The 54,370-nt window shown below is 63.1% G+C and carries 62 protein-coding genes (2 of these 62 only partly in view); 31 read left to right on the top strand and 31 right to left on the bottom strand.

Going from position 1 to position 54,370, the window contains the following annotated elements:
* From OCUBac02_RS26175 to OCUBac02_RS26165, 3 genes are all read right to left on the bottom strand, one after another.
* Nucleotides 1-292, bottom strand: partial view of a hypothetical protein gene (locus OCUBac02_RS26175; RefSeq protein ID WP_173050737.1) — the 5' portion only. The gene continues 161 nt to the left of window position 1, outside the view; the window shows 292 of its 453 coding nt (coding positions 1-292); its start codon is at nt 290-292; its stop codon lies off the left edge, out of view.
* 7 nt (nt 293-299) lie between these two features.
* Nucleotides 300-1,361 carry a hypothetical protein gene (locus OCUBac02_RS26170; protein WP_173050735.1) on the bottom strand — a complete coding sequence of 354 codons (1,062 nt, stop codon included), beginning with the start codon at nt 1,359-1,361 and terminating at the stop codon, nt 300-302.
* Nucleotides 1,362-1,441: 80 nt separating this feature from the next.
* The gene (locus OCUBac02_RS26165; RefSeq protein ID WP_173050733.1) at nt 1,442-2,623 is read right to left on the bottom strand and encodes a hypothetical protein; all 1,182 of its coding nucleotides are present in this window, start codon (nt 2,621-2,623) and stop codon (nt 1,442-1,444) included.
* A gap of 544 nt (nt 2,624-3,167) precedes the next feature.
* Between OCUBac02_RS26165 and cas9 the strand changes: the two genes are divergently transcribed.
* Entirely contained in the window at nt 3,168-6,404 is a 3,237-nt protein-coding gene (gene cas9, locus OCUBac02_RS26160; protein WP_173050731.1) for a type II CRISPR RNA-guided endonuclease Cas9, read from the top strand.
* A gap of 124 nt (nt 6,405-6,528) precedes the next feature.
* Here cas9 and OCUBac02_RS27650 read toward each other — a convergent pair whose 3' ends face one another.
* Entirely contained in the window at nt 6,529-6,981 is a 453-nt protein-coding gene (locus tag OCUBac02_RS27650) for a hypothetical protein (RefSeq protein WP_465247791.1), read from the bottom strand.
* A 64-nt stretch (nt 6,982-7,045) separates the two neighbouring features.
* Nucleotides 7,046-8,170, bottom strand: coding sequence for an RNA ligase family protein (locus OCUBac02_RS27430; protein ID WP_244639301.1), 1,125 nt, complete (start codon nt 8,168-8,170; stop codon nt 7,046-7,048).
* Between the two features lie 137 nt (nt 8,171-8,307).
* On the opposite strand from OCUBac02_RS27430, the gene OCUBac02_RS26150 reads away from it, so the two are divergent.
* Complete coding sequence (locus tag OCUBac02_RS26150) at nt 8,308-9,129, top strand: hypothetical protein (RefSeq protein ID WP_173050729.1); 822 nt, start codon at nt 8,308-8,310, stop codon at nt 9,127-9,129.
* On the opposite strand, the gene OCUBac02_RS26145 is transcribed toward OCUBac02_RS26150, so the two are convergent.
* The gene (locus OCUBac02_RS26145) at nt 9,126-10,055 is read right to left on the bottom strand and encodes a hypothetical protein (RefSeq protein ID WP_173050727.1); all 930 of its coding nucleotides are present in this window, start codon (nt 10,053-10,055) and stop codon (nt 9,126-9,128) included. The two genes, OCUBac02_RS26150 and OCUBac02_RS26145, sit on opposite strands and share 4 nt — an antisense overlap.
* 112 nt (nt 10,056-10,167) lie before the next feature.
* Between OCUBac02_RS26145 and OCUBac02_RS26140 the strand changes: the two genes are divergently transcribed.
* The 12 genes from OCUBac02_RS26140 to OCUBac02_RS26085 all read left to right on the top strand — a co-directional run bounded on the left by OCUBac02_RS26140 (nt 10,168) and on the right by OCUBac02_RS26085 (nt 18,213).
* Complete coding sequence (locus OCUBac02_RS26140; protein WP_173050725.1) at nt 10,168-10,593, top strand: hypothetical protein; 426 nt, start codon at nt 10,168-10,170, stop codon at nt 10,591-10,593.
* A 47-nt stretch (nt 10,594-10,640) separates the two neighbouring features.
* Nucleotides 10,641-11,024: a hypothetical protein gene (locus OCUBac02_RS26135; protein WP_173050723.1), complete on the top strand. Its 384-nt coding sequence runs from the start codon at nt 10,641-10,643 to the stop codon at nt 11,022-11,024.
* A complete protein-coding gene (locus OCUBac02_RS26130; protein ID WP_173050721.1) occupies nt 10,975-11,466 on the top strand; it encodes a hypothetical protein in 492 nt (163 codons plus the stop codon). Before OCUBac02_RS26135 ends, OCUBac02_RS26130 begins: the two co-directional genes overlap by 50 nt.
* 118 nt (nt 11,467-11,584) lie before the next feature.
* A complete protein-coding gene (locus tag OCUBac02_RS26125; RefSeq protein WP_173050720.1) occupies nt 11,585-12,976 on the top strand; it encodes an AAA family ATPase in 1,392 nt (463 codons plus the stop codon).
* 173 nt (nt 12,977-13,149) lie between these two features.
* A complete protein-coding gene (locus OCUBac02_RS26120; protein ID WP_173050718.1) occupies nt 13,150-13,725 on the top strand; it encodes a type 4 pilus major pilin in 576 nt (191 codons plus the stop codon).
* Nucleotides 13,726-13,795: 70 nt separating this feature from the next.
* On the top strand, nt 13,796-14,287 hold the full coding sequence (locus tag OCUBac02_RS26115; RefSeq protein ID WP_173050716.1) for a hypothetical protein: 492 nt from the start codon (nt 13,796-13,798) through the stop codon (nt 14,285-14,287).
* Between the two features lie 92 nt (nt 14,288-14,379).
* Complete coding sequence (locus OCUBac02_RS26110) at nt 14,380-14,898, top strand: hypothetical protein (RefSeq protein ID WP_173050714.1); 519 nt, start codon at nt 14,380-14,382, stop codon at nt 14,896-14,898.
* Nucleotides 14,899-14,986: 88 nt separating this feature from the next.
* On the top strand, nt 14,987-15,544 hold the full coding sequence (locus OCUBac02_RS26105) for a hypothetical protein (protein ID WP_173050712.1): 558 nt from the start codon (nt 14,987-14,989) through the stop codon (nt 15,542-15,544).
* A 95-nt stretch (nt 15,545-15,639) separates the two neighbouring features.
* Nucleotides 15,640-16,173, top strand: a complete 534-nt coding sequence (locus tag OCUBac02_RS26100; protein WP_173050710.1) for a hypothetical protein — start codon at nt 15,640-15,642, stop codon at nt 16,171-16,173.
* A gap of 15 nt (nt 16,174-16,188) precedes the next feature.
* Nucleotides 16,189-16,743 (top strand): hypothetical protein, encoded by a 555-nt coding sequence (locus OCUBac02_RS26095; protein ID WP_173050708.1) that lies wholly within the window; start codon nt 16,189-16,191, stop codon nt 16,741-16,743.
* Nucleotides 16,744-16,857: 114 nt separating this feature from the next.
* Nucleotides 16,858-17,595: a hypothetical protein gene (locus OCUBac02_RS26090; RefSeq protein WP_173050706.1), complete on the top strand. Its 738-nt coding sequence runs from the start codon at nt 16,858-16,860 to the stop codon at nt 17,593-17,595.
* Between the two features lie 93 nt (nt 17,596-17,688).
* Nucleotides 17,689-18,213, top strand: a complete 525-nt coding sequence (locus OCUBac02_RS26085) for a hypothetical protein (RefSeq protein WP_173050704.1) — start codon at nt 17,689-17,691, stop codon at nt 18,211-18,213.
* On the opposite strand, the gene OCUBac02_RS26080 is transcribed toward OCUBac02_RS26085, so the two are convergent.
* Nucleotides 18,210-18,605: a hypothetical protein gene (locus OCUBac02_RS26080; RefSeq protein WP_173050703.1), complete on the bottom strand. Its 396-nt coding sequence runs from the start codon at nt 18,603-18,605 to the stop codon at nt 18,210-18,212. The two genes, OCUBac02_RS26085 and OCUBac02_RS26080, sit on opposite strands and share 4 nt — an antisense overlap.
* A gap of 213 nt (nt 18,606-18,818) precedes the next feature.
* Here OCUBac02_RS26080 and OCUBac02_RS26075 point away from each other — a divergent pair, with 213 nt between their 5' ends.
* The 4 genes from OCUBac02_RS26075 (at nt 18,819) to OCUBac02_RS26060 (ending at nt 25,494) form a co-directional block, all read left to right on the top strand.
* Nucleotides 18,819-19,166: a hypothetical protein gene (locus OCUBac02_RS26075; protein ID WP_173050701.1), complete on the top strand. Its 348-nt coding sequence runs from the start codon at nt 18,819-18,821 to the stop codon at nt 19,164-19,166.
* The gene (locus OCUBac02_RS26070; protein ID WP_173050699.1) at nt 19,163-20,926 is read left to right on the top strand and encodes an SNF2-related protein; all 1,764 of its coding nucleotides are present in this window, start codon (nt 19,163-19,165) and stop codon (nt 20,924-20,926) included. The genes OCUBac02_RS26075 and OCUBac02_RS26070 overlap by 4 nt, the downstream gene beginning before the upstream one ends.
* Before the next feature lie 42 nt (nt 20,927-20,968).
* Nucleotides 20,969-21,853: a zinc finger-like domain-containing protein gene (locus OCUBac02_RS26065; RefSeq protein WP_173050697.1), complete on the top strand. Its 885-nt coding sequence runs from the start codon at nt 20,969-20,971 to the stop codon at nt 21,851-21,853.
* Nucleotides 21,854-22,023: 170 nt separating this feature from the next.
* Nucleotides 22,024-25,494 carry a DEAD/DEAH box helicase family protein gene (locus OCUBac02_RS26060; protein WP_173050695.1) on the top strand — a complete coding sequence of 1,157 codons (3,471 nt, stop codon included), beginning with the start codon at nt 22,024-22,026 and terminating at the stop codon, nt 25,492-25,494.
* A gap of 57 nt (nt 25,495-25,551) precedes the next feature.
* On the opposite strand, the gene OCUBac02_RS26055 is transcribed toward OCUBac02_RS26060, so the two are convergent.
* The 4 genes from OCUBac02_RS26055 to OCUBac02_RS26040 form a co-directional block, all read right to left on the bottom strand.
* On the bottom strand, nt 25,552-25,839 hold the full coding sequence (locus OCUBac02_RS26055; RefSeq protein ID WP_173050693.1) for a hypothetical protein: 288 nt from the start codon (nt 25,837-25,839) through the stop codon (nt 25,552-25,554).
* Nucleotides 25,840-25,863: 24 nt separating this feature from the next.
* On the bottom strand, nt 25,864-26,178 hold the full coding sequence (locus OCUBac02_RS26050; protein ID WP_173050691.1) for a hypothetical protein: 315 nt from the start codon (nt 26,176-26,178) through the stop codon (nt 25,864-25,866).
* A 108-nt stretch (nt 26,179-26,286) separates the two neighbouring features.
* Nucleotides 26,287-26,685 (bottom strand): hypothetical protein, encoded by a 399-nt coding sequence (locus OCUBac02_RS26045; RefSeq protein ID WP_173050689.1) that lies wholly within the window; start codon nt 26,683-26,685, stop codon nt 26,287-26,289.
* Between the two features lie 51 nt (nt 26,686-26,736).
* A complete protein-coding gene (locus OCUBac02_RS26040) occupies nt 26,737-27,696 on the bottom strand; it encodes a DNA cytosine methyltransferase (protein WP_173050687.1) in 960 nt (319 codons plus the stop codon).
* A 291-nt stretch (nt 27,697-27,987) separates the two neighbouring features.
* Here OCUBac02_RS26040 and OCUBac02_RS26035 point away from each other — a divergent pair, with 291 nt between their 5' ends.
* From OCUBac02_RS26035 to OCUBac02_RS26020, 4 genes are all read left to right on the top strand, one after another.
* The gene (locus OCUBac02_RS26035; RefSeq protein WP_173050685.1) at nt 27,988-28,932 is read left to right on the top strand and encodes an enoyl-CoA hydratase-related protein; all 945 of its coding nucleotides are present in this window, start codon (nt 27,988-27,990) and stop codon (nt 28,930-28,932) included.
* A gap of 122 nt (nt 28,933-29,054) precedes the next feature.
* The gene (locus OCUBac02_RS26030) at nt 29,055-29,426 is read left to right on the top strand and encodes a hypothetical protein (RefSeq protein ID WP_173050683.1); all 372 of its coding nucleotides are present in this window, start codon (nt 29,055-29,057) and stop codon (nt 29,424-29,426) included.
* A 127-nt stretch (nt 29,427-29,553) separates the two neighbouring features.
* Entirely contained in the window at nt 29,554-30,255 is a 702-nt protein-coding gene (locus tag OCUBac02_RS26025) for a hypothetical protein (protein ID WP_173050681.1), read from the top strand.
* 180 nt (nt 30,256-30,435) lie between these two features.
* Entirely contained in the window at nt 30,436-30,678 is a 243-nt protein-coding gene (locus tag OCUBac02_RS26020; protein ID WP_348521660.1) for a DUF3606 domain-containing protein, read from the top strand.
* A gap of 24 nt (nt 30,679-30,702) precedes the next feature.
* Here OCUBac02_RS26020 and OCUBac02_RS26015 read toward each other — a convergent pair whose 3' ends face one another.
* From OCUBac02_RS26015 to OCUBac02_RS26005, 3 genes are read right to left on the bottom strand one after another with little or no spacing between them, the layout of a single operon-like run.
* Nucleotides 30,703-30,978: a hypothetical protein gene (locus OCUBac02_RS26015; protein ID WP_173050679.1), complete on the bottom strand. Its 276-nt coding sequence runs from the start codon at nt 30,976-30,978 to the stop codon at nt 30,703-30,705.
* Nucleotides 30,968-31,234 carry a hypothetical protein gene (locus OCUBac02_RS26010; RefSeq protein WP_173050677.1) on the bottom strand — a complete coding sequence of 89 codons (267 nt, stop codon included), beginning with the start codon at nt 31,232-31,234 and terminating at the stop codon, nt 30,968-30,970. Before OCUBac02_RS26010 ends, OCUBac02_RS26015 begins: the two co-directional genes overlap by 11 nt.
* Complete coding sequence (locus OCUBac02_RS26005; protein ID WP_173050675.1) at nt 31,215-31,544, bottom strand: hypothetical protein; 330 nt, start codon at nt 31,542-31,544, stop codon at nt 31,215-31,217. The genes OCUBac02_RS26010 and OCUBac02_RS26005 overlap by 20 nt, the downstream gene beginning before the upstream one ends.
* Before the next feature lie 9 nt (nt 31,545-31,553).
* On the opposite strand from OCUBac02_RS26005, the gene OCUBac02_RS26000 reads away from it, so the two are divergent.
* A complete protein-coding gene (locus OCUBac02_RS26000) occupies nt 31,554-32,018 on the top strand; it encodes a hypothetical protein (protein WP_173050673.1) in 465 nt (154 codons plus the stop codon).
* Nucleotides 32,019-32,051: 33 nt separating this feature from the next.
* Here OCUBac02_RS26000 and OCUBac02_RS25995 read toward each other — a convergent pair whose 3' ends face one another.
* From OCUBac02_RS25995 to OCUBac02_RS25980, 4 genes are all read right to left on the bottom strand, one after another.
* Complete coding sequence (locus tag OCUBac02_RS25995) at nt 32,052-32,498, bottom strand: hypothetical protein (RefSeq protein WP_173050671.1); 447 nt, start codon at nt 32,496-32,498, stop codon at nt 32,052-32,054.
* Between the two features lie 2 nt (nt 32,499-32,500).
* Nucleotides 32,501-34,585 (bottom strand): NAD-dependent DNA ligase LigA, encoded by a 2,085-nt coding sequence (gene ligA / locus OCUBac02_RS25990; RefSeq protein WP_173050669.1) that lies wholly within the window; start codon nt 34,583-34,585, stop codon nt 32,501-32,503.
* A 1-nt stretch (nt 34,586) separates the two neighbouring features.
* Entirely contained in the window at nt 34,587-35,237 is a 651-nt protein-coding gene (locus tag OCUBac02_RS25985; protein ID WP_173050667.1) for a hypothetical protein, read from the bottom strand.
* A gap of 104 nt (nt 35,238-35,341) precedes the next feature.
* Entirely contained in the window at nt 35,342-36,415 is a 1,074-nt protein-coding gene (locus OCUBac02_RS25980; RefSeq protein WP_173050665.1) for a hypothetical protein, read from the bottom strand.
* Between the two features lie 110 nt (nt 36,416-36,525).
* Here OCUBac02_RS25980 and OCUBac02_RS25975 point away from each other — a divergent pair, with 110 nt between their 5' ends.
* Both OCUBac02_RS25975 and OCUBac02_RS27425 read left to right on the top strand, forming a co-directional pair.
* The gene (locus OCUBac02_RS25975) at nt 36,526-37,044 is read left to right on the top strand and encodes a hypothetical protein (RefSeq protein WP_173050663.1); all 519 of its coding nucleotides are present in this window, start codon (nt 36,526-36,528) and stop codon (nt 37,042-37,044) included.
* 58 nt (nt 37,045-37,102) lie between these two features.
* Nucleotides 37,103-37,690 (top strand): hypothetical protein, encoded by a 588-nt coding sequence (locus OCUBac02_RS27425; protein ID WP_244639346.1) that lies wholly within the window; start codon nt 37,103-37,105, stop codon nt 37,688-37,690.
* Between the two features lie 275 nt (nt 37,691-37,965).
* Here OCUBac02_RS27425 and OCUBac02_RS25965 read toward each other — a convergent pair whose 3' ends face one another.
* The 13 genes from OCUBac02_RS25965 to OCUBac02_RS25910 form a co-directional block, all read right to left on the bottom strand.
* The gene (locus tag OCUBac02_RS25965; protein WP_173050661.1) at nt 37,966-38,355 is read right to left on the bottom strand and encodes a DUF2625 family protein; all 390 of its coding nucleotides are present in this window, start codon (nt 38,353-38,355) and stop codon (nt 37,966-37,968) included.
* A gap of 725 nt (nt 38,356-39,080) precedes the next feature.
* Entirely contained in the window at nt 39,081-39,572 is a 492-nt protein-coding gene (locus OCUBac02_RS25960) for a hypothetical protein (RefSeq protein WP_173050659.1), read from the bottom strand.
* A gap of 72 nt (nt 39,573-39,644) precedes the next feature.
* Nucleotides 39,645-39,770: a hypothetical protein gene (locus OCUBac02_RS27545; protein ID WP_280528867.1), complete on the bottom strand. Its 126-nt coding sequence runs from the start codon at nt 39,768-39,770 to the stop codon at nt 39,645-39,647.
* A gap of 202 nt (nt 39,771-39,972) precedes the next feature.
* Nucleotides 39,973-40,137, bottom strand: a complete 165-nt coding sequence (locus OCUBac02_RS25955; RefSeq protein WP_173050657.1) for a hypothetical protein — start codon at nt 40,135-40,137, stop codon at nt 39,973-39,975.
* A gap of 43 nt (nt 40,138-40,180) precedes the next feature.
* Nucleotides 40,181-41,170, bottom strand: a complete 990-nt coding sequence (locus OCUBac02_RS25950; protein ID WP_173050656.1) for a hypothetical protein — start codon at nt 41,168-41,170, stop codon at nt 40,181-40,183.
* Between the two features lie 61 nt (nt 41,171-41,231).
* On the bottom strand, nt 41,232-42,374 hold the full coding sequence (locus tag OCUBac02_RS25945) for a secretion/conjugation apparatus DotM-related subunit (protein ID WP_173050654.1): 1,143 nt from the start codon (nt 42,372-42,374) through the stop codon (nt 41,232-41,234).
* A gap of 58 nt (nt 42,375-42,432) precedes the next feature.
* Nucleotides 42,433-42,888, bottom strand: a complete 456-nt coding sequence (locus OCUBac02_RS25940; RefSeq protein WP_173050652.1) for a hypothetical protein — start codon at nt 42,886-42,888, stop codon at nt 42,433-42,435.
* 16 nt (nt 42,889-42,904) lie between these two features.
* Nucleotides 42,905-43,939, bottom strand: a complete 1,035-nt coding sequence (parM, locus tag OCUBac02_RS25935) for a ParM/StbA family protein (protein ID WP_173050650.1) — start codon at nt 43,937-43,939, stop codon at nt 42,905-42,907.
* Between the two features lie 18 nt (nt 43,940-43,957).
* Complete coding sequence (gene icmT / locus OCUBac02_RS25930) at nt 43,958-44,233, bottom strand: IcmT/TraK family protein (protein ID WP_173050648.1); 276 nt, start codon at nt 44,231-44,233, stop codon at nt 43,958-43,960.
* Nucleotides 44,233-44,385, bottom strand: coding sequence for a P-loop NTPase family protein (locus OCUBac02_RS25925; protein ID WP_173050646.1), 153 nt, complete (start codon nt 44,383-44,385; stop codon nt 44,233-44,235). Before OCUBac02_RS25925 ends, icmT begins: the two co-directional genes overlap by 1 nt.
* Before the next feature lie 182 nt (nt 44,386-44,567).
* Entirely contained in the window at nt 44,568-45,797 is a 1,230-nt protein-coding gene (locus tag OCUBac02_RS25920) for a type IV pilus twitching motility protein PilT (protein WP_173050644.1), read from the bottom strand.
* A gap of 5 nt (nt 45,798-45,802) precedes the next feature.
* Entirely contained in the window at nt 45,803-46,903 is a 1,101-nt protein-coding gene (locus OCUBac02_RS25915) for a type IV secretory system conjugative DNA transfer family protein (protein WP_173050642.1), read from the bottom strand.
* A gap of 7 nt (nt 46,904-46,910) precedes the next feature.
* Nucleotides 46,911-47,453, bottom strand: a complete 543-nt coding sequence (locus OCUBac02_RS25910) for a DotD/TraH family lipoprotein (RefSeq protein ID WP_173050640.1) — start codon at nt 47,451-47,453, stop codon at nt 46,911-46,913.
* Nucleotides 47,454-48,533: 1,080 nt separating this feature from the next.
* On the opposite strand from OCUBac02_RS25910, the gene OCUBac02_RS25905 reads away from it, so the two are divergent.
* From OCUBac02_RS25905 to OCUBac02_RS25880, 6 genes are all read left to right on the top strand, one after another.
* Complete coding sequence (locus OCUBac02_RS25905; RefSeq protein WP_173050638.1) at nt 48,534-50,165, top strand: hypothetical protein; 1,632 nt, start codon at nt 48,534-48,536, stop codon at nt 50,163-50,165.
* Nucleotides 50,166-50,375: 210 nt separating this feature from the next.
* Complete coding sequence (locus tag OCUBac02_RS25900) at nt 50,376-50,855, top strand: GNAT family N-acetyltransferase (protein ID WP_173050636.1); 480 nt, start codon at nt 50,376-50,378, stop codon at nt 50,853-50,855.
* A gap of 564 nt (nt 50,856-51,419) precedes the next feature.
* Nucleotides 51,420-52,247, top strand: coding sequence for an AAA family ATPase (locus OCUBac02_RS25895; protein WP_173050634.1), 828 nt, complete (start codon nt 51,420-51,422; stop codon nt 52,245-52,247).
* A 55-nt stretch (nt 52,248-52,302) separates the two neighbouring features.
* Nucleotides 52,303-53,406 carry a hypothetical protein gene (locus OCUBac02_RS25890; RefSeq protein WP_173050632.1) on the top strand — a complete coding sequence of 368 codons (1,104 nt, stop codon included), beginning with the start codon at nt 52,303-52,305 and terminating at the stop codon, nt 53,404-53,406.
* Nucleotides 53,407-53,483: 77 nt separating this feature from the next.
* Nucleotides 53,484-54,029, top strand: a complete 546-nt coding sequence (locus OCUBac02_RS25885; protein WP_173050630.1) for a hypothetical protein — start codon at nt 53,484-53,486, stop codon at nt 54,027-54,029.
* A 112-nt stretch (nt 54,030-54,141) separates the two neighbouring features.
* On the top strand, nt 54,142-54,370 hold the 5' portion of the coding sequence (locus tag OCUBac02_RS25880) for a hypothetical protein (RefSeq protein WP_173050628.1). 152 nt of this gene lie beyond the right edge of the window; 229 of the gene's 381 nt are visible here — the first part of the coding sequence; it begins with the start codon at nt 54,142-54,144; its stop codon lies beyond the right edge, outside the window.

Below are 54,370 nucleotides of genomic sequence, written 5' to 3'. Positions count from 1 at the left end.
GTTCGATGACTCGGGCGTTGCGCCAGATCGTTCCGGTGTTGGCGAGAAAGGTCGTCTGAACGCCGCTTTCATCGAAGAAGCCGCCAGCGTCGAAGCCCTCGCCGTCGGGGCTGCGGACCCAAGCATGCACGACGTGCTCCCGCCACCCGGTGGGAGAGTGATCCGAGCGGGTCGAAACCGTCAGCGTGACGACAGGCAATGACAGCAGGTCGCTGAGTGCGGAGGCCATCGGATAGCAGCGGCCGTGGCGCCACTCTTCAGGAACACCGGTCGCGAGGAGCTTGTCGAGCATGCCGACCTCAGAAGTTAAAATTGGCGAGCTCGGGATCGTCCCGGGAAATCAGCGAAAGGTCGTTCGGGCTGTTGGCTGCGGCGAATTCGGCAAGCGTGAAGATCCCGGAGATGGCCCGGAATCGCTCCGGCTTGGCCTTGATGACGTCAGCGACGCTGTCGAGCAGGTCCTTGGCCTGATGGAGGAGGCTATCAGGCTCACAGTCCTCCTGAAGTACGAGGGTGCGCAGCCGGGCAGCTTCCTTGATCGCTGCGGACAGCTTCGTCTCGCGTACCTCGCCCGGAAACCTTGGAACGCTCGTCGGGGTCGAGTTTAGCCGGACGTTGAGCTCTGCCAGCGCGGCTCTGATGGCGTACCGGGCCTGATGGATGGAGGCAGGCACGTCATAGCGCTCGATTTCGATCGTGGCATTCTCGGTGATCGACGCTGATGGGACGAGGTGCCGGGCGAACAACGCGAGCTCGCTCGCCTGCTCTCGATGAGCAACGTCGAAGAGAAAGGTAACCCGCTCCGTTGAGTCGCCCTTCCCCAGCCCGAGAGTGATCTCTCCTTGGGGCTGCAGCCCCCCGGAGGCGAGGAATGCCCCTCCTCGCAGCTCGACGCTGACTGCGGGCGCGGGCGTGCGCTCGTGAAGCACGCCATCGACGAAGAGCAACTCGCTTGCCTTCTTCAGCAGAAACGCTTCCACGCCTTCGCGCGTGTTGCTGTGGATCGTGCGGGCCTTCGCAGGAAGGGCCTCAAGCACGTCGGCCTCAGCGTGATGCCGGCTGGGGAAGTGCCGCTCGATGACCTTGCCCAGATACCGGAGCGCCGCGGCTTGGCCGGAAAAGCCCTCGTCGACAGACTCGAACAAGTGGAGGCCATGATCTCGGCGAGACAGGTCGACCCGCCTCTGATGCCGGAGCGTCGCCGTTTCGCCGGAAAGGCTCCAGTCGACGGCCTCGAACAGGTGCAGGCCGTGTAGTCGGCGAGAGAAGTCGATCCGTTCGCCAAATTGCGGGAGGTAGGCGCCGCGGATGACCTCGGGAGCGTCCGTCAGCGAGGCCTCCTCGATCTCGACGTCGAACATCTCCCTGATGGGATAGGTTCGCGGATGGCGGCCATTTTTGATGTCGCAGACGACTTCATAGATTGCGGGGACAGATAGCTTCACATCGGCACCAGGTTAGCGAGATCGGGTTCCTCGGCCTCGACGAGCGCGGCCTCAATGCAGGCGTGATCGACGGCGGCGGTCGTCAGATCCGCCCGCAGGTGGGCGAAATTCGAGAACAGCCGGTGGTGGGCGCTGTAGCCGTTCCAGTGCTGCTCAGCTGCTTTCTCCACCAGGCGTGCGGCACGGCCGGCTGCGTAGCTGTTGCCCGCGATGATGTCGTTGCGGGTCTCGGCGAGCTCGGCCCCCAGCCTCAGGGCCTCAGGCGACAAGTTCGGGGAACCAACATGCGGGCCGCCGAGCCGGCCAAGCAGCATGTCCATGGTGCGATTGATGGCAGCAAGGGCCGCGACCCGTGCCTCGGGAAAGCTTGGCGTGACGTCGTAGCGATCGATCTGGGGTGACAGCGGGTTGAGGATCTCGACCTCAGAGCCCGGGATTGCGGACTTGGCCTTGCGCGCGATCGCCGCGGAGAATTCGAGCGCCTGGTCGTACCTTGAGACGTCGAAGGTGAATTCGAGGTTCGACTCGACCTGGAGCCGCGAGCGGTTGAAGGCATGGAGCTTGATCTCGGCCTGGCGCTGGCCGAGCGGGCAATGCAGGGCCTCCGACAGGGTAAGCCCGATCCCAGGCGGCAGCGTCTGGAAGTGGACGCGGTCGTCGACCAGGACGAGGCGCGCGAATGCATCCCGGATGCGCTGCACCATCTCATCCCGGCCGTCGTGAACGACCCGGTCGATGCCGGCGGGGCGCTCATCATGGATCTTCGGCTTGTAGGGGACCTCCCCGCCGATCACGCCTGCGAGGAGTTTGGCCGTGTTCTCCGGGCTGTTGAGGCGCCGCCGCAGCGCCTCGACGGTGTATCCTTCGGTCCAGCGCCAGCCCTCGCGCCGGTCCTGCTCGGAGAACTCGTAGGCCGCGATCGTCGGCGTCGAATGGGTATGGAGGACCTCGAACAGGCGCCCATCGAAAAGACGACGCTCGAAAGGCTCGTGCTGCCTCGTCTCCGGGCCCAGGCGCTGGTTTGCCTTGAAGCACCCGGCGATGACCACAGGCGCATCGACGTCGCCGACCGACCCCATCTCCACGCTCACGCGATCTGCGATGAGCACGGTCTGCGGAATGCGACCTCGAGGCTTGAGGTACGCAAGCTCATAGGCGAATGGGACGTCGAAGCGCATGGCGGATTCCTTCCGGTCGTGAAGGTCGCCTAGTGGAATGAATGCGACAAGGGGAAGAGGGAGAACTGGCGGGAGGCCTTACACTCCTCCCGCCAGATTGGAGCGCGGGCTTACACCTCCGCGATCCAGCGCACTGACCCGAGAAAGGGCCCCGAGTGAAAGCCCTGAATTATCGTGCGCAGATGACCTGGATGGCGCCGTCCAGATCATGGATCGACATTCGAATCCTACCGGCGGGAAGTCAACTTGGTCGAGCTGCAATGCGGTGGATGGCGGATCAAAGACTAACGTGAGCGCAGGCTGCAAACCGAGGTGGACGCGTTTTCGGAACGCTCTGAAGGCGCTCACCGGGTCGGGTGATGATCTGGAGGCGACGAGAGAGGCCTTGGGGTTGCCGCTTGGGGCACTTCTCGCGAGATGCGAAGGCGGATGGCGCCGAGGCTCTAGGACGAGAAAGGGCGGACCGGAGCCCGCCCTCATTTTGTGGGATGAACCCTTACTAACGGAGGGACCACACCTCGTTCCTTGCTAGAACCCGTGGATAATGAAGCGACGTGTTGCCATCAGTCAAGGACTGCTGCAGCATTTCTACATGGGCATCAGATTTTCTTTCGACCTCGGCACAAACTCGATTGGCTGGGCGGTATGGCGCACCGGGGTAGACCCCAGGGGCATCTTTGGGGTCGACGCTCCCCTGGAGATCCTCAGAGCGGGTGTTCGCATCTTCAAGGACGGGCGTAATCCGAAGTCGAAGGCGTCACTCGCGTCAGAGCGTCGCGCGGCCCGGCTCGCGCGGCGGACACGAGATCGCTTCAAGCTCCGGCGCGAAGACCTGCTCAAGGCTCTCGCCAAGCATGGCCTCTTTCCCGAGGCAGGCGAGGAGCGTCTCGCTCTGGCGAAGCTCGATCCCTACGAGCTCCGTGCGCGCGCGGTGAATGAGGCACTCGCCACCTTCGAGATCGGGCGGGCCCTTTTCCATCTCCACCAGCGTCGAGGCTTCAAAAGCCAGCGGAAGGGAGTCGCCCAAGACGAGGAACTCGGGAAAATCGCTGCGGGCACCGAGCGTCTGAAGATTGCGCTCGCAGCCCTTGGGTGCAGCACGCTCGGAGAGTTCCTGTGGCAGCGCCGCGGGGAGCGGAAAAGCACCCGCATTCGCCTGGACGGCGCCGGTAACCAGGCGCTCTACGAATTCTATCCGACGCGCGAGATCGTTCAGGACGAGTTCCAGGCGATATGGTCTACGCAGGCGGCATACCATCCGGCGGCGTTGACCGAAGTGGCAAAGGCGGAGATCGAAGCGATCCTGTTCAGGCAGCGTCCAATCAAGCCGCCGCCTGTCGGGAAGTGCTCGTTCACTGATGAGCTTCGTGCCCCGAAGGCCCTGCCATCTGTCGCCGCCCGCGAGATCTACGAGCGCCTGAACCATCTCCGCATCGGCTACGACGACGGCATACGGCGTCCGCTGAGCGTTGCTGAACGCGATTTGCTCGCTACCGAGCTGCTCCGGTCGGCGAAGCTGACCTTCCCCCGGGCTCGCAAGCTCCTCGGGTTGAAGGCAGGCGTCGCGTTCTCGCTGGAAGAGGCAGGCGAGAAGCACATCCCCGGCTTCAAATTCGCCGAATGTGTCCATATGGAAACCGCTTTCGGCGGGAGATGGGACTCACTTTCCTGGGGAGAGAAAGACGCCATCGTCTCGATCGTCCTCGCCGAGGAAGAGGATCTCGATGCTGCTGAGCGGCTGGTGGCGGAATGCTCGGTGCCGGCGCCTGAAGCCCGCGCGATCGCGGCGATGATCCGCGTCCTTCCAGACGGCTATTCCAAGCTCGGCTTGACGGCCAACGCCGCAATCCTTGAGGCTCTGGCAACGGAGGTCACAGCAGACGGCTCTGTTGTGACCTTCGCGGAGGCCGTCCTGCGCGCCGGCCGCGCCATTGGCTATGACTGGCATCATTCGGACCAGGTCCGCCGAAGTGGCCGGCCCGCGCCGGAAGTTTCTCGTCAGCTGCCGAATTACGCAGTGATCCTTCCCGATCAGGTAATGCCCGCGCTTCCAGGTGAGGAATTCGGCCGCTTCACGAACCCGACTGTTCATATCGGGCTCAATCAGCTCCGGAAGGTCGTTAATGAGCTGCTGATCGAGTTCGGCCATCCCTCGCAGATTGTTGTCGAGCTCGCGCGCGACCTCAAGCAGACGGAGAAGCAGAAGAAAGCGACCGCCGCATCAAACCGCGCGAACGCCAAGCTGAACGACAAGCGCCGCGATCTGCTCCAGTCGCTTGGGGTGCGGGTGAACGGAGACTCAATGCTGAGACTTCGTCTTCTGGACGAGCAAACTGGCGCAGATGGTAAGGCGCGATGCCCGTTCTCCGGCCAGGAGATCACCCAGGCCGCCTTGTTCACTGGCGAAATTGAGGTCGAGCACCTTCTGCCGATGTCTCGCACGCTCGATGATACAGCGGCGAACAAGGTCGTCTGCGTCCGGGAAAAGAACCGGGAGAAGCGTGGGAGGTCTCCCTTTGAGGCATTTGGCGACCGTGCTGAATGGCCGGAGATCTGGTCGCGAGCCAAGGCCCTCCCCGCGAATAAATCCTGGCGCTTCAAGCCGGACGCCATGGAGCGGTATGAGAAATCCGATGGCTTCCTGGGTAGGCACCTTGGCGAGACCCGTCACCTTTCCCGTATCGCGCAGCAGTACCTCCAGGCCATCTGCGTTCGGTTCGACGGGGCCACGGGCGAGCGCGTCTACGGCGATGTTTTCGTCACGCCCGGCGAGATGACGGCGCTCCTGAGGGCTCGCTGGCGGCTCAACGAGTTATTAGGCGACACCGGGAGCAAGAACAGAGACGACCATCGCCACCACGCGATCGACGCCATCGTCATCGGAACCATGACTCGAGGCTGGCTGTCCCACCTCGCTTGCGAGGCCGGGCGCTACGAAGGAGGCGAGCGCGCAGACCTCGTCAAAGCGGTGGCAGAGCCATTCCCTGGTTTCAGGGATGTGGTGAAAGCTGCCGTCGATCGAGTAGTGGTCTCATACAAGCCAGAGCACGGCATCGAGGGGGCTCTGTTCAAGGAAACCGCCTACGGCCTCGTTTCCGAGAAGCATTCTGATCACCGGGCTGGCAATGTCGTCTATCGCAAGCCCCTTGCTTCGATCTCTGCAAAGGAGGTTGCAAAGATTCGGGGACAAGAGCTGAGGGCTGGCGCGCTGGGCGCCATCGACGGCGTCGACCCAGAGAACAAGAAGCTGATCGCCGCTCACCTGAACCGCTTCGGCGAGGAGCAAGGTGTCAGGCGTGCGCGGCTGCTGGGGGTCGAAAATGCTGTGGTGCCAAAGGCAGACGCGCAAGGCCATGAGTTCACCGCGCTGAAGCGTGACGGGATTCATCACATGGACATCGTCATGCTGCGCGATGGATCCTGGAAAATGTACCCTGCGCCGATCACGGACGTGAACCGCAGGGGCTTCCGGCCCAGCTGGGAGGTCCAGAAAGTCGGGGGTAAGCTCGCGATGCGTCTGCACAAGGGCGACATGATCGAGCTTGATGGCGATGAGGGCCGCGTGATTAAGGTCGTGATCAAGTTCAGCGAAAGCGGACAGATTGTGGTCGCCGACCACAACGCCGGCGGAAACCTCAAAACGCGTGATGCGGACAAAAGGGACCCGTTTCGCTACCAATCGGCAAGCGCGGAGAAGCTGAGAGGTCTCAACGCGATCGCGCTCAACGTCAGTCCATCAGGCGTGATGCGGCCAAGGCGAATCGACGCGGGGGAAATTTGAGGTCGCGTCGATCATTTGCGGCGGAGGTGGATTCTTAGTTGGTCCGGGAACGGAAAACCCTGACGAATCAGATGGTTGCGGCAGGGTCTATTCTAGCAAGGAACGAGGTACGGCCCAACCGCAGCTATGAGGCGGCAAACAACGAGGGCCTGCTAATTCTAGCAAGGAACGAGGTACGGTCCAACCGCAGCATATCGAGATCACTGAATAGCTCGGCGGGAATTCTAGCAAGGAACGAGGTGCGGTCCAACCGCAGCAGGTGGACTTCGGGCTCGCCGGCGACGGCAATTCTAGCAAGGAACGAGGTGCGGTCCAACCGCAGCAGGTGATGACGATTACGGGCCACAGCACGGATTCTAGCAAGGAACGGGGTGCGGTCCAACCGCAGCTCGCTGCGGAGCTGGTCAATCATCGCCCGAATTCTAGCAAGGAACGAGGTGCGGTCCAACCGCAGCTGCATCATCGCAGGCGAGACGGTTATCTGTATTCTAGCAAAGAACGAGGTGCGGTCCAACCGAAGCTCGAAAGCCAGAAGGTCACCGAGGTGAATCCGCACGTACCAATAGAATGCGAGCATCCGCCGTTCAATTCGGCCATGTTTATCGTTCGAGCCCTGCCATCACCGGTGGGGCTCGCTGCTTTTATGGCACCGGCCGAAGCACTGGGGCCTCGTCGCGATCTTCTGCCAGCTCGTTCGGCGTGATCTCTGCGTGCATCCAATGTTCGCTGGTGATTACGTGATTGGGACGCACCCACTTGGCGACGTGCTTGCGGAAATCCCGATATGCGAACCCCGCGGCCGTCCGGATCACATAGCCTTCGCGCTGCTGCAGCGGCCGACCTGTGGCTTCAGCCTGGGCGATGTCGCGCGCGAGATAGGCCTGCCAAGCTTCCTCGATCGCCTCGGGGGCGTAGATCCCGTCGTAAATTACAGGCACTGGCGTAACCGAGAGCCCGGCGCTGCTGCCTATGAGAGCGAACCATTCGAGGGTCTCGTCCCAGCTCAGGCAGAAGTTGCGCTCGTTCCAGAGCCCGAAGCCCTCAAAATACGACGGCAGATCCGCGTAGGCTATCGAGTGCCTCGCGTAGGTCCCCTCACCCACGACTCTCCACAGCTCCGGGATATCCCAGCGAATGGCGCTCCAATACGCGCGTAGCCAGTCCCGCGACGGGTGGTGCCGGCCGTCCAGGGAGCGTGCATGCGTGTGATCGCGGTAGAGCGAGCTGCACTCGCCATCGCGTTTTTCCGTCATGATGACACGCTCGCCCTCGAAGGTGCAGAGGTCCTTGAGCATGCGATCGCCGCGGCCTAGCCCGGGCGACGTTGGCATGTGCCAGGTCTTCGGGTGCTTGACGTGCGTCCGGAACAGGCTGAGCACGCCGCCGGCCGCCAATGCCTTCTGCACAGGCTCCTCGTCGAAGAGCTCGCCGCGCAGTCGGGATCCATTCGCGAGCACGGGGTTACCCCACTTGTCGACGAGTTCATCGTCCTCGAATTGGGGCGGCTGGACCAGGCGCTTGATGCCGAGCCACGCGCGCAGCTCGCTCGGCGAAATGGTGGTGTGCTCGGCGGCGAGATGATGGGCGTCGCAAAGAGGCGCGCCGTTTTCGATGTAATAGCCGCCGTCGGTGAAGAGCCGTCGCTCGATGATGTGGTGCGCCGCCGTCGCAGCTGCCTCGCACCCAGGCGCGCAGCAGCATCCACCGGTCCTTGCAAGGACGGCAGCGCTGAACTCATTGCGGGTTAGCAGGACAGGCGGCTTCATGCCGACAAACTATGAGGTCCGAGCCCGAGGAACAAGGAAAGCACCTGAAATTCTGGTGGGCGGATGCGGGAATAGCGATGACGACGCGCCGACTTGGTGTGTAGATATTCTGTAGTTCCGATGTTTGAGGAGTCGATATGTCCCGTGTGATCAACTCGCTGAAGGTCCTTTTCTCCGATGCCGGGTCCAACACCGTGGTCATCGCAGCTCTCCTGCCAGGCATCTACAAAAGCATTGTGCACCTGGGTTCCGAGGTCGGGATTATCGATGCGGGCGGTTCGATCTTCGAACAGGTCATCTGGTCGACAGTCCTCGCTGCGGCGGCCTTCTCAGGCGGGAGCACAAGTCGGATGCCGATGGTGTTTTGGTCGTGGGTCGTCGGGGTCGCGGTGCTCCATCTTCTGATCGCCGTCAACACGAGTGGACTGGGCGCGATGATCTCGTACGCCTTCGCCGCCGCGGTTCTCATGGGCGCGTTGTCCGGCCGGCTTTACGCCTCGGCAATGCGTGCGCGATCCGTGCGAGGCTTCGCCGTCGGCATCCTTGGTGGGGCGGTTGCTGCGAGCTTCGCCCTCGCACCCATGTGGAATATTTCGAGCCGGTTTCAGGAGGAAGCGAGCGCGATCACGGCCGCTGGCAGCCGACTGCTTGACGAGTATCGCGAGATCGCAAAGGACGGGGCGCCGGAGCCCCGCGCACACTTCCAGGCGATGAATCGCTTCGCCCAAGCAATTTTGAAGTCGCCCTTCAATGATCAAACCGCGGTGCTCCGTCGGCACATGGATTTCGATGCTTTCGAGCGCTTTCGGCTCGGCGCAATAGAATGCAAGGCGGTCGGGGGGGGCGAGCGAGCCAACTGCTTGGAAAAGCTGGGTGCTTTGGAGGGCCTGCACGGCCCCTCCGACACCCGAACCGCGGTGCTCCTGAAGACCTTCAAGATCGCGCTAGGCAAGGCCTAGGACTTGACCACGCGCGCGATCGACGCGTCTAGGCCAAGCGGGCGTGCCACGCTGCGCACCCAATCGGCCTGGTTGGCATGGAGACGATCCTTGGCTTTGACCTCGACGAAGCGCAGGCTTTCGCCGCGTAGCGTCAGGTCGAAGTGGCCGCTGAACACGGTCGCTCCATGGACGTATCTATGTTCAACGCAACGCAGGATATGGTCCGGCCCGACTGTGGCGATATAGGCCTCGATCTCCTCGATTGGCGCCTTCAGCAGGCCGAGGTAGTACGACTTTCGCTCGTTGTAGACCTCGCGCACGTTCGCGAGCACCTCACGGGCGGAGAGAAGCACTTTGGCCGCGTACTCGGGTCCCGGCTGATGCTGCCGTTGGTTTGTCTCATCGAACCCGAGCCAATGGCCGAAGCGCCTCTGGAAGACTTGGCCGTTCATCAGGTTGATGCCGTTGAGCGCCTTGCCCTCGGAGGCGGTACCTGAATAGCCGCGCTCTCGGTAGTGAGCCAGGGCCAGGTCCTCTACCGTCCCGACCGGACCGCCGGGCAGGACCCACATGCCGCGACCCGCCCTCGACGGTCGTCCCGCGATCTCCTCGATCTCCAGCCCGAGCATGGCTGCCTGTTCGGACAGGCTCAACTCTGCAAAGCAGCCGCCGGCGACGCGATACATCTTGTCGATGGTCTCTGGCCGCGTGTGCTTCCACCATTTTCTGTCGGTCCAGAACCATGCCTTGGGATCGACGAGGATCGTCTCGGTCTTAGGGTTGACGAAGAGCTCTGCGAGATCGTCCTCGTCGAAGCCGATCTCCCGCATCAGGGCGCGCGTCGGCGCCAGGTTCGGGATCTCGTGGGTGGGCAGCGTGCTCCTCAGATCCTGCTCAGACCAGGGAGAAGCCAGAGTTGGCATGAAAGCGGGAATCGCGTGCATTCGCGACAGGACGCCATCCGGTGGATGAGCGCAAGCCCGGCGTACACAACCAAGGATCGGTCATGCTATCCAATGAGGGCGCGGCGATTGCTTCGCCGCTGTGAGGAATGCGATGAGCAACCATCCCCGAACCGTCTCGATGGAGTTCGATATCGCCGATTTGGCGATGATGGCACACGCGCTTCGCATCGAACGAAACAGCCAGCTCGGAACTCGGAATGATATCGCCCGCCAACGGGCCGACACGATCGCAAAGCGGCTTTCGGCTGCGGCGCCGACGGTTTCGCGTTACTTCGATGATGCCGTCTTCTGCGAGCTCGTGATCGCCGTCTACGAGACATCCGAGCCGACCGTCGAGATCGAGCGGCCGTCGTGGCGCACTTGGGGCAAAGAGGGCTTCATCACTGTGACTGCCGGCGATCGGAAGTACCGGTCCGCAAACTCCGATCACCTCCCGGAATGCGCTGCGCTCAGCGAAATCCGGGATTTCCTCGCAGAAGTGTCGCCGATGGTGACGCCAGCAACCCCAGGGCCGTGAGCGCAGCGGCATCACCAAACGAGCAAAAGAGTGAGAGGGCACATAGCATGAAGATCGAATTTTACGGTGTTACGCCAGAAGGCCTCCGCGAGGTCGTGAGAGTAGGAAGGGATGGCCTCTACAGGCTTACGCCGGCAATGAGCGTCGTTGACTCAATTGTGGATGAGGTCTCCGAACAGATACGGCAGTTGGTCGTACGAGAGATCGACCACAAGGACTTGGAGCTTCCAAAGCGCGGGGAGCCGCACAAGTGCTTCGCGATCGAGTTGCCCGCGGGGCAGTGGCGGATCATCAAGGACGCGATAATGGCCTTTGGGTTCAACGACAATATCGGAAGTAAGTTGCTGATCGACCTGAAGAACGTGGTCATGTCGATCTCGCTTGGTCTCGAAGGCGCTGAAGCCGCCCCGTCGCGAGCTGTGGCGCGCTGATAGGCGCGACGGTCTAATCTATTGTCTGCTGGACGCCGAAAAGAGGCACTTTGAGGATGCGGCTGTACGTGTGCGCCACTTTCCGGGGAGGATTTCTGCATTGATCACCAGGCGCGAGCTCGAAATCCTAAGGACGATGGCGGCAGCTGAAGCGGAAGGCCGCTACGAGGAGGCAGAGATCGTCACGGCCGGCCGCGAATGTTGGCTCGATGTTGAGCTGATCTCGAAGAAAACGGTGCTGGGTCTGCTGCGCTGCATGGCCATCAGCGTGGATACCTCCGGAGGCGCCACGGAGCGCTACACGATCAATGCGGCCGGCCGGGCCATCGCGCGACGCCCGGAGCTCGCTCGCGAGATCCAGGAGGCGGTTGTCGTCGGACGACCGTTTGAGATCGAGGACGATCACGTTCGCTTCCTGCCAGAAGCGGGCGTCGCGCCCTGAATAAAGGATTTCTCCGCTCGATTCCTGCGGTCGCTAAAGATCGAGCGAATCCAATTCATGCAGATTTAAGCCGCGGTTCGATACTGTTTCGACCGTTCTGTTGTGCAAGGTGGTCCTAGTGGTTGGTGGTGAGCTCGGATTTCTCGCGTCGTGGCGCCTGCCGGACGCGTTCACGACACGCCAGATCGACAACGTCTTCGATTGGATGAGGACGCGAGCGATCGAGCGCGTGCCGGCGCTGGCCCGCTCATTCTTCGTCCCCGGCAAGCCGCCCAAGGACGTGGCCTACAGGGCTGCCTCCGAGCCGACCAAGATCGGGTTGAGCGTTCTCGCCTGCGATGAGATACGAACCTGGATGTGGCTCGCGGCTCAGAAAGGTCATGTTGAAGCCATCCAGCAGATGGTTGTCATCACCCAGGCCTGCGCGCTATCGAAGGAGTTCGCGGAACAACGGCTAACGCTGGACAATTTGTCTTCCGAGTGGATGGAAACGCTCGGGCGCCTGACGGATTCCGGTCAAGGTACGAAAAGCATGGCGGACAAGCACAGCTCGACCCTCGCCCCGGTCGTTGACGACGCCGAAGAGCTCGAAGAAATCGGGTTCGGCACCACCGTCATCACCAAGATCGGAGATCAGGACTCCCGCGAAGGCGGCGAGATCTCCAAGCGGTATCGAGCTCTGATTGGTCGCAAGCTTCCGTTCCTCGGAGAGCTGCCCGAGCCCCGTCGGATCGGCGATGCCATCCGTCAGCGCTGGCCGTGGGCCGAGATGGCAGCCGAGCGCATCGAGAACCGGTTTGCGGTGCTGCGCGCGGCGGAGGGCGATCGCCCGATCACGCTTTCGCCGATGCTCTTCGTCGGGCCTCCAGGGTCAGGCAAATCCACGCTTGCGCGCTTCGTCTGTGAGGCGACCGGCCTGCCGACGACGGTGCTGCCGCTTGGCGGCGTCGCGGATGGCGCCGGCATCTCCGCGGTGACGCGCAGCTGGGCGACGACGAGACCCAGCGCGATCGTGCTCGGTATGCACGAGCACAACTGCGCCAATCCCGCTTTCGTGCTCGAAGAGATCGACAAAACCTCGCGCTCGACCAGCGCGAACGGTAGCGCTGCCGACGCTCTGCTGCAGCTGATCGGCTCGGGGACCTATCACGACCTCTGCCTGATGGCGCCGGTCGACATCTCGAACGTGACCTACGTCGCCACCGCCAACGACCTGAGGACCGTCCAACCCGCGCTGCGCGATCGCTTCTCTCTGATCCAGGTCCCGGCTCCGCGTAGCCAGGACTTCGAGATCCTGCTCGACAACGCACGCGAGGATTTCATGATCTCGCGCGGCATCCGTCCGTCGCGGATGCCGCATTTGACGTCCAAGGATCTTCACGCACTGCGTTCCTGGTTCGCCTCGAATCGTTCTGCGCGGTCCTTTGCAGACGCATACGAGACCTTGGTTTCAGCAGCGATCGCCGAGTTCGAGAACGCGGCGCCCGAGCCAGGAATGCTGCCGCACTGAAGGATCGCGCCGTAGCGGAAGCTCGGTCCTTCAAAGATCGTTAGAATCTGATTGACACTCCTTGAAACTGGCCTGCTTATTTAATGCGTCCTTCATGGCCGCGCTGGATTGGCATGGATTCGTAAGGATCGGCTCCACGCGGACGCCGCTTGTTCAACCAGGAGACCCCGCAGATGACGTCGATCACTGCCAACTCGTTCAAGGTCCGCGCACGAGCCACCGCTCGCCGCGTTCGTCGCGGCCTTTCCCTCATCGAAGCCGCTGCCGTTCTCGGTCTGCTGATGCTGGTCGTCGCCGGCGCGATGCTGCTCTACCAGAACGCCAGCACCAACAGCCGTGTCGCCGAATCCGCGAGCCAGCTCGCGACGATCCAGCAGAACATCCGCTCGACCTATGCCGGCGCTGCCGGTTTCACCGGCCTGCAGAACTCCACGATCGCCAATACCCTGCCCGCGAAGATGAACGCCGGCGGCGGCGCGCTGCGTCACGCCTTCAACGGCACCGTGACCGTCCTCCCGACCAACACCGGCGGCGGCACCGACTCCGGCTTCTACGTCTCGTTCACCGGTGTTCCGGCCGAGGCCTGCCAGAAGCTCGCGACCATGGACATGGGACGCGCGATCGTCGGTCTCGTGATCGGCGGTGCCACTGCTTCGACCACCACCCCGCCGCCCTTCACCCCCGCGAACGCCCAGAACGGCTGCGGCACCAGCGGCACCACCACGATGGCCTGGACCGTCGCCGGCTGATCGGACTCTCGATCGAGACATTCGAGAGGCGGAGGGCATCGCTCTCCGCCTCTTTTTTATGGCGAAGCCTGTGAACGAGATGGCGACGATTACTGAAAGCTATGACCGCCTTGCCGAAGAGACGCAGCGTCCCTGCAACTCGGTGTCCTTCTGGAAGACCGTGACCGGCCGCTGGGGCGCTCGGGCGGGCCTCGGCCACACCGAGTTCGGCGACACGATCGAGAGCGCTATCGAGGCCGCTGTTACGAGCGCGATCGCTGTGCAGCTCCAACGGAGCGAGCAAGATCTCCGGAGCCCTGCGAGCGAGGTCCCGCCGAGAGGGCAGATCCTGACCCTGGTCAAACCGGCACCGAAGCGGCCCGACCCGGAACAGGTCATCAAGGACTATCTCGCCGCGTTTGCTGAGGCTAACCCCGACAGCGTGCCGCCGCTGGTGCAGCCCTCGAAGGGCGGCTGGTACCTGATCAGGAGCTACGGTGTTGTCGGAAACGGCACGCCGCATCGGCTCAGTTCGTTGGAGGCTATGACCGCTCGCTTGAAGGCGCGCGCAACCGCGAGCTAGCGAGGATTTGAAACGCGCCTTCAGAATTGCGTTTCAAATTCATTCAAGCGATTCTGTTGTTCAAGAAGAATCGTCTCTGAGGACTCTTGATAGTGCTGAAAATTCTTGACCGGGTTGATGCGTACCTGATTGATCAGGTCAACGCTTGGGTGACGGAGCTACAGGAAAAGCGCGGCTTTACCTGGCCCGCGATCCTCGTGGGTTCACACTTGGCCATGATCGCGATTCTGGGTCTTCTTACCCTCGCATCCGCCGTCTTCAGTGGCCTGATGGAGGCGTTGGTCTGGGCGATTGCAACGGCCGTAGTTGGCCCCTTCCTCTGGTTGAATGTTTCCGACTTCAGGGAAGCCGGCGTCCGGAGAGCCCAGTGGAAGGATACGGAGATCCCGAGCCTTCTGAAGTTCGCTGACGGCTGCCGCAAACAGATGCTTTCGCTCCGGAGGCAGCTGATGGTCGCTGGGCCGGTAATTATCGTTCTGGCGCTGCGGGAGGGTGGCGGGCTCGCGGTCGCAGTCCCGTTGGCGATCGTCATGTTCCTCAATCAGTATCTGCTTTGCTCTTACGCCACGGCGCCTGGCGGCAAGGCCGAACGCGCCGTGTTGGATACCTGATCGCATCGAAGCGCCATGAGATCCGACGTTCGGAGCCGGCGCCTGTGTCGAAATCGTCCCCCCAGCACCGAGATCATAGGCGGCTTTCATGACAGCAATCACCGACATCCCTGCCTCTGACGACAAGCGGGTCCGCCGCATGAAGCGCTCCGACCTGGTGTGGTTCCTCTGCTTCTTCGTCCCGGTGCTGGCACTGGTCATTTACGGGTTCTGGTACGTCTGGGGCGAATATGGCCTCCTGCCGTGGGATTATTCGGTCCGCTACGAAGCCATGCCGGCAAAGCGGATCGTCGAGATGATGGCCGTTCCCTTTGAAGCGCTCGACAAGGAGTTTCTCGGTCGCCTCATCGGAAGCACGGTTTGGGCAATTGCTATCCCCGCCCTTTCCCTCTCCGCTGTCGTGGCACTGTGGGCCTGGGAAAGCAGGTACGGCAAGCCTCTGCGGGAACACCTGATCCTGCTGGTCCTTATGGTCTTCGTTCTGAGCTCGATTCCGATGTTCCAGACGCAAATGGCGGTAAGCGAAGAACAGGCGACCATGAAGGCAATTCGGGTGACATCTGACCAGATCCGCGACGCCCTCAAGTCTGCCGGCATCGACGCCTCGGGGATCCCACATCCATTGCTTGCGGCATCCAAGCCGTGAGGCGAGCGTTGGGCAAATCGTCCGCGCATGCAGGCCGTGGATGGGCACCGGTCTAGGGGTTGCCACCAGGGATCAGTTCCGCCCATCCTTTGCTGATGAAAACGGTCACCTTCAAGTCCATCGACACCTACCTCATCAACGAGGCTGATGCCTTCCTGGACGACCTCCAGTCCAAGCATGGCATCAGCTTGCCACTGGTCCTTCTCCTCGGATTGAGCTCGCTGATGGCATTGTTTGTCCTGTACGCAATCGTTGCGGCGGTTCTGCTCGGTCTGACGATTTGGACAGTCGTGATGTTCGCATTCGGAACCTTCTTCATCGGACTCGGCTGGAAGAGACTGGCGAGCCGATATCTCGCGGATATCCGCGGGGATTGGACGGAGGCGAAGACCCGGAAGTACGCGGGGGTCGCCGTTTACAATCGTGAGAACCTGGCATTTCTTCGTATGGCGGCCATCTGTTTGACCCCGCCTATGATGCTCTGCGGGCTGCTGCTTGGAGGGGAGTACGCAGTCATGGTCCCGATCATGCTCAACCTGCTGGCCAACATGTATTTCGCCTGCGCCTTCCCGCGGACGCCGACCAACCGGACAGAGCATCGGCTTGCGCCCTCGCCGGCCGCCGGCTGATCGAAAGGAAACGCGATGGGCTCGAACTCGATGCTCGGTTTCGTGGATGGTTGGCTCGTGAACCGAACAGATCGAGCCATCGCTGTGGTTCAGGAACGCGCCGGTGTATCCCTGCCGATGGTGCAGATCGGGTTCGTTCTGGTGAGCGCCGCGACCTACTGGTTCTTCATGATCCACATCGCCGTGCATCTGGGCGACGTGCTGCCCCGCTGGGCTGCGATCGCATCAGCGTCTGCAATGCTCGCTCTGGCGACCCTCGTGACAGCCTTCTCTTTCGCCCGGCGAGTCCGCGTCCAGCTGCGTGATGCCCGCGGCGAATGGACGGATGCCAAACACAAGCTTTACGTCAAGGCCGCGGTTCACTTCCGCGCCTATCGCTTTCGAGCTCGTATCTGGGGCTTCGTCCTGACGGCCTTGATCTCGATCGGAGTATTCGCTGGCCTCGGCGGCGGGATCTTCGCATGGTTCTGCGCCGCAGCCGTTATCGAGGAGCTGTCGCTCTGCGCTTTCCCGCGGAAGCCCAAGAAGGACGAAGTCGCCTCACCCGCGCTCGCCGCCGGCCACGCCTGAGCTTGTCGCATTCGTAGCGCCGTAGGATCGTCCTCGCATCAGGCGGTGCCAGCTGACGACACGAAATAGGTGCGGCCGCCGGCGCCTTCGAGCAGAGAGCCCACGAGGATACGCATGCCCCTCTTTCTGATCCGTGAGCGCCACATCCCAGGTCCGATGACGGTGGTCGCTGCCGACCACGTCTCCGAAATCGAAGTCGAGGCGACGGATGCCCTCGCTGCGGCGGCGCTGGTGATGTTTCGCGAGCCCGGCCGCCTTGCTGCGGGCCTTGCCCACCGCCATCACAGAGATCCCTACACCGGTACCCCAATCGAGCCGGATCGCACGCGCTACGGCGATATCGTCGAGATCCACGCAGGCAAGGCGGAGACGTTGCCGATGGCGCATTTCGGCAAGGCTCGCCTCGGCGGTGATGTGGTCGCTCGTGAGACCCTGCGTCTTCACGATCTGATTGCCCGCCATGATCGGGGCGACGTTTCGATCGCGCTGCGCAACACCCTGGGATCCATGCTTGACTTCGCTCGCACCAAAGAGGTGGACCTGCAGCACGTTCTGGATGCGATCTCCTGCGACTATGAAACCATCACCGGCCGGACCCCGCCGGCGCTTGATAACCTCGGCTTCGACCGCGAGCTGCAGGAGCCCACTGAAGCCGGCACGCGAGCCGGGGCTGCTGTCGTCGCGATCCATACCCAGCTTGCGGACATCGTGGATGAGGATGATCCCGAGATCGGTCTCTTCCATCTGGCTTTCACGCTGATCGAGGAGGCGCACCGCCGGAACCTCGATTTCCCCGCGATCGCCGAACAGATGCTGGTCGACCGCGCTGCCGCCCCTGCTCCCCGCATCTGAAGGCCGGGGCGAAGCCGGCGGCCCCTGACGTTGTCGCATTCGTCCCGCCATAGGATCGTCCTCGGATCAAGCGACTCCAGAGGACGACACGAAATGGCTGCGGCCGCCGGTGCATTCGAGCAGGCAGACTACCGAGATCTCGGGATCGACACGGCTTACGAGCCTGTCGCGGGCAGCCTGCGCGTGAGCGACGACGGCGACCGGATCATCGTGCGCTATCTCGCTTTCGATCCCTGGCCTCCGATGCACTTCTTCTCGCCGACTTCACGTCGTGGGCACATCAGCGATGTCGCTGACGCTTTCTCGGTCGCTCTGGTGCGGTCGCAGGGGCGCTACGCGATCGCAGCCGCTGGCGAGGCCGCTCAGGCCTGGTGGCGTGCGCCGGCGGGTGCTGACGCCGGCAACCTGGTTGAAGAGGCCAGGAAGGCGCTGGAAAGCTATGATGCTTGGCTGGAGGGCGAGCTCTGCGGGATCGTCACCGAGACCTTCGCAGGCGAGTCTGGGCGACTTAAGACGGTGGATCTCACCGTGGAGTGGCCGCATGTCTCGCTGGCCATCGCCGAGGGCATGCTTCAGGAGCGAGACGACATGCGCCCCGCTCCGGCGCCTGGATTCTAGTGGAGCTCGGTTGAGACGAGGTCCAGCTGGGCCAGCATCTCTTTCGTGATGCCGTCATAGTCGCGCCAGTCGAAGCTGCTCGACTGGGTGATCGATCCATCCCGATGCAAGCCGACAACCTGGACACCGCCCACCGGGTCGCACGCCAGGTAGACCGGAAGCGTCAGGTCCTCGTCCTCGTCGAGGTCATTGCCGAACGGATCGTCCTCGTCAGCCTCTTCGGCTTGCTGGAAGGAGATGAGCGTCTCGTCGTCATCCGGGATCATGGCCCCGTTGCCTTCCGGCGGGACGACGACGGCTTCGAAGTCGAAACCGAGCAGGTGGAATGGCAGGCGCGACTCCGTCTGGATCGAGACTTCCTCGACCATCGCGGTGAACTGGCGCTGGGACATCGGCGCGCTCGGAGCGCGGCTGCGACCTCTGGCGGATCCACTGCTGTTCATTGTCGATCTCCCGATGTGAGCCTTGAGCCAGTCTGATCCCCGATGATGCAAGCCAGAAGGTGGATAGCGGACAATCGGAGCTTGAGAGTCGCAAAGGATCGGTGCTGAATTCCTTCTGAGTTTGATCCAGAACCCGGTTCGGTCACAAGGACTGATTTGAGAATGTCCCCCGAAGCTATCGTCGCCTTCTTCCACGCACGGCGCTTTCCCCTGACGGATGAGAAAATCCTGCAGGCGCGGATCGCCGAGTGCCTGGTGAAGGAGGAGATCGAGCACGAGCGAGAAGTGCGCCTCGCGCCGGGCGATATCGTCGACTTCATGATCAGCGGCGTCGCCGTCGAGGTGAAGATCAAGGGAGCGAAGCGCCGGATCTACGATCAATGCGCGCGCTACTGTCAGCATGACGGCATCAAGGCGCTCGTGCTGGCGACGGCTGTGCCGATGGGGTTCCCGCCCGAGATCCACGGCAAGCCGTGCTACGTCGCCTCGCTCGGGAGGGGCTGGCTTTGACCCGGACTTACGGCCACGCTGCCTTCAATGCCGATAAGCGACGCTGGGAGTTGACCAAGGTCGAGCCGCATGTCGTCGGTCGCCTGAAGCGCGTCTTCTCCCGCATCGACATCACGCAGTCGGACGCCTTCCGCTTCCATGACGAGCCGGCCCAATGCAGCGAACTGGCCTGGTTCATGATGCGCTACCCGATGGTGATGACGCGCGCGGACCGTGCCTACCTCACCAAGCGCGATCGTGAGTTCGAGGCGCTCAAGGATGCCTGCGAGCAGATCCTGCTTCCGGACTGGAAGCCTGGCCCGCTGTCGGGGTTAAAGGAAGGCGTGGAGATCCGGCGCTATCAGAGCAAGGCGATGAGCCTGCTCGGGGTCAAGAAGGGGCTCTTGCTCGGCGACGATGTCGGACTCGGGAAGACTCACCCGGCGATGGCCTTTCTGGCGACCCATCCGGGCGCCCTGCCGGCGGCCGTCGTGGTCGAGCCCAATCTGGTGCGGCAATGGAAGCGGCGCATCGAAGAGACGACCAATCTGCGCGTCCACATCATCGACAGCACGAAGCCTTACTCGCTTCCGACCGATTGCGACGTGTTCCTGTATCGCTATTCCAACGTTCTTGGATGGGGCTCGATTTTCAAGAAGTCGGTCTTCAAGACGGCGATCTACGACGAGATCCAGTCGCTGCGCCGCGGTCGCGAATCCAGCAAGGGGACGGCCTGCTGGGAATTGTCATGCCATGTCGACTACCGCATGGGTCTGAGCGCGACCCCGGTGTTCGGGTACGGCATCGAGATCCATAACATCCTGAGCTTCCTCTTCCCCTTCGACCAGCCGCTCGGCACGCGCGAGGAATTCGTTCGGGAGTGGTGCGGCAGCGGCGAGCAGAAGGTGAAAGACCCGGACGCGCTCGGGGCATTCCTTCGCGAACACCACCTCATGCTTCGCCGAACCAAGGCCGACGAAGAGGTGCGCGCTGAGCTTGCCTACGCCCTCGCCGGAGATCGGGTGAACCGCCTGCCCGTCGAGGTGCCCTACGACGAGGGCGAGGAAAAGCGTGTCGAAGCTCTCGCTCGTACCCTCGCCTTGAAGACCGTGTCCGGCTCCTTCGTTGAGCGAGGGAAAGCGGCCCGGGACCTCGACATGCTGCTGCGGCAATCGACGGGCGTAGCCAAGGCCAAGGGGGTGGCGGATCTCGTCTCGATGCTTCTGGAATCGGGGCGCGAGCGCGTTCTCCTCGCTGGTTGGCACCGGGATGTCATCGACATCTGGAAGCGCGAACTCGCCGAATACAAGCCCGTGCTCTACACCGGCTCCGAGGGCGCGAAGCAGAAGAACTCCTCTGAGGACGCGTTCGTGAGCGGGAAGTCCCGCGTCATGATCATCTCCCTGGGATCGGGCGCCGGCCTCGACTCGCTACAGGCATGCTGCAACACGCTCGTGGTTGGCGAGCTGCCGTGGAGCAGCGCGGTGACCCATCAGCTCGAAGGTCGACTCGATCGCGACGGCCAGGATGCCGACCATATCGAGAGCTATATCGCGCATTGCGATTCCGGCTCAGACCCTGCGATCCTTGAACTGATGGGGCTGAAGGCCTCGCAGGCGCGCGGGATCAACGATCCATATGCCGAAGTCGAGTTCGTCCAGCAGGACGAGGGCCGGATCGCTGCAATGGCGAGGACATGGCTGCAGCGGCGGGGCATCGACATCCCTGCGCCGGCCAAGCCGGAGGGACCCGTGGAGGAGCGACAGCTGGAGCTCGCGTAGTCGGCGTTCGTTTCATGCATGCTCGCATGAGATGGTCGCTCCATGACGACAGAAGCACAGCCTGAAGATCCGACGCTCGCCGCCGAGGCCTGGTTTCTCGCGGATGGAACGCGCCATACCGGTGACGTTTTCGAGACAGCCGACGGCAAACCATTCGGAGAGGTCGAGGTCGATTGTCGGAGCTGCGGTGGCACCGGTCGGTTCCGCTTCAACAAGCGCAGGCCCTGCCGCGTTTGCGATGGTGAGAAGGTGGTCTTCGACCAGGCCCGGCTCTACACCGAGGCCGAGATCACCGCGAAGGAAGCCCGGCAGCGCAAGGCGGCCGCGACCCGGGAGGGCAAGCGCGTCGAGCGCGAGGCGAACGCGCTGGTCGGCCACCAGGCTTTCGTCGACGCGAATCCCGAGCTCTGGGCGCGCGCGCAGGCCAGCGACGACAAGTTCGTCCAGGACCTTTTGGTGAAGTCCGCACAATGGGGTGGTCTGACCGAAAAACAGCTCGAAGCCCTGAAGAACACCTTCCAGCGGCAGGACGAGGAGAAGGCCCTCTACGCGAGATCGGCTCATATCGGGGCCGTCGGCGACCGCATCGAGGTCGAGGTCGAATGCCGCGGTGGGACCTCCTTCATGGCGAAGAAATTCAAGGGCCGCGGGATGGAGCAGATCTTCCTGACCGAGCTCGCCGACAAGAACGGCAACTGCTTCGTCACGATCACCGCGGCCTTCACTATGGAGCGCGGAGAGCGTGCGCTGATCCGCGGCACCGTGAAGAAGCACGACGAGCGCAAGGGGTGGCCCCGGACGCAGCTCAACCGGGTCATGCTGCTGGAGCGCAAGCCTGTCCTCGAGGCCCTTCCGGCGCCCGAGCAGGCGCAGGTCGAGGACCATGAGGAGGATCTCGAATACGCCGCTCCCATGCCGGGGTTCTGACCACGACACAAGAACCGCCGCGCTGGTGGTGTCGGAGCTCGCATCGATCGCTATTTCGTTCATACCTCGCTGACTAATCCGCAAGGAATGAGGCCGGAGTCAGTGGATCGGTCTGCTTTTGATCGTTGCGCGCTCTCGACGTTTGGCTGGAATCGCCTACTCCTGGTAGCATGGCCTACCGTTCCGACGACAAACCATCCCCGGTCACCGGCGACACGCCGCGTGATGTGATCCGTGACGAAAGTGGGGCGAAGGTTCCCTTCCCCAAGCCTCGACCGCAGCCGCCAGCTGCCCGGCCCGCGCCGGCGGCGCGACCGCTCCTCAATCCGCGCCCGCCGCTGACCAAGAGGCCATCGCCGGCGAGCGGGGATGACGGGTCGGTCACCAGGGAAGTCCCGGCATGGGCACCGGATCCGTCGAGAAAGCCGACGCCGAAGCGAGTCGTCGAAGATAAGCCAGCCGATATCCTGTCGGCCTGGACTGCCCTCGAAGTGCTGTCGCCGACGACGTATCTGTACCCGAAGGCCCTTGCCGATGACGACGAGAAGCGCATCGCCAACTTCAAGATGCGCGAGCCCTGGGCCGGCGACGGCGAAGGCTACCTTCTGAACGGCCGGCAGAAGACCAAGCTGTTTTACCAGGTCATTCTGGGTGCCATCCGGATGGATTCGGCGACCAAATCCCTCTTGACCGCGTTCGAAGACAAGAATGCCGACCGGCAAGAGGCGAAGGGGTTTGCACCGATCGCCGCTATCACGATCGACGCGCAAGGCGTTCCGCAAGAGGAACTCCCGATCGCGATTTCGAGCTTCGCCTGGGGATTGCCGAAGGCCCTCGATCGCGACCTCTCATCTCTGGGCGGCTGGCAGAAGGCCGAGCGCGAGCTGGTTTCCGAGCTCGGAGAGAGGCTTCGCATCCAGAATGACGATCTGGAGGTCATGCCGCTGACATTTGCGGCAATCGCTGACGCGTTCGATTGGCTGGTCGACAAGCTCGGTCTGCACCCGAGCCACGTCGTGAGACCGTCCTTCGCTGTTCGCGTCTTTCATTTTGAGTTTTCGAAAGAGCCACCCGAGCCGCCGCTGCTCGGGAGCTTTTATCTCACGCACCTGGCTGAAGCGGCCGAACTTGAGGCCGCAGGCAAGTTGCCGAAAGCGCTGAAGCACTATCTCGGCGTGATCGCTCCACCGGAGCGAGAGGACGTCCTGAAGGACGATCAGTTGCTCGCATCGACCCTCTCGCCGATCCTGATGCCAAAGGGGCGTTGGCCGGCGAAGGGGCGTCATCCCCTCGTGCTGCTCCAGCAGGCTGCGGTGAACCTCGCAGTCAACCAGGCATCGAAATCTGGAATCCTGCCGGTCAACGGGCCTCCAGGCACCGGGAAGACGACCTTGCTACGCGATGCGGTCGCAGGGCTGGTGGTCGATCGCGCCAAGGCGATGTGTGAATTCGACGATCCGGCGAAGGCCTTCACGACGGGAACCTTCCATAAGTCCGGCCAATCACGGCTCACCGTCTCGCAGTTGGCGCCGAGCCTGCGCGGGTTTGAGATGCTGGTCGCCTCGACCAACAACGCCGCCGTCGAGAACGTGAGTCGCGAGCTTCCGTCGCTGAAGGCCGTCGCCGCCGACGCGCCTGGCATGCGCTATTTCAAGACCGTGAGCGACCACGTCGCCGGCGACGAGAGCACCTGGGGTTTAATCGCCGCGGTGATGGGCAAGTCCTCGAACCGCAGGGCCTTTCGCCAGCGCGCCTGGATCGACAAGGACCACGGCCTGAGGAGCTATCTCGCCGAGGCGTCGGGAGTTCGACAGCTTATCGACGAGCCAGCCGATCCCCAGACAGGAGAAGTCAGGAAGCGGCGACCGAAGATCGTCCTCCAGGAGGATCCGCCGTCGGATCACACTGAGGCGCTGCGCCGTTGGCGGGTGGCGCGCGATCGGTTCGTCAGCGCCTATAGCGAGGTGGCTGGCCTGCTGATGAAGCTTGAGGAGGGACGCCGGGGCCTTGGCAAGTTCGCAGAGCTCCAGCAGCCCCTGCAAGAGGCTGATGCCGTCGTCGCTGCCGCGCAGGTAAAGCACGTCGAAGCCGTAGCCAGCATCGGAAAATGCCAGCAGCAGATTGCGCTGCATGAAGCGCGGCTGAAGCAGGTGGAGGGCGCGCAGAAGCTCTTCGAGCAAACCAGCCCCGGGCCTTTGGCGAAGCTCTTCCGCACGAAGGCTTTCCGTACCTGGCTCTCCGAAAGCCTCGAATACAGCAAGCAGGCCATCGCCGCCCACAACGAGGTGCTCCAGACGGTTGGTGTGCAGGCCCTCGCGGCAAAGGCAGCCCAGGACGCGGAACGGGCCTTGAAGGCCGCCAAGGCCGGCTACGTCGAGATCGAGAGGTCGGTCCGTCGGGCGGCGGAGCAAGCGGCCGGCATGCGCGCCATCGCTGGGGACCGGATCGTCGACACGGCCTTCTTCGCCCGCGGTCGCGACGAGATCCAGCTGGATTCGCCGTGGATCAGCGACGAGCTCCATCGGAAGCGTGACGAGGTGTTCGAGCTGGCCCTGGCTCTTCACAAGGCGTTCGTTGATGCGGCCGCGAAGCCGCTCCGCGACAATCTGGAGGTCTTGTTCCAGACTTTCAGCTCTGGTCTAGCCTGGTCGGAGAAGATCAATCCGTTCATGCCGGATCTCTGGTCTAGCCTGTTCCTGGTTGTCCCGGTGATGTCGACCACCTTCGCGTCGGCTGAGCGGATGATTGGACACCTCGACGCGGAGGCGCTCGGGTGGATGCTTGTCGACGAGGCGGGCCAAGCCGCACCGCAAGCCGCCGTGGGCGCATTGGCGCGGGTGCAGAACGCAATCATTGTAGGCGATCCGCAACAGATCGAACCGGTCAATTCGCTGCCGACCTCGCTCACGGAGGCGATCTGTCGGGATTTCGGCATCGATTCCGACAAATGGAGCGCGCCTGCGTCGTCTGTGCAGTCGCTTGCCGACACGACGTCGCGCTGGGGCACGAGGTTCGAGAAGGACAACGGCTCAGTTGACGTGGGCTTTCCGCTGCTCGTGCATCGACGCTCTGCGGAACCGATGTTCTCGATCGCCAATGAGATCGCTTACGCCGGCCTGATGGTCCATGCCGTCCAGCCTAGGCATTCGGACATTCGATCCATTCTCGGGCCGTCGCATTGGATCGACGTGCGCTCGTCTCACACGATGGACAAATGGTGCGAGGCAGAGGGCGAAGCTGTGGTGCAGTTGCTGCATCGGCTCGACCGTGCGGGGCTCGACAAGCTCGACCTCTATATCGTGACGCCCTTCACCGTTGTGTCGAAGCGGTTGCGAGAGCTCGTCCTGCGGTCCGGCGCTTTGCGACGGTGGACGGAAAAGCCGGCGGAATGGGTAAAGGAGCGGATTGGAACCGTTCACACAGTCCAGGGTCGTGAAGCTGACAGCGTCATCATGGTGCTCGGGGCACCAATGCCCGCAAATGGCGGCGCCAGGTCCTGGGCGGGTGGGCAGGTGAATCTTTTGAACGTCGCAGTCACCCGAGCGCAGGAGAACTTCTATGTCGTCGGCAACCGGGCCGTCTGGGAGGAAGCCGGCTACTTCCGGCGCCTAGCTGCCCGAGTTCACGTCCCTCACGCCTGAAATGCTGTCGCGCCGCAGCGGGCCCGAGCCGGGAGCGCTGCGGGGCAGGAAATAGGCCTATCGGCTCGCGATGCGAATTTCGATTCCGCGGAACTGCGGAAACGGGTCGCAGGGCAGCGGGCCGGCGTCATTGCGGCGGTCGCAGTAGGCGACGATCGGAGAACCGAAATCGGCTTGCAGTCGATAGCCGGCGTTTGCGACGGCTTTCATGACTTCCTGGTCTGCGAAGACCGCAGCATTCGCCGTATTCTGGCGCTCATTGCTCCATGCGGTCATTCCGATATATCCGGCGCCGGCGACACCCCCAATCAGGGGAATGCAGACCATCATGAGAAAGTCTTTCATTGTTGTTCTCCTTTTGCTGGATAATCAGCGGGTGACGATGCGGATATCGACCCCAGGAAGCTGAGGTAGTGGGTCGCAGGGAAGCGGTCCGATTCCATTGCTGCGGTTGCAGTGGGCCTCGATGGGACCTCCCCGTTCGGCGCGCAATCGATATCCGGCCGCAGCAATGGCGGTCATCTTCGACTGGTCCGTGAAGGCCGCGGCAATGGCCGAATTCCGCTGTTCCGTCTCCTTCGCCTGAAGGATGAAGGCACCCAGAACACCGCAAGCTATCGTCAGCGCGAAAGCCAGGATCAGGAGCGGAAAGAATTCGTTCCCGGCGGGTTGCGTCGGGGTCATCAGCTCTTGCTCCTTACCGCTTCGAACTGAGAGCAAAGAAGCACTCTTCAGGTTCGCGCGGAACAAGGAATGAGCGGGAATTGCTTCAAACCGGTGGACGACGGACCGTCAGGCGGCAGCAAAGAAGTGAGAGCTGGTCCAGGTCGGTTCGTGGCGGTGCTGCGCGGGGCCCTGGCGGCCAGAGCAGACCGGGATCCAGTAGCGTTCGTCATCCGCGCTTCGAGCGATGATATCGCAGCGGCCGGTCGCGGCCAGAGTTTCGAGAAAGTCGTCGTCGAGAGCAGAAAGGCAGACGCTGCCGCCGGCTTCGAACTCGATCCAGGCCCGGGATGTCAGGCCGTTCTGAACGAGAATACGCGTTGCGCGGACCGGGCGCGCACCGAAAAGCAGTCGCAGGCCCGCGTGGTCCGGGCGCAGCTGGAAGGCCGCGTATCCAAGGAAGGGAGCGTCGTCGCAGGTTTCGAGCTGTTGCTGATCGCCCCAGTAAGGCCCGGTGTTCGTCGCCATGATCAAGTCTCCTTGGAGACGGGTTTGGATCATGACGACGAAAGTCAGAAGTCACGCCGCAAGCGCCGGCGTGATGAGTTCCCGGCAATGCGTCAGGATGGCCTCCATCACCGGGGCGCAGACGCCGTTGCCGATGACCCGGATCTGCTCGCGCACGGATCCGCTGCCGGCGTGGAAGTTTTCCGGGACGCCCATGGCACGCTTCAGCTCCGGAACCTGAAGCATACGGATGGTGTGTCCATCGGGCCCTGGCTCGACCAAGGCGAAGCGGCCAAGCGTGGTAATCGTTCTCAGGGGCTTCGAAAGTTCGAGGTATCCCAGGCCATCGCTCCCATAAAACACAGTCAGGAACGAGGTGTCTCGACCGAGGACCTCGAAGGCTTTCTCGACGCGGTTGCGAGTGGCCTCGGCCTTGTCGGCGAGACGGCGTGTCTTCCATTTGCCCTTGGGCTCAAGGATTGAGTACACGGTCGGGCGGCCGGTCCGCAGCGCAGGAATGCTCAGCGGCGCAGGACGGCCGAGAAGGCAGACAATGAACAAGCGGGTTCGGGTCTGCGGGACGCCGTAATCGCTCGCGTCCAACACATGCTCGGAGACGCCGTACCCGATATCGCGAAGCCCCTGCAGAAGCTCGGGATAGCCTCGCCAGTTGCGCATCTCGCGCACGTTCTCGATCACCAGGATCGGAGGGAGCATCGTTCGGGCATAGGGCAGGACCGCGAGCGCCGTCTCCATGTTGACCAGGTCGCGCGGGCGGCTACCCTTCGCTCGGCTGTGGTCGGTGCAGGCCGGGCTCGCGATCAAGGCGTCGATCGGGCCGATCTCTTCATGGAGCGCAACGGTGTCGATTTCCTCGACGCGCGCGCAATAGGTGCGAGCCTGCGGATTATTCACGGCGAACGCAGAAAGGGCGTGCTGGTTGAAGTCGATGCCGGCGACGGTGGTGAAGCCAGCGGCGTGGGCGCCCGCCGACGAAAGGCCGCCGCCGCAGAAAAGATCGAGAGCGCGCATAATCCTACCCGAGCCATGGATCGCGCGAAGGATTCGACGCGACGATTCATGTTAGGCTCGCTTGAATCCATGAATGCCGCGAGCGGTCCATCCTCTCCGCCCACGGATTTCTTCCCGCACTACTGACTGGCGCGCGCGACTGAAGGATCGCTTCCGAGGTTGCGCGGGAAAATTTCCATGGATCGTGGTTGTTCTTTTCGCATGTGCGAGCTTGACGGATAGGAATGAGGAATCGATCCTTGCATCGCCGCCAGGAATCGCCTCGCGGGTCCGAATGCCTGGGGGTTAGCCTTGCTCAAGTCCGTTGTCGCGAATTCTGCGCTGCTCGCCGACGACGTCGTCGGTGCGATCCGAGGGCATGCTGGTCATCTCCCGCAGATCGAGCTCGATTTCGACGCGGAGCTGAGCCTTCTCTGGGTAACGATCGTTCCCGAGCCGAAGCCGATCTTCACGTTCGAGCTGCTGAGCAGCCTGGGCAAGGTCCAGCAGTCGATCATGGATCTCTGGGGCTCGCGCTACATCGACTGCCCGGTTCGCTTTCTCGCGTTCCGCGGCCGCGGCCCGATCTTCACACTTGGTGGCGATCTCGATTTCTATCTCGACTGCCTGGCGAAAAACGATCGCGCAGCCATGCTCGAATATGCCCGCGTTTCAGGTGAGGATGCCGCGCGTAACGCCAGCTGCCTGGGCGGGCTGACCATCACGCTCTCGACCATCCACGCCAAGGCGATCGGTGGCGGCATCGACGCCCCGCGCTCCTGCAATCTGATGATCGCCGAGGAGCAGGCTTCGTTCAGCTACCCCGAGGTGAAGTTCAACCACTTCCCGATCACGGCGATCGCGGTGCTCGGCCGTAAGATGGGCAACAGCGCCGCGCTGAAGATGCTCCACTCGGGAGACGAGCTGACTGCACAGGCGTTCTATGATGCCGGCGGCCTGGACGCGGTCGTGCCGAACGGCACCGGCATCGGGTGGATCGAAAAGTACGCCCGGGACACGTTGCCCATCCACGCAGCACGGCTTGCGCTGTTCTCGGCCTTCCATCGCCGCAGCGGCAACATGAAGGAAGAGCTGGAGCACCTCGGCGAGGCCTGGGTCGACAACATGATGCGCCTGTCGCCGACGGCGATCGCCAAGCTGCAGCGGATCGCGCAGACCCAGGACAAGATGCTCGCTCGCCTCTATGCGGCGCCAACGCCGGCACGGGCCCTCGCGCCCGCTCCTGAGATGGGCTGACGCTTTCGACACTGACGCGGCGCAGATGAGCCGCGGGTCTTGGCGTCATCCACGATCTGCCATTGATCGGTTGGGGATCGGTGAGCGAATGTAGGAGCCCGCGACAAGAGCGAGCTTTAACTGTGGCCGACGAGAACGAGCACGCCCTCATCATCGAAATTCCGAGCTCATCGCTGTCTGAGGCGGACCGCGTCGTTGCCGACATCGCGAGCTTCGAGGCAGAGCTTGCCACCGCGCTCAATGGCCTCGGGATCGTCGACGGCCATGACTTTGGCTTGACCCTGGGGCCAGAGGCCGGCGGCGGGCTGACAGGGGCTAGCGTCTACATCTATGGCCAGAATGCCGACGACATGTTCGCAGCCGTCGAGCCTGTGCTCGCCTCGAACGCGATGAGCGCGGAGAGTACCGTCCGCCTGCGGGCAGGGAAACCAGGAACGGAGGAGCGGCGGGTTAAGATTGAAGGGCGTACCCGCTCGCCCGGTGCGTCGTTGTAATGACCGCTTGCTTGTTCCATGCAGCGGCGAGTCGCATAGTGACGTTCTTGATCTGGAGCGTGCAATGCCGGTTGATGATAATGCAGAGATGGGTCTCAGCGTCGCTCGACGGCAGCTGGAGAGCCTTATGGCTCAGCAGACCAAGATCGCCCGCCAGATCGCAGCTCTGGAGGAGTATATTCGCGTCATGACAGGAACTCCGGTCGTGCCTACGGCTGAACCTGCCACTGCCGGGGGGCGACGCGTCAACGCAGCACCGGTCGGGGGCGTCGATGGATCACCGGCCGTTGTAATGCCGGAAAAGTTCGGGACGGGAGCTTTCGAAGCTCGTTTTGTCAACGAGGCGCTTCAGATTGTTTTCGAGGCATCAGGCCCCATGTCCTTCGAGGCGGTGATGGCAAAGCACCCTCACCGAGACTTTTTCGCTGGGGACGCAAATCTGATCTACGCGCGCAGATTGGTGGATCGCTGCGTCCTCATGGGATGGATGACTGAGCGCGATGGCGAGATTCGCATTGGCGCCTGGACGCCCACGCTCCGTATGCATCCCTCTGATCCCAAAAAACTCAACCGTTTGATTGTCGAAGAGGCGCTGGACATCATTCGAAAGGAAGGCCGACCACTAACGGCCCCAGAATTGTTCGAGTTGCATCCTCGGGCGATGGAGTTGAACGCGGAGGGGCTGTATCGGCTCATGTACAATCGCGTGATCAAGGGCTCACTGTATTCCTTCGCCGGCGCATTCTGGCCTTCCCGAGACCCCCTTCCTGAGGGTTATGATCTCGCGATGGCTCGACGGCAGGGGGTTCTCGTAGTGCCGCGGCGCTAGAGCGAGCTTGGCGCCCGATCCACGACCGACACGGATGGGTGACCGTCTGGTGCGGTCTTGCACGATTTGGTCGAAGCAGGCGCCGGCAATCAACCGAAGGCAGCTATTATGGTCGGGTGAGCGTGCTGGGAGCACGCAGCCCGGCTCCAGATCGACAGGCCTCCCTGGAACCGCATCTGCTTGCGTGATCAGGAACCCTGCGCTCTCCTGGCGATTATTCCGTCGAAAGAGATGGAGGCCAGCATGGTGGACGACAAAAGCAATCGAGGCCCGCAGGATCGTTCCCGCATCAGCTTGAGCGAGGATTACGAGGTTCGCTACTGGACTGAAAAGTTCGGCGTCTCGAAGGCGGAGCTCGAAGCGGCGGTCAAGAAGGCAGGTCCTTCCGCGGATGCGGTCGAAAAAGAGCTGAAGAAGCGCTGATAGCGCTTCCCCCGGCGGCGGTGGTCACACCATCAGGTTTGTCTTGGTGCCGCCGTAGTCTCCGCTGAAGGGGCGGACGGGCTCCTCACCGTACCAGTATCCTTCCCGGAACACATGATCGCTGCAGCCGCCAACGCGGCGAACATAGGCCTCTGGGATGTGCCCGGTTGCGATGCCGACGGTCTTCGTCCGGTGTCCCTTCTGACAAAGCCCGTCGAACAGCTTGCAGTTGCTGCAGGGCTCGCCGAAGGTCTCGGCCATCTGGGGGATGTGGTCGAAGACGAGTTTCTCACGAGACATTGCGGACCATTTCAGACCTCACCTGCTCAATCTGGGCAACCGTGATGCCACCGTTCCTGGCAAACCAGGACCAGGCGCCGGCCTTCAGCAGGCCGAGCTGCTCGCACCGCTGGACTGCTTCACTAGGCGTCGTTCCGTCCATGGCAGCCAGGATTATAGCCATTCGGCGCGTGAAGAAGTTCGGCTCGCCGCGCACGCGGCCGGCGGTGTGTGCCTCGAACGCCGAACAGAAAACATCAGCATCCATGGCGGGCATCGTGAACCTCCGTGGGATCCCCCGCGGCGCCGGCGACGCGGAAGGTTGATTGCGCGAGCTGCGTGGAAACCGAGGCAATCTCGGTCGCGAGGGCTTCCTTGCCCTCGGCCGTGTCCTGGATCCAGCTCGACGCCTCGATGACGGCTTCGATCGCGGCGCTCATGTCCCTTGGCGACGTAGGACAACGCCTGGCAACCAAGTTGGGCAATGCGATTCTGCGAGCGCGACGTTCGAGGCTGGGGAGAGCAGCGAGGATGTCGTCGGTCGCGACGGCCGGAAGTTCTTCGAGCAGCTTGAAGACGCCCGGCATCGACCAACCATGGATTTTCATGATCTCGAACCAGGTGTCGCGCCGGCGATCCCACTCGGTGCTCGTAACACCCGGAGGAGCGGCATCTGCATCGTACCAAGGCCAGCGCTCGGCGCCCTCGGTCTCGACCAGAAGATCATGGTATTCCGTCATTTCGGCGTGCAGCAGGATGTGGATCCGGCCCTCATGCTCGACATGCGACGCCTCGCATTGGACATCGTCCTCGGGCTCCCGCCGCTTTGTGGCCTGGCAATTGTCGTACCGAGATTTCATCTGCTCGACGGCGAGATCGATCGGCGATGGGGATGTGTCTCGATCGCGACCCAGGAAGCGGTCGTCGGCGGTTGCTTGGGCAAGTTGTGCGAGCCGCGCCGCAGTCAGCTTGTAGGCGAGCGCGCGGGCCTGTTCGCTGAAGCGCGCAAGGAAGCCGTCGACGTCGACACCAGGATGGAGTCGGAAGCCATGGCTGAATGATGCGCCCAAAACGCGACCTCCCCTCGCCTGGCTTCAGGCAAGCACGACCCGAGTCGGCTCGTTAAGCACTAGGTTCGTGGCGGCCTCGAACTCGGCCTTGCGGTCAGGATGAAGCCGCACGATCGCCATGACGTGCGCATTCCTGTGGTTTGGCGACAGGCAGTAAACTGAAACCAGATCACCCTTCATCTGGATCAGGGTCACCAGGAACTCTCCCAGCCGCTTTGCGCTGAGGCTGAGATATTGCCCCTTCCCGGCCCGATAGCCGTCGATCTCGTAGTACTCCCCGGTATGAGGCGGCACTGGAAGCTCGACGACCTTGTAACGTTCGTCGAGCTTCGCGAAGCCTTCGACCAGGCCGGTGGAGATCTTCCGCTTCCGCTCTGCGAGCTCCTGGCCCTTTTCGAGGGGGACGCTGAAGAGGTCCGTGTCGAAGGCCTCGGGATCGATCGAGCGGCCGAGCTCGGCAATCAAATCCATGCTTACGATCCTTCTGTCGCAGTCGAGGCATCCGCGATGAGCGCGAGCCAGGCGTCTTCCGTCAGTACCGTTACCCCCAGGGCCTCCGCCTTTTCCAGCTTGTCGCCGGCGCCAGGGCCCGCGACGACGTAGCTCGTCTTCTTCGACACCGACCCCGAGACTTTTGCGCCGAGCTCTTCGGCACCCGCTTTCGCCTGGTCGCGTGTCATCCTCTGAAGGGTGCCGGTGAAGACGACGGTCTTTCCAGAAATCGCCGTGTCCGTGCGAGCGACCTTCAACGGGATCGCCTCGACGACGTTTCCAAGATCAATCGCGATCGCAGCGCTCGCGGGATCGGAGAAATAGCGCGAGAGCGATGAAATCGCGGCATCGCCGACACCCTCAACGCCATAGAGCCGGGCACGACCCTCCGAGCTCGACGCACCGTCGATGAAGGCTTGGTACGAGCCGAAATGGCGGGCGAGCCGAAGCGCGTTGGTACGGCCAACATGCCGGATGCCGAGGCCGTAGATCATCCGTTCGAGCGGCGAGCGCCGCTTCGAAGCGATCGAGTCGAAGAGCTTGCGAACCGAGACGGCGCCAAAGCCCTCGCACCGATGCAGCGGATCCTCTCGCGCCGCGTCGGTGGCTTCGAGGCGAAAGATGTCCGCCGGAGTCCGAATGCGGCCGGTCTCGAAGAGGAATGATACCTGCTTCTCTCCGAGCCCATCGATGTCTAGCGCTTCTCGCGATACGAGATGCAGGAGGCCTTCGACAGCCTGTGCTTCGCAGAGAAGACCGCCGGTGCAGCGCCGAACCGCGCCGCCCTGGTCACCGACATCCGCTTCGCGCTCGGCCGCGCTGCCACAGACCGGGCAGCGGGTTGGAAAGACATACGGCTTGCTGTCCGCGGGTCGGTGCTCCAGCACGCGATCCACGATCTGCGGGATGACGTCCCCAGCCCGCTGCAGGACCACGGTGTCGCCTACCCGCAGATCCTTGCGCTGGATCTCGGCCTCGTTATGCAAGGTCGCATTGCTGACCTCGACGCCGCCGACGATGACGGGTTCGAGCCGCGCGACCGGCGTCAGAGCACCGGTGCGGCCGACCTGGATCTCGATGTCACGCAGGATCGTCGTCACCTGCTCCGCCGGGAATTTGTGTGCGATCGCCCAGCGCGGCGCGCGTGAGACAAAGCCGAGCACTTCGCGCGCCGCGAGGTCGTTGACCTTGTAGACGACGCCGTCGATGTCGAAGGGGAGCGTGGCACGCGCCTTGGCGATATGCCGATAGTAGCCGATCAGCTGCTCGGCGCCGACGAGGCGATAGGTTTCCGGCGCTGTAGGAAGACCGAGCGCGCGAAACGATCGGACCATGTCGAGATGCGTGGCGAGCAGGCCATCCTCGCTGACTTCTCCCCAGCTGTAAGCGAAGAACCGCAGGGGGCGTTTCGTGACCTCTCGCGACTGGCGGATGCTGCCAGCGGCCGCATTGCGAGGGTTGGCGAAGGTCTTCTTGCCCGCGGCTTCCTGCTGCGCATTGAGCGCCTCGAAATCAGCGCGAGTCATGAATGCCTCGCCGCGCACTTCGAGCAGCTCCGGCGCGGGGCCGACGAGCTGGTGCGGGATATCGGCGATGGTCCGGGCATTCGCCGTAACGTCTTCGCCGATCGAGCCGTCGCCGCGCGTGGAGGCGCGGACAAGCAGGCCGTGCTCGTATCGAAGCGAGAGCGAGAGACCGTCGATCTTGAGCTCGCCGACCATCTCTGAGGATTGATGGCGAAGCCCGCGATCGATGCGGCCGAGGAACTCGGCGACCTCTGATTCCGCGAACAGGTTTCCGAGAGACAGCATCGGGACGGCATAGGGGACCGGCTCGAACGCGCTCGATGCCGGCGCCCCGACGGCGCGGGCCGGCGATGAAACCTTAGCGAGCTCGGGATAGGTCGCTTCGAGCGCATTGAAGCTGCGCCGCAGCGCGTCATAGGCCTCGTCCGTGATCAGCGGCGCGTCTTCGCCGTGATACAGGGCGTCGTGCCGCGTGAGCTCAGCGCCGAGCCTCGCGTGCTCGGCCTTGGCTTCCTCGAAAGAAAGGGGCGCAACGCTCATGTCAGGCGAGCCAGGACGCGCGGCGCTGCTCGAAATCCTGGCCCAGCAGGGCTTCGAGCGCGGCCATCTGCTCGACAATCCCAACGCTGGCCGTCGGAAACTCCGGTTCGCGTCGCGCCAGATCGAGCGGCGCAGGAGCCGGAGTTGGCTGAGCGGGAGCCGCTTCCGCCGGCAGGGTGGCGACGATTGGAGCGGTGGCATCGGAAGCTGGCAGTGTTGACACCGCCGCAGGCATCAAAACCCGTTGCTCGACACGAGCCGGGGCGACGCACTCAATCTTCACAGCCTTGAAGACAGCGAGTGACAGGGCCAGCGCCGGGTTGCCGAGATGGCCTCCGACCGAGAGGGCGGCGCCGGTGGCGTCGTGGACCGAGCAAACGATAGCATCATCCCGCCCTTCGAGGCGATACCAGCAGCCACTCGGCAGGAGTGCCCTCATCAGGTTGGTCGCGGCGATCAGGTTGCCGGCGAGCGCGCGATGAAGGTTCGAGCGGAAGGCGTCGTCCCGAAGGCCGAACGCGCCCGCCGCCATGGTCGCCAGCTCCAGCGCCTGGTTGAAATCGCCGCCGGAGAAATCCTGAGGCGCGGTCTCGACAGCGCGAATGAGCGCGGCGAGAGAGGCTTGCGGAGATGCGGAATCCAGGAAGGGCATGACGATTACCAAGAACCAACAAACGATCCATGGACGCTAACGTCAGCGCCGCGCATCTCGAAGGCCAAACTCGCTGTTGGATGAAGGAATCCGTGGACGGGCCTTCATAGATCCATGCCGAGCTCGGCCAAGCCATCGTCGGCAACCTCGTCGAGCCGGCCAATGGTGGTCTCGCCGGGAAGCGTCGTCGGGATAAGATTGGCCTCAAGTCCGATCTGCAGCAGGACACTCCAGCTGCACAGAGCCTCCGACGGTGAATGAGAGTTCCGGTCGTCGTAGCGAGGATCATAGATGCCGTCATACACCCGCAGGAGCGTCTGAAGCGCGGCGATCACATCAGCGGTGTCGCCGCTGGCCCAGGCGCTCAGCAAGGACTGCTCAAACGGCTTGAGCTCCTCGGCGACCTTTCTGTGGCTCATCAGCTTGCGAAGGTTCGAACGCAGCGCCATGGCCGCGGTTTCGAGCGTCGCGCCGGCTTCCGGGACCGTGAGGTAGGCCGAATCCAGATGAGCAACCCGCATCGAGTTGAGCTTGGGCCGTCCTTTGAGCGTCAGCTGTTTCGCGAGATCATTTGCAGCGGTCTGCTGATCGATGCGGAAGATGAAGGCGCCGGACTTGGTCGTGTTGGCGCGTCCATAGTCGACGATCCCCTTGCCGGCTTGCATCTGGACTCGCCACACCGGTTCAGAATCTCGCTTCCAGAGATTGCCTTCGTGCATCATCAGGTCTGATGCGACACGAGCCGCCCTCGCCTGCTGCCATTCCCGTCCGTCTCGCGAGATATCGGCCATCTGTGCGATCGCAACCGCCTCGTCGGGCAGGATGTCGCCCTTCAGGTCGACAGCCTTCTCAAACGGCCAGTACTGCGCGAACCTCCATGCATTGGGGTCGTGGAGCAGATCGGGCGTGACCGGGCGTTGATCCTGAAGTCGCATGGTGTGGCGGAGCGCGCCGTCGAGCCCTTCGAAGACGATCGAGACGGTCTGCTTTGGGGACCTACCCCATTCGCCCTGGTAGCGCTCGTATTGCAGCTCAAGAGCCTTCACAGGGGCGCCTTCGGCGACCGGGATCTCGACAGGGGTCGAAGAGCGCATGAACTGCCAACGCTCCTGACGGGCGCGCTTGCGACGCCCGAAGACGGCGGAGCGGTGGTCCGCCCAGGCAACGATCTTGGCCATGTGTTCGACTCCCTGTTCGTCAGAAAGCCTACGGTCCGGCGCTGCAAGCCAGAATGGTCGTTGTAGATTGCGAGAGCGCAGGCCACTTTCGCGGCAGCAAGGAGAACCTGATGCCCCGCGAATTCCGAAACACGGTCGAGCCGCTTCTGATCCAGACCCCGAAGGGCCGGGTGAAGGTGACGCCGATCGCCCGCGACGAGGCATATGTGCGGGTAGAGGGTGACGATGGGGTCGTGATCCGCGGGATCCCCGTTACCGGCAGCGAGCATTTTGTGATGTCGGACAAGGGTATCACCGGCCGCACGGAGCTTCCGACGTCGCGCTTTTCGTTCAAGGGAATGCGCAGCGACAGGCAGTACGAGGAGGCCCCTTCGGGAACTTCCCGCGAGCTGCTTCAGATCATGCGCGGCGCCGTCGAGACCGCGGCACTGGAGCATGCGCGAGCCTTCGCAGAAGCAGGCACAATTGCTGCGTCGAACAATCTCCTACGCGTCGAGGAGAACATCGCCAAGAAGCGTGAAGAGCTCCAGGCGCTCTTCGACGAGCGCGCAAAGCTCGTGGAGATCGAGGCTGAAGCCGAAGAAGCCCTTGCTCAGTTTGAGCCGCAGGGGCCGCGGCTCGGGCCCTGAGTTGTGACTTTCGAGCTCCAATCTGATCGTCGGCACAGTGATCGAATTGGAGCTCGATATGCAACGCGCTTTCCTCATCCAGACGCGCCAGAAGGCTGACGAACCGGGCCAGCGCCGCGCCGTGTGTCGCGAGCACATCGTCATCCTGCGTGAGGCCGGTCCCTCTGAGACCTTCCCCGTAGGCGCGACCTTCGCCACCCGCTATTACGGTGGCCTCGAGGCGGAGCAGAAGGCATCAGAAGATGCGACTGCCGGCCTCAACCGACACCACCAGGTCGATCATGTGCGAGCCTTCACCAGCACCGACGGGCTCCGCCGGGCGTGGGTTCAGGCGCCGGCGGAGGACCGCCGCGAGATCCGCGTTGCGACCGTGGTCGCCGGAGACGCGAATGCCGCTTGGATGAAGCCGTTCAGCGAAGCGGAGCGCCAAGTGCTGCGTACCGAGCTCAATCTCGATCCCTCCGATCCCTGCACCGATCTGGCCGTCTTCCGTCGGCGCAAAGGCACCGGCATCGAGGCTGTGGCACGGATCTGCGGCGACGCGGTCGTCGAATTCAACCCCATCGCTGTCGACATCGGTGCCGAGGCGCAGGCGCTCCTCGATGCTCGCTTCTCGCCGGCGCCGCAGGCTGCAATGGCAATGTGACTGGCACGGCCGGCTTTGGTGCCGTCCGACTCGACCTCGAAACCCGAAAATTCGATCCGGAGCTGCACAATCCCATCCGCCGGCACGACCCGCGCCGCCGGCGGCGCGGTCCCCGCCTCTTTCGCCCAGAGGAACGGGTAGAACGACCAGGCCATCGAGATGGCAGGCGCCGGCTCCTTGAAAGCCGGCAGCCGGGCGAACCGATCATAAAGCGCGTCGCGGTCGCCGGTCAGGCACCAGGAGACGAAATCTGCGTACCCGATATCGAGGCAGGACTAGGCGATACTGCCCGCTGCCAGGTTGAAGATCTGCCCGAGATCTGCTGGGCCAAAGCCTCCTCCATTCAGCGCGAAGATACCGCCGAGCACGTCATCGGCGACGAACACCGCATCTCTGAAGCCATCGATCGCCTTGTTCACAGTCAGCAGTGAGCGCTCGCCCCCGCCGAGAACCCGGATGCGGCCGGCATCGACCAGAATGCCGCCGGTCTCGTAGCCGACCGCTCCGAGCACCGACCGCGTCGTAACCTGCAATCGCAGCAGCACCTTCTCGTGAACGTCCTCGTCGGGCGCGAGGATCACCGCGTCGCCTGAGGACGCAGCCAACTCGCGGATCAGCGGCAAGGCCGGGTCGTCGACGTCTATCAGTGCGGCCAGAGGGCGCATCAGACGGGACTCATCGGGCTTCAATCTTGACACCAGAGCCTGTGTCGATGCCGGTGATTTCTGGAGCAAGCTAAAGAGACTTAGCTTGCTCTTCCTTGCAAATCGCATTTTTCCTCCCCAGACCCACATCCCCAAGGCTCGCCGCGCGCTGCCGTGTCATCAATGTCGAGATCTATGCTGCGACAGCCAAGGTAAGCCTTCGCCGGGGTCTCGTCCCAGACCAAGTCGCCGATCGAGTCGGTGTCCGGTCTGCGTTCGGCCGGCGATGACGTGGGTCGCCATGGGGGAGTCGTTCTTATGGGGACCTTCTCCATGGTGGGGCGCCCTCATCGAAGTCCCCATGGAGGCCCGCCGAGCCCATGGTCGAACCGCCTCAAGGTAGCCTTCGGCAAAAGTGCGGTGCACTGCACCCGCACTGCACGCGCACTGCAGGTGCACAGGGGGTGCACAGCTAAAAACGCCATGAAAACCCCATGGGAAGGTGTTCTGAAGGGGATTTTCTGGCAGGTAGCGAAGGATGGATCGACCCCAGGAAGGCGCTGTACGGGTCTACCAGCGGGTCGGCGAAATCTGCAAATGACACGGATTTTTCTACGCGAAATCGCATTTTCGCGACGCGCTGATGGAGCGGCTCGAACTTGGCTCAGAACCCATGGGGAGCCATGGCGCCCATGACCCATGGAGGGCAGGTATCAGGTTGCGCCTAGAGCAGCAGGTGCGCGGAGCTAGGCGTTGCCGCCGCTACCACCAACGGGGTCGACCGCTCCGCTGTCCTCGCACCCGACGGGGACGGGAGCGATGAAGGTCACGCGGCCATCATCGGACGACCCGAGCACTCGCATCCGGTAGGTGTCGTAAGGCGACGTTGGAAGCACGTCTCCCTCACTGCCGGCAGCGGCATTCGCCTGGCTGGTTTCCAGCGAGGTACACCGACAATACGCGAAATAGGCCACGAGGCTGACGACAACCGCCGAAAGGATCACCACGACAACTATGGCCCGTTCGCGAAGGTCGTCGGCAGCCCAACTGAAAAGGAGCAGCATCGCAAGCGAAGGCGCCCCGATGGGAGCCGAGAGTTTGGCCAATCGGATCAAGGAGCTTGTTGCGTCGTTGATCATCGGGATCTTTACGAGCCTCTGCTTGAGGGAAAGCCGCTGCCGGAATAGCGTGAGGAGTGCCAGAAATGGCACGAGAAGCGGTGCGAAAGCCTTGGTCATGCGGATATGCCTGAGGGTCATTTGCCGGGCGCTGGCGGGGGCGTGCGCGCCCGAGACGGTGGAGGCGGTGGTCTATTTGGCGAGAGACGATTCGTTTTCGCCTCCATCGCGGAAACGGCTCTGGTCGGCGTCGTCGTTGATCTTCCGGTCGCACCAGGCGGAGATCAGGAAAGTCGTAACGCCGACGACGAGGGCCATGCCGAACATCCCCATTAGAACCCAGAGCGGATCCCGGACGGTCCGGACGAACCAAGCAAACCCGAATAGAGCCGCCGCAGTTGGAGGGAAAGCGAGACCTGCGACCTTCGCCAGTTCGAGGGGGAGAACCGCCCGCTGGTTGGTGCTCGAAGGCATTGGGAGGCTCCAGGACGGGCTTGCAGAGGGAGAAACGAAGTTGCCCTCACAGCCGCTTCAGGAACCACCGGCAGCCGCCCGTGATGCAGGCCAACCCTGCAGCGGCGATCAGCAAATGAACCATGGCCTCCGGCGAGGCGATTTTCCCGAGGCGGATCAGGCTTCCGAATTCATGGGCCGAGGAGACCGACACGAAGCCGATGCTGATCATCGACAAGAAGACGAGGAATTGAAGGGGAGACAACACGATCGCCTCACGGTTCGAGGTGGAAGGTCTTAAGGTCGTCGGGCCGCCGGATATCGCCGCCGCCAGGCAGCGGGATGACCACGGAATTATTCGTAAGTGCCCAGGTGCCGGCCTCAGGAACGGTCGAAACGCCGTCCTTGTCCCGCATGCGATCGAGGGTCAGGGCATCGAGTCGGACGATGCGAAGCTCCTTCTGGCCTCGTGCCTTGGCTGCCGCGGCCGCCTCTTCGGGGCTCGCGACGACGCCGGCTTCCTTGAGCTTCTGCGCAAGGTCGTGGGGCACGTTGCGGATGAGCTCGGGGGTGAGCTTCTCGTTGCTGTTCAGGAGGTCGAGGACGGCCTGGAGCTGCTGCATCTCGCCGCTCGCACCCTCGGCGCCCTTCTCGGCGACCAGCTTACGGGCGCTGTCGACGATGGTCTGGGTATCGACCTTTCCGTCGGGCCCGGCCTTTGCAGGGTCTGCAGTCTTCTCGGCTGCGGGTGCAGCGGCCGTCTGACCGGGCAGCGGGGGGATAGTCGGCGCCGGGGTCTTCACCCGGGCAATGGTGCTCGGGAGTTGCTGCAGAGGCTCGCTGGCTTGCGTCATGACCTCCGGCGCCGCTGCGACGGGAATGGCGACCGGCTGCCGGGGCACGAAGCGGTCAGCCAGCACGACGCCGCCGAGGATCACCACGGCGGCCCACGGCAGGGCCGTAGACGCCTTCAGAGGGAAGCGGGGAGCCTTCAGCGGCTGGGCGACCGAGACCGCGGTCTGCGCGTTCGCTGCAGGCTGAGGAGAAGTTGAGGCACCATGGAAGGTCGCGATGCCATCGAGCGTTTTGCCGGCCTCCGCCTCGGAGCGCCCGCTGAACACGGTCTGCTCAGCCCCGGCCTTGCTTTTCACCACGCTCCACTGGCCGTCAGATCCGGCGACCGAGAACACTGCCGGGAGGCCGTCGGCCTCGATGATGGTCAGGCGCTCGCCTGCAACATGCTCGATGATCTGGGAAGTGGACACCGGCAACTCCATTCGATTCGATGCGATATCAAGGATCGCTCTATCTATCCTTGGTGACGCCCTAGGAGCGGGCGTTCAACTCCTTTTTGGCCGGAACCTTGAGCTCATCCACGCCTCGTTCGCCCATGTAGTGGCTGATCCCCTCCACAGCCTTGCCGACCTTGGGCTCGCTGATCGGCTTTCGGGCGATATTCTCGTGCCAGTAATGCGAGATCGCGCCTGCGCCCTCGATGTGGAATTTCCGGCGTCCGACATTGTTCAGGACGTAATAGAGGCTGCGATCAATGGGCTTCAGCCACAGGAAGTCGCTCGTCGCGAGCACCCCGGCGCCGTCGCGAGCCTTGAAAAGCAGGTGGATCAGCGCGGTTGACGTCCAGGCATGGTTCGCGGTGTGCTCGGCCACGAGCTCGCGGATCTTCGGGTTCTTCAGATAGGGATCGATGAGCAGCTTCAGCGCCTCGTCCCGCTGCTCTCCTTCCTTGGTGACGTAGACATAGGTGATGTCGCCGCGCAGCTTCTCGGCCTCTGAGCTGCCGCGCAGATGGAAGTGGGCTCCGATGATCGCGACCAGGCACTGCATGTACAGAGGAAGGTTGTCGATGCCCTGCCACGGAAGACCCAGCTGCTCGATGAAGGCCTGCTCGGCTTTGGCGTAATCCTTCACCTTGCGGTCGACGACCTCGATGTTCCGCTCCAGGAGCCAGTCGTGGGGCTTGCGCTGAGGCGCCATCTCCGTCCAAGGCTTCTTCGGATCGAAGCGCGCGCTAAAGAGCGCTGTGCGCCAGTGACGGGCATTGTCCTGCGCCAGCGAGACCAGGTTGAGCTTGCGCTTGAACCCGTCGCCCTTCATCCGGAACATCACCAGAATGGCCAGCGATCCGGTGATGGCCGCGACGATGTATTTCGCGCGCTCGCCGATCAGGGACTTGAAGGTGTAGAAGTCGGAGAAGCTGATCAGCCACGGATCCTGGTTGCCCTTCAGCGTCGCCTCGATGAAGGCGAGGATATTCTGCCCGGTCTGGCCGAGCCCCATCGTGAGCTGGATGATCTTGATCAGAACCCAGTTGATGGCGAAGGCCGGGTAGATGATCGCGGGCTTGGCGAGCATCCAGATGCCGATCAGCACCATTGAGATGACGATTATCGCGACGATGCCGGTGGCTTCGGTATGACTTCCGCCGGTTTGGTCGTTGCGGGCTGCCATCAGTCTCTCCTGGGGATCTCGTGCTGGGGCTCAACGTCCGGGAGGGCGTCGAGACAGATCAGGTGTCGGCGTCCTGCGGGAGCTCGACACGGCTCGACGGCATCAGGTTCGCGAGGCTGTCGAGCATGTTGAAAGCAGGCTCGGGCGGGAGCTCCGAAGTCGGCTCGACCGAGACGGCGTCGTAGGGCGCGGGAGCCGGCTGAGCGGCAGCCGGATGAGGCTGTGCCACCGGCATGTAGCTCGCCGGGAGCGGGACGATGGTGATCCCGTCCGTCTTCTCGCGGGCGTTGAGGCGGCGCTTGAGGCTGAGGCGATCGACCAGGCTCGGCGGCATGTCGCCTGCCTCGATCATGGCGCGCAGGCCACGCTTGATGGCCTGGCGCATGATGTCGGAGGTCCTGCCGGCGGCCGACAGGGCTTGGGCGAGCTCAAGGACCGCCTTGTCGTCGTCGACATTGGGCCAGAAGTAGACGCTGACGCGCTGGGCCTTCCGGTTGATGGTCCGCTTGGTCAAGGGACTGCCTTCTCGATCAGGCCGCGTTGCGGCCCTGCTTGCGCTGCTGGAGGCGCGCGGACTTCCACAGGCCGCGCGCATTGGCGAACTCGGGGTCTTCCACGGTCACGCCGTTCCGAAGCTGCTTGGGCGCGTTCGGGAAGAGCGCGGCGCCGCCGCCGACGAACACGACAGCGTTCATCGTCGCGGCCGAGGACAGCTTGCGCTCGACTTCACGCTCGATCTGCGTCTCGATCTCGCGCACGGCCGCCTTCACGAGGTCTCCGATCTCCTCGACCTTGTTCCACATGCGGATCTTGTGCGTGCGGATCGCCAGATCGAGATCCTTGATCGGCAGGGTGTCGCGGAAGCCGAACTTCTTGTGCAGCGCCTGCTCCAGCCCCTTGTAGACGTCCAGCACGCCGAGGTTCGAGGTGCCCGATCGCTTGGTGTCGATCTTGCTGCCGCCGGAGATAACGGCGATGTCGGTGGTGCGCCCGCCGATGTCGACGATCGCAACCGGGCCGCTGATGTCGACGCCAGGTCGCGGCTTCAGATTGTCATCGAGCGCGTAGTCGAAGAGAGCCGCGACCGCCTGGCAGCCGATATCAGCGCCGACGACGCGAGCGAGTTTGGTCTCGGGCGAGATCGAGGTGACCGCCTTCAGCAGGTTGCCCGTCTTCGTGCTGATCTTCTCCTCGTTAATCGCGCCGTCCGGCGAGAAGTAGTCGGCAACCGGCAGGCCGGTGATCAGCTCGACATTGCGATCGCGATAGCCGGCGAGCGCGAGGCCATGGTGAGCCAGCACTCGGTTCATCGTCGAGGTGTGGAAGCTGTCGAACTGCGTGTTCTCGGACTCGACCTCCTCCGAGACGGTGAACTCGTCACCCTCTTCGGCGCGGTAGCAGTCGACGAAGCCGCCGCCGTCGATCGAAGCGATGCGATGACGACCCGAGCGAACGGAGGTGCGGAAGACCTTGCGGATGGGCTCGCTGCCGTCGAGCGGCGAGCCGAAGATCTTGATCTGGGCGTAGCCGTCGTCGATGGCGACGAGGAAGGGATTCTTGGCCATGGTGTCCTCTCTCAGCCCTCAGTCCGGGCGACGTTGGAAATCGATGCGGCCGCGTTCCTTGAAGCGGCCGAGGGCGGGGCGGTGATCCCCGATGAGCCAGGCCCGCAGGGCCCGGAAGGCAGATCCGAGCGACATTCCGCGCCGCTCAAGGAACCAGAACAGGAAGAGCACGGCGGCGGTCAGGGTGACCGTCCAGACCCGGAAGTGGATCAGGGTGAAAAGAACGAAGACGCCCGCGCGGGCGTCGACCTTCCAGAAGCGCGCGGGCTTCGATGTTTCGCGCCAGTGAGCCATCAGGGTGCTCCCTGCCCTTGGAGCCGACCTTTCAGGGCGGCCTCGACGCAGCTGGCGATGGTTGCCTTGTCCTGAGCCTCGAGGACCCTGACGATCGACGGCTCGCGCCGAAGCGCGTTGCGGATTTGATCGACGAAGGGAGAAACCTGCATGGGCGTCGAACTCCGTGTTGCTGGGGCACCAGAACGAACAGGGCGCGCACGCCTTGCTCGCGCGAGGCGGCCGGCGACGCAGTCGCAGTCGGTCCGCCATGGTGTTCCGCAGGAGAAATGGACCGTGCGATAGCCCGTGTCGTTACAGGCTTCGCACGCGATGTTGCGGTTGCTCGTGAACATCAAGCAGCCTCCCGATCGGCGCGTACACGGGCATGCCAGTGCTCCTGCGAAAGCAGCCCCTCGCGGTAGGCGAGATAGGTCGATTCCGACAGCGTCCGTGACACGGCGCGCTTCCCGAGCATCATCTTGCGGGCCAGGGCCGGCCAGTCGTCGGGATCCTTCCCGAGGAAGGCGTTTCGCGTGGCGCTGTCGAAGATCATGAACTCGCGACAGGCGACGCGGCCGCCGCCGATACGCGGGAACAGCAGCTGGGTGACGACCATGCGCAGCGATTGCATGATGTCGTAGCCGACCGCGCGCTTGGCCTCCGCCGGGAACGGCTGAACCAGGCGCCGAAGCGTCTCCGGAACGCCGATGACGTGCGTGGTCGAATAGACGAGGTGCCCGGTGAGAGCGGCTTCGACGCAGCCTGCAATCGTCGCCTTGTCGCGAGCCTCGCCGATCAGAATGATCGTTGGCTTGCGGCGCAGCGCGTTGCGAACGGCGTAGGCGTAGAGGCTCTCTTGCGTGTCCGCCCCGTCGCCGTCATGCGGACGCAGATGGCGACCGACTTCGGTCTGCGCGACCGATGCCGATGGATCGACGATGCCGTCGTAGACGTATTCGATGGGCGAGGAGTATTCGAGAACCTTCTCGTTCGCATTCGGCTTCGAGACGATGTCGCCCACGAGCGAGGACAGAAGCGTTGACTTGCCCGAACCGGTCGGCCCGGTGACGAGCACCATGCCTTGGGCCGGACGCATGTTCTGGATGATCTCCGGCTCGACATTGAGGTCGGCCAGCGGGATAGGCCGGCTCGGCAGAGTACGGACCGTGATCTGGTAGCCGGTCGACTGCGGGATGCGGATGCCGGTGACGTTGACACGGTAGCGCATCTGACGACCGTGGATACGGACCTCATGCGAGGGGTCCAGATCGTAGCCGGCCTGCACCATGCCCGGGCCGTGCGTCTGGTAGACGTAACGGACCAAGTCCTCCATTTCGTCGTTGGTCAGGGGACGCTGCGTGATCCGCACGATCTCGGAGCCGATTTCAGCCTTCACGAACTCGTTGGTCTGGAAGGTGATGTCGGACGCCTTGCGCTCGCCGGCCCAGATCAGGAGCTCGTCGAAGCTGTCGCGGGTGAAGCGCCCGGTGACCGGCAGCACGCTGCCGTCGTGCCGCCCCGCGAAAACATCGCGACGCGGAACGGGAGCAGGGGCTTCGACAATGAGCTCTTCCTGGGACATGGCGCTCAGAACGTCTCCGGGACCGCAGGAGCGGGTTTCGCAGGCGCTGCCTTCACAGGCGCGACGGCGGGCTTGGAAGGCGCTGCACGGCCGTCCCATACCCTCCGGTTCGCGGAGGGCCGATGTGTCGGCGCCTTCGGGCGCTCCGCGGACGGCTTCGCCTGTGGCTTCGGCGGCGTCGCGCCAGTGGTCGTGCCGTTAGGGCCCGGTGTCGTGGGCGCCGCCTGCCAGTCCTTCGGTGCGTCCACCTTCAGGCTCGGATCGCGGGTGATCCGGATGGCGCGATCGTTGACGCGCATGTCCTGGCCGGTTCCGGTGGTGCCCAGACGGGCGTCCGAGACGACCGGTGCCGAGACCTTGTTCTGCTCCAGCAGCGACTTGTATCGGACCATGCCGTTGAAATCGCGCTCCAGCCGCTCCAGGTCGGCCTGGAAGATCTCGCGGGCCTGCTTCTGGCCCATGGCCCAGCCTTCGCTGACCCAGCGCTTCCACTGCTCGCGCTCGGTCGAGTCGCGCGGCAGAAGGCTGTCCGGCGGCGGCTCGGGGGTGCGGTAGTCGCGAACGAGGTAGGACTGCCAAATCGGAGGGACCGCCGTGAAGCGCGCCTGCTCGACGATTTCGTAGACGGTGTCAGCCACCCGCAGCGTCTTCCCCGCCTCGCTGGTCTCCCACGCCTCCTTGGCCTCGGCGATGACCGGGGGCAGGATCATGACGTTGTCGGGGCCCTTGATCATCGTGCGCTGGAAATCATAGGTCCGCGCGATCTTGTTCGACTGCTCCTGCAGCATGCGATTGATCGTGCGGCTCTCCCACGCCAGACCGGCGCGCGCACCGTAGGACAGGGCAGCGTCCTTCATGGCGCCGCCGCGCAGCTTGTCCTCGCCTTCCTTGACGGTCTTCTGGCCGGAGGGCGCCTTGTTGACGACCTCCTCCAGCGACGGGACCGCTTCGGTCGGAATATCGAGCTTGCCGGCCTGATAGCCCGGGTTCACCGCGGACGGATCGGGAGCGACCTTGATGGGCGTCGCAGCGCAGCCCGCCAGGGCGAAGGCCGCGGCGGAGGTCAGCAGGAAGGTGCGAACGGTCGGAATGAGGCGGACGCTCACTGATGCCTCACTTGGTCATCTTCCAGGCCGAGCCGCCGCGCTGCGGCCGGACACCGGCATTCAGATAGCGGAACTCGATACGGCGCTCGGATTCGATCGCCGCGACCTGGCCGAAGGGCTGGGTCTGCAGACCGATGTTTTCCATGATCTTCACCGCGGCGACGTCGCGCATCGAGACGTTGACGATCACGGGGGTGGCTGGCGGGTTGCCGATGACGCGGAAGTCCCAGCCGACGAGCCCGGCCATGCGGCGCGCGGCCTCTTCACCCGGCCCCGTCCATTCCATCGTGGTGGTGCGACGAAGATCGGCGGGCACGCCGGCGAGGCTCTCCTGAACCGGCTTCGGGACCGGAGCCGTTCGGGCCGTCTGGATGCGAGCGAGCTCCTCCTGTGCGCGAGCGGAGCGCGAAGCGGATTCGGCGAGGAGCTGAGTGGCGTCGGGTCCTTCGACTGCGATCGGTTCGACCTGAACCTTGTTGGCGCATCCTGCCGCCGTCAGGGCGACTGTCGAAAGCACGGCGCCGACAAGCGCTCTGCGGTTGAGCATCATGCGAGTCTCCTGGTCCTTCGAGGACCGAACGAAAATCTGACGATCAATCCTTCATCGCAAAGGATCGATTTCACGATTCATCGTCTGTGCAAGATCGCGATTTGGCAATCCTTATTTCCTCTGTCCCCGTGGATAGCCGGTGCAGAGCGCGCGCAGTGCCTGCGCACTGCGCGCGCTCTGCACGACGTGTGCACCCTCGGCTATGTCGTTACCGTTTGATGGAAACGCGATTCAAACCAGCGGCGCGGCGTTACCATGTGTCGGAAAAGCCGAGCAGTGTTTCGGAAATCTCGCGCAGAGTAGCGGGAACGCGATTCCTTTTGTCGGAAGCCCGTTACGAAGTTGCGGAAACGCGTTACCTCATGGGTCTTCCATGGGGCTCTATTCCCTTCAGAGGGGCGGGTGTCACGGAATTTTCGACGCGAAACCGGCGTTCTGTCATTGCTCCCTAAAACGGCCGGATACGACCCATAAAGTAGCTGGTTCATGGGGCATTTTGGGCCTTCCATGGGCGATTCATGGCGATCCATGGGGATTCCCAAGGGCGCGAAGCGTCGATTTCGAGGCTTCGCTGAGATCGTCCGAGCCATGGCGCGTCATCTGTTGTTGCTGAGTCCGATGGTGAAAGCGGAACTGCTGCTCATGGTGTGATGGGGATGAGTCCGATGAGCGCGCCAGGGGTCGCAAGAGCCTCGTGTTTTTGGCCATGGGTGCCATGAGAACAAGGCGTGAATCTCGCTGCAACCGAGGCGCCCATGGCGCTGGCTTCCGCGGGTTGAAGGAGCCCCTTGCCGCCCTTCTCGGGGTCGATGGGGTCGAGATCGGGTAACGCGTTTCCGCATGATTGTAACAGATTTCCGCCATGGCGCCCCATGGGGAAGGACCGTGTCAGGGTGAACAAGGACCCGGCGAAGGATTAGATGCGGTAATCTGTTGCACAATTGCGGAAACGCGTTACTTTTTTGGGAAGTAACGGGGGGACGAGAATTTCTCTCTGAAAACGATTCTTCGATGGAGCTTCCAAGAAGCCCTCGAAATCGCCCTCATCACTCAGCCCCCTAGGCCCATCTCCGAGGACCCATGAGCAGCAGCAATCCCAAGCAAGAGCCTTCGTCGAACACGCCCAGCCAGGCGCGTCCACGACCGGCAGCTGTGGCCGCCCGGCCGGCAGTCGCAGGCGCCCTGCTGCCCCGGCTGCGCGGTGCCGGCACGATCGGCTGGGACGTCGCCCTCGTCGGCGGCGAGCTCAGCCGCGACCCCTCCAATGTTGACACCATAGCAAGCCAGGAAGTCGCCCAGGGGCGCGCGGAATTCCCCAATGTTGACACGACTGCGGAAAGTGCAGCGGCATCTGACCATAGGCCTGCGTCTTCGCCCAAGCCGAATAGTCGGCCGGGCAAGGTTCCGGGAATGCCCGGGCTGGGCGGCGTAGACGTAAAGCCAGAGTCGGCTCCTCAGCCGCGCCGCGTTCCCGGTGGAATGCCACGGAAGCCGGGTTCCCCGACCCCGTTTTCGGTTCGGCCCAGTGACGAAGCCCTTCGGGATATCCGGAATTCGGCAAAGGCTGAGTTGGAGCGCGCGGCAAAGAGGCGTCGTGATGGCCACAACGGGACCGCGACTGCGCCCAAGCGGGCTGCGAGCACGGTCGCTATGTATCACAAGCGCGGCGAAGACCTGGTCAAGAGGTTCCGCCGCGAGCGCGGCCTTAGCTCAGACGTCGAAGCCTTCGACCCTGTCGAATTCGCCCACTGGTGTCGAGGGCTTCGCTACTCCGTCGCTCCGTCAACCTGGCGGCAGTATCGGCAGGCGATCCTCATGGTGCTGGAGCCCCTCGCCTCGGAGAAGGTCGAGGAGGCGATCGCACTTATCGAGAACGATGACCGCGGCGACATCGAAATGGGGACCGCGGAAGCGGTCACCAAAGACGAGGTTCCGGAAGAGAGCCGGCGGCTGACTTCGGCGAAGAAGGCCAAGCAGGTCAGCTTCGACGAATTTCAGCGCCTGCTGCTCTATCTCAAGGTCCGTCGTCGCTCGAAGAATGCCGAGATCCTGCGTGCCTGGATGATTGCGGGCATCAGCACGGGCCTGCGACCAGGTGAGTGGCAAGCGACTGAGCTGCGCATATTCCCGATGACCGGGCCGGAGTCTTCCGGCGTCGGGGTGCCGCCCGACAAGCGGCGCAAGGCCTTCCTGTTCGTGATGAATGCGAAGACCACGAATGGTCGCGGAAACGGCCTGGTCCGGACGCTGGATCTGACCTTCTGCAGCGATGCTGCTCTCAGCGCGATCCGTCGCATGTCGGAGACCGGGCGCCGTTGGCATGCCGAAGGGCGCTTCAGCGACGAGATGGAGAACGTCGCGAGGACGCTCTATCTGTCCGGCAAGCAGATTTTCCGGAAGAAGAAGCTCCAGATCTCCCTCTACACGTTCCGGCACCAGTTCATCGCGAACATGAAGGCGCTCGATCTCCTGCCTGAGGAGATCTCGGCGATGGTCGGCCATGTGAGCGATGAGACGGCGGCGCACACCTACGGGAAAAAGCGCAGCTCCTGGTCGATCGATCGGATTCTGGAGCGTCCGCGCCCGATCCATGAGGAGGTCCAGAGCGTGAGGCGGACGCTGAAGTTCCACCAGGATCGCATCACCTTTGATCGGATCGTTCGCGGCGAGCGCGTGGGCAGCGACGCGATCAAGGGCGCCCTGCCGGATTGAGGCCATAGATCGGAAGCCGACATCGTTCAGACGTCTCCTACCTGCCCAACCATAGCGCCGGCGCGATTGCTCCTTCCTCGGGCACGGCGCGCCGGCGATTTCGTTTTCGCCTTGCGCGGATGGGCCCGGCGGGCTCGATTGCAGAGCCAAAGCGTGGCTGCTCCTTCTCTGGTTTCGTCGAGAGCAAGTTGGGAAATCTGCGAGGATTCTGTGATCGAGATCAGGAGAGCGGACAGGGGTGATGCGGGCCAAGTTAGCGCAGTCATTCTGGCGGCTCTGCGAGAGAGCAACGCCCGCGACTACAGCGCCGACGACATCGAGCGGATCGCGAGCGAATTCGGGCCCGAGGAAGTCGAAGGGCTCATCGCCGTTCGCTGGGTCCTCGTGGCTGTCACTGACGGAGTGATCGTCGGAACGGCTGCCCTGGATGGCGGATCTGTCCGGACCGTATTCGTCGCACCGGCTGCGCAATCGCACGGGGTGGGCCGACGTCTGATGCAGGAGGTCGAGGCCTTGGCTGCGGATGGCGGGATCAAGGCTCTCACATTGAGGTCGTCGATCACTGCCGAGGGCTTCTACCGGAGATTGGGGTATCGCGCAGCAGGCGAAGAACTCCGAGGCACCGAGCGCGTCATCGTCATGACGAAAGGGGTTGCGAGCAAGGCTGCGCAGTCAACATCGAGAGGGTGACCGCGAGGCCAAGGGCAATGGCTTGCGACCGGTCAGAAGGCGACGTTCGCCGGGTCGTTGGACCAGAGCATCGGAGATATGGGTCGCGCTCCGACACAAGCGTGAGGAACCCTGCAGAGGCCCCGTGAAGGGATCGAGCGATGCTGCGGGAATTCGATCGCAGCAGTGCATCGAAGGCTCTGTGCGGTCGTTTATGAGGGCGTTTCCTGAGCGGGGGCATCGTGAACGTGTTGACACGATGGCGTGGTGGTTGGCGAGTTGACACGGTGGCTCATTCGAGATGGATCAGTTGACACCGTGGCGAATGCCATGGGGTGAGCGACGTAGTCTCTGGGTCGAAATGCGGTTGCGCATGAAGGGCAAGCGAAAGCGAGTTAGCTTGCTCGATTTTGGGTGTGATCCTTGACGGCATGAAGGATTGAGCGGACGCTTCTTTGGGACCCCGAGGAAGGCATGAATCGCGACACGCTCAAGAACCTGATCGCTGCTGGCGTCGCCGGCGACACGATCCTGCTGAAGGAGCTGGCTCAGTCCGCAGCCGAGCAACTCGGAGATCGCGAGCTGATGGCGGAGGTCGACGAGATCTTCGGGTTGAGCCGCGAGCTTCCGATCGGGCTGGCACCTTTGAAGCCGAAGAAGTCACTCGTCGATCTGAAGCTGCCTCCCGAGGTCGCGGTGATCGTCGAGGAGTTCATGGTCGAGGTTCGACACGCGGAGGCCTTGAAGCGACGCAAGCTGGATCCCCGGCATAAGGCGCTGCTGATCGGGCCGCCCGGCAACGGTAAGACAGTGCTCGCGACGGCCATTGCGGTGGAGCTCGGGTTGCCGGCCTACATGGTTCGTTACGACGACCTGATCTCGAAGACGCCTGGTGAGACGTCGCGCAACCTCTTGCGTCTTTTCTCCTACGCGGCGCGGCAGCCAAGCATGTTGTTCTTCGACGAGTTCGATGCTCTCGGTCGCGAGCGCGACAACGATCAGGAGAGCGGGGAAATGAAACGAGTCGTGTCCACGCTGCTGGTCCAGCTGGATGACGTGCCGTCTCATGTTGTCTGCATGGCTGCTACCAACCATGCCGGAATGCTCGATTCCGCAATCTGGCGCCGCTTCAATATCCGTATCGAACTGCCGCGGCCGAAACTGGAGCGTTTCGCTCCCTTCATGCAGGACGAGTTCAAGCGCTACGGCTTCGAGCCGGATACAAGCAAGGTCGATCTGCTGGACGCGGCAATGCGAATTCAGCCGGACCACTTCTCCGATGCCGAACTGTTCACGCGAAACGTCATGCGCGCTTTCGTCGTGGCGGAGGATCGAGGGACGCCGATCACGATCGAGGATGCGATCGCGCGCGAGCTCGACACCTGGGCGAATGGTCAGACCCGCCTTGTCTAAGAGCGGAGAGCCACCTGTCGTTCAGCCTTGCATGTTTGCGTGGCAGGCTTCCGGCATGAGCACGCTTCGATTCAAGGTTCGATTCCCCTATCGCGTCCGCGCGGTCCAGCCGCGCAAGCGAGAGCCCGTGACATTCGTCCTGCAGGGCGAGGTCGATATCGACATCAGAAGCTTCTCTGCTGATCAGGTGGAGCTGGCTGTCGATCTCGTTCACCTCAAAGAGGGAAAGGAAATCAATCGCTACGTCCGCTATGCGGTGGGTGACAAGCTCTATGGCCCTCATCTTGGCGTCCAGTATGGAGTGGCCGCGCCGGGCGGCCGGCTCCAACGCCTGGAGAAAGGTGGCGACTGGCGTGAATTCCTCAGCTCAGGGTGGAGCGCGGAGGTAACACGATCGCTTATCGAAGAGAATCGCGTGGGTACCTCGCCGCTTCCGGCGGGCGGATCCGCGCTCGACACTCTTCCAGCGAACGTGACCAAAGTCGTCGACGACGAGGAAGCCTCGACACGCGAGCTGGTGATGAAAGTCCTCGGTGAGAGCTTCATCTTCGTGGATGGCGTGCTTCACCGCGAGCGCCGCGCTCCGCAGATCGAGATCTATCACCAGATGCGAAACGGGAGCTACCCGACGATTGCTGATGATCCGGACCGAGCCGATATCCTGTTCAGCCCCCTTAGGGCGCAAGAGGCGTTTAAGTTCCTCGAGGAGGGTGCGCCGGGGATCAGGACAAAGATCTTTACCCCGTTCCAGGGGACGCTTGAAATCCGGAAATGGGACCGCGAGCTCGTCGGACCGTTGGGTGAGCGGGAGCACAATGCAGCCCGCATGCTGAACGTGATGCTCCATCGTTTCGGACCGTATATCGGGCAGATGCCGGCGGAGCGGATCGAGCAGCTCGCGCAGATGTCGCGATTGCGGGACCGGGCTCGGGACGGAGATATCGAGGCCGGGTCGGATGCGCTTCCCTTGCTCGAAGGCTTCAGGAACGTTGGGCTGGCGATTCCGCGGCTGAGTGGGGAGGCGATGGCCGAGCTCATCCGAACCGTCGAGCTCGCGATCGAGGCGATCAATCGTTCGCCGCTGACGCCGCAGAGGATAGAGCCCGGGGTAGACGAAGACGGTCTCGGAGATGCGATGGCGCTGATCATGGCGCCCTGAGAGGAGCTGGCCACCTCTCGCTTGACACCAGGCAGCTCGCCGAGCAGCGTTCCCCCGTTCGTGAAGGGGCGGGGTCGATGTTCTGGCAGAAGAAGAGGGCCGGGCCTGAGGACGTATCTCGGCTTGTCGCGCAGAATTTCTACCCGTTCTTCAATCCGGTTTTCCCCGCCCTAGTGAAGGCTGCGAAGGCGACCTCCGGAAATGATCCCGTCCAGAACGCGCTGACGGCGGTGCGCGCGCTTCATGTAATGAGCTGCGTCTACTCCGGCCTTTGCATCATGGAAACGGCTGATGTCGGGCTGAGAACGGCCGATGGCGATGCGAGGATTGATGCCCTGGTGTGGGCCGGGCTGAAGGACTTCATGAAGGAGGCGCCGGACCTCTATGACGGGCTAACGGCGCTCTTCGATAGCCGAGTCTCGGAGATCAACGCCGTCCTCCAAATCTGCGGCGGAAAGCAGCGCAGCGAAGGGGAGAGCCTTCTGATTATGTATGCCTTCGACCGCATTTTCGGGAGGGAGGAGTTTGCCTCCCGTGCAGATGCATTGCAGGCCGAAGCTGAGGTGCTCGCCAAGGCAATCTTGGATCTCCGCATTGCCTTCCGGGATGGCTTGAAGCGATAGCAGATGAACGCTGAGGGGGCGTCGTGATGGCGGAAGATAATCGCGCTCTGCGGAGGGCCTGGTCGCGATCGCGTTGGCGACGTGGATCTCGCCGTGTCACGCTGATGATTGGGTGATCGGAAACGAGGCGGTCGTCAATGTGAAGATCTCGTCCGACACCAACCCGATACCGACAGCGTTCCCGGCGGCTTTTGAGCAGGCGAAAAAGCTTTGGCAGGCCCACCCGAAAGCCACTCAGTGGCTGATCAATATCGAATGGCCCTCGGCGCCGACCGGGGTGCAGTTCGCCCTTCGAGGGAAGGTCGTCTCGTTTGAGAAGCGGACGCCCTCGGAGTGGATGG

The sequence above is a fragment of the Bosea sp. ANAM02 genome, assembly GCF_011764485.1.
GTDB lineage: Bacteria > Pseudomonadota > Alphaproteobacteria > Rhizobiales > Beijerinckiaceae > Allobosea.
Note: the sequence above shows the minus strand (reverse complement) of the source record. Positions and strands in the feature narration are given on the sequence as shown.

Bases quoted from the DNA above. Each gene is read 5' to 3' on its own strand.
- OCUBac02_RS26170 (WP_173050735.1), bottom strand. From the start codon at position 1,361: ATGTTCGACGTCGAGATCGAGGAGGCCTCGCTGACGGACGCTCCCGAG.
- OCUBac02_RS26165 (WP_173050733.1), bottom strand. From the start codon at position 2,623: ATGCGCTTCGACGTCCCATTCGCCTATGAGCTTGCGTACCTCAAGCCT.
- cas9 (WP_173050731.1), top strand. From the start codon at position 3,168: ATGAAGCGACGTGTTGCCATCAGTCAAGGACTGCTGCAGCATTTCTAC.
- OCUBac02_RS27650 (WP_465247791.1), bottom strand. From the start codon at position 6,981: ATGCTCGCATTCTATTGGTACGTGCGGATTCACCTCGGTGACCTTCTG.
- OCUBac02_RS27430 (WP_244639301.1), bottom strand. From the start codon at position 8,170: ATGAAGCCGCCTGTCCTGCTAACCCGCAATGAGTTCAGCGCTGCCGTC.
- OCUBac02_RS26150 (WP_173050729.1), top strand. From the start codon at position 8,308: ATGTCCCGTGTGATCAACTCGCTGAAGGTCCTTTTCTCCGATGCCGGG.
- OCUBac02_RS26145 (WP_173050727.1), bottom strand. From the start codon at position 10,055: ATGCACGCGATTCCCGCTTTCATGCCAACTCTGGCTTCTCCCTGGTCT.
- OCUBac02_RS26140 (WP_173050725.1), top strand. From the start codon at position 10,168: ATGAGCAACCATCCCCGAACCGTCTCGATGGAGTTCGATATCGCCGAT.
- OCUBac02_RS26135 (WP_173050723.1), top strand. From the start codon at position 10,641: ATGAAGATCGAATTTTACGGTGTTACGCCAGAAGGCCTCCGCGAGGTC.
- OCUBac02_RS26120 (WP_173050718.1), top strand. From the start codon at position 13,150: ATGACGTCGATCACTGCCAACTCGTTCAAGGTCCGCGCACGAGCCACC.
- OCUBac02_RS26105 (WP_173050712.1), top strand. From the start codon at position 14,987: ATGACAGCAATCACCGACATCCCTGCCTCTGACGACAAGCGGGTCCGC.
- OCUBac02_RS26100 (WP_173050710.1), top strand. From the start codon at position 15,640: ATGAAAACGGTCACCTTCAAGTCCATCGACACCTACCTCATCAACGAG.
- OCUBac02_RS26095 (WP_173050708.1), top strand. From the start codon at position 16,189: ATGGGCTCGAACTCGATGCTCGGTTTCGTGGATGGTTGGCTCGTGAAC.
- OCUBac02_RS26090 (WP_173050706.1), top strand. From the start codon at position 16,858: ATGCCCCTCTTTCTGATCCGTGAGCGCCACATCCCAGGTCCGATGACG.
- OCUBac02_RS26085 (WP_173050704.1), top strand. From the start codon at position 17,689: ATGGCTGCGGCCGCCGGTGCATTCGAGCAGGCAGACTACCGAGATCTC.
- OCUBac02_RS26080 (WP_173050703.1), bottom strand. From the start codon at position 18,605: ATGTCCCAGCGCCAGTTCACCGCGATGGTCGAGGAAGTCTCGATCCAG.
- OCUBac02_RS26075 (WP_173050701.1), top strand. From the start codon at position 18,819: ATGTCCCCCGAAGCTATCGTCGCCTTCTTCCACGCACGGCGCTTTCCC.
- OCUBac02_RS26065 (WP_173050697.1), top strand. From the start codon at position 20,969: ATGACGACAGAAGCACAGCCTGAAGATCCGACGCTCGCCGCCGAGGCC.
- OCUBac02_RS26060 (WP_173050695.1), top strand. From the start codon at position 22,024: ATGGCCTACCGTTCCGACGACAAACCATCCCCGGTCACCGGCGACACG.
- OCUBac02_RS26055 (WP_173050693.1), bottom strand. From the start codon at position 25,839: ATGAAAGACTTTCTCATGATGGTCTGCATTCCCCTGATTGGGGGTGTC.
- OCUBac02_RS26050 (WP_173050691.1), bottom strand. From the start codon at position 26,178: ATGACCCCGACGCAACCCGCCGGGAACGAATTCTTTCCGCTCCTGATC.
- OCUBac02_RS26045 (WP_173050689.1), bottom strand. From the start codon at position 26,685: ATGGCGACGAACACCGGGCCTTACTGGGGCGATCAGCAACAGCTCGAA.
- OCUBac02_RS26040 (WP_173050687.1), bottom strand. From the start codon at position 27,696: ATGCGCGCTCTCGATCTTTTCTGCGGCGGCGGCCTTTCGTCGGCGGGC.
- OCUBac02_RS26025 (WP_173050681.1), top strand. From the start codon at position 29,554: ATGGCTCAGCAGACCAAGATCGCCCGCCAGATCGCAGCTCTGGAGGAG.
- OCUBac02_RS26015 (WP_173050679.1), bottom strand. From the start codon at position 30,978: ATGTCTCGTGAGAAACTCGTCTTCGACCACATCCCCCAGATGGCCGAG.
- OCUBac02_RS26010 (WP_173050677.1), bottom strand. From the start codon at position 31,234: ATGCCCGCCATGGATGCTGATGTTTTCTGTTCGGCGTTCGAGGCACAC.
- OCUBac02_RS26005 (WP_173050675.1), bottom strand. From the start codon at position 31,544: ATGCCGGGCGTCTTCAAGCTGCTCGAAGAACTTCCGGCCGTCGCGACC.
- OCUBac02_RS26000 (WP_173050673.1), top strand. From the start codon at position 31,554: ATGGATTTTCATGATCTCGAACCAGGTGTCGCGCCGGCGATCCCACTC.
- OCUBac02_RS25995 (WP_173050671.1), bottom strand. From the start codon at position 32,498: ATGGATTTGATTGCCGAGCTCGGCCGCTCGATCGATCCCGAGGCCTTC.
- ligA (WP_173050669.1), bottom strand. From the start codon at position 34,585: ATGAGCGTTGCGCCCCTTTCTTTCGAGGAAGCCAAGGCCGAGCACGCG.
- OCUBac02_RS25985 (WP_173050667.1), bottom strand. From the start codon at position 35,237: ATGCCCTTCCTGGATTCCGCATCTCCGCAAGCCTCTCTCGCCGCGCTC.
- OCUBac02_RS25980 (WP_173050665.1), bottom strand. From the start codon at position 36,415: ATGGCCAAGATCGTTGCCTGGGCGGACCACCGCTCCGCCGTCTTCGGG.
- OCUBac02_RS25975 (WP_173050663.1), top strand. From the start codon at position 36,526: ATGCCCCGCGAATTCCGAAACACGGTCGAGCCGCTTCTGATCCAGACC.
- OCUBac02_RS27425 (WP_244639346.1), top strand. From the start codon at position 37,103: ATGCAACGCGCTTTCCTCATCCAGACGCGCCAGAAGGCTGACGAACCG.
- OCUBac02_RS25965 (WP_173050661.1), bottom strand. From the start codon at position 38,355: ATGCGCCCTCTGGCCGCACTGATAGACGTCGACGACCCGGCCTTGCCG.
- OCUBac02_RS25960 (WP_173050659.1), bottom strand. From the start codon at position 39,572: ATGACCAAGGCTTTCGCACCGCTTCTCGTGCCATTTCTGGCACTCCTC.
- OCUBac02_RS27545 (WP_280528867.1), bottom strand. From the start codon at position 39,770: ATGGCCCTCGTCGTCGGCGTTACGACTTTCCTGATCTCCGCCTGGTGC.
- OCUBac02_RS25955 (WP_173050657.1), bottom strand. From the start codon at position 40,137: ATGATCAGCATCGGCTTCGTGTCGGTCTCCTCGGCCCATGAATTCGGA.
- OCUBac02_RS25945 (WP_173050654.1), bottom strand. From the start codon at position 42,374: ATGGCAGCCCGCAACGACCAAACCGGCGGAAGTCATACCGAAGCCACC.
- parM (WP_173050650.1), bottom strand. From the start codon at position 43,939: ATGGCCAAGAATCCCTTCCTCGTCGCCATCGACGACGGCTACGCCCAG.
- icmT (WP_173050648.1), bottom strand. From the start codon at position 44,233: ATGGCTCACTGGCGCGAAACATCGAAGCCCGCGCGCTTCTGGAAGGTC.
- OCUBac02_RS25925 (WP_173050646.1), bottom strand. From the start codon at position 44,385: ATGCAGGTTTCTCCCTTCGTCGATCAAATCCGCAACGCGCTTCGGCGC.
- OCUBac02_RS25920 (WP_173050644.1), bottom strand. From the start codon at position 45,797: ATGTCCCAGGAAGAGCTCATTGTCGAAGCCCCTGCTCCCGTTCCGCGT.
- OCUBac02_RS25910 (WP_173050640.1), bottom strand. From the start codon at position 47,453: ATGATGCTCAACCGCAGAGCGCTTGTCGGCGCCGTGCTTTCGACAGTC.
- OCUBac02_RS25905 (WP_173050638.1), top strand. From the start codon at position 48,534: ATGAGCAGCAGCAATCCCAAGCAAGAGCCTTCGTCGAACACGCCCAGC.
- OCUBac02_RS25895 (WP_173050634.1), top strand. From the start codon at position 51,420: ATGGCGGAGGTCGACGAGATCTTCGGGTTGAGCCGCGAGCTTCCGATC.
- OCUBac02_RS25890 (WP_173050632.1), top strand. From the start codon at position 52,303: ATGAGCACGCTTCGATTCAAGGTTCGATTCCCCTATCGCGTCCGCGCG.
- OCUBac02_RS25885 (WP_173050630.1), top strand. From the start codon at position 53,484: ATGTTCTGGCAGAAGAAGAGGGCCGGGCCTGAGGACGTATCTCGGCTT.